Origin of the sequence: Streptomyces sp. NPDC051183 (assembly GCF_040682455.1) — a bacterium.
Classification (GTDB): Bacteria; Actinomycetota; Actinomycetes; order Streptomycetales; family Streptomycetaceae; genus Streptomyces.
This window is the reverse complement of record NZ_JBFBBA010000017.1, coordinates 113,537-160,672: the sequence shown is the minus strand read 5'-3', so window position 1 is coordinate 160,672 and position 47,136 is coordinate 113,537. Positions and strand designations below refer to the sequence as shown.

The 47,136-nt window shown below is 70.5% G+C and carries 43 protein-coding genes, 1 pseudogene and 1 riboswitch (1 of these 45 running past the window's edge); of the genes and pseudogenes, 17 read left to right on the top strand and 27 right to left on the bottom strand.

Going from position 1 to position 47,136, the window contains the following annotated elements; genetic code table 11:
- Positions 1-131: 131 nt before the first annotated feature.
- From AB0M99_RS17640 to AB0M99_RS17540, 21 genes are all read right to left on the bottom strand, one after another.
- Complete coding sequence (locus AB0M99_RS17640; RefSeq protein ID WP_365921268.1) at positions 132-1,544, bottom strand: family 2B encapsulin nanocompartment shell protein; 1,413 nt, start codon at positions 1,542-1,544, stop codon at positions 132-134.
- A 415-nt stretch (positions 1,545-1,959) separates the two neighbouring features.
- Positions 1,960-2,514 (bottom strand): adenine phosphoribosyltransferase, encoded by a 555-nt coding sequence (locus AB0M99_RS17635; protein ID WP_365921266.1) that lies wholly within the window; start codon positions 2,512-2,514, stop codon positions 1,960-1,962.
- A 105-nt stretch (positions 2,515-2,619) separates the two neighbouring features.
- Positions 2,620-3,561 (bottom strand): leucine-rich repeat domain-containing protein, encoded by a 942-nt coding sequence (locus AB0M99_RS17630; RefSeq protein ID WP_365921264.1) that lies wholly within the window; start codon positions 3,559-3,561, stop codon positions 2,620-2,622.
- A gap of 103 nt (positions 3,562-3,664) precedes the next feature.
- Positions 3,665-5,104 carry an MFS transporter gene (locus AB0M99_RS17625; protein WP_365921262.1) on the bottom strand — a complete coding sequence of 480 codons (1,440 nt, stop codon included), beginning with the start codon at positions 5,102-5,104 and terminating at the stop codon, positions 3,665-3,667.
- Positions 5,105-5,106: 2 nt separating this feature from the next.
- The gene (locus AB0M99_RS17620; protein ID WP_365921260.1) at positions 5,107-5,937 is read right to left on the bottom strand and encodes a hypothetical protein; all 831 of its coding nucleotides are present in this window, start codon (positions 5,935-5,937) and stop codon (positions 5,107-5,109) included.
- A gap of 50 nt (positions 5,938-5,987) precedes the next feature.
- Positions 5,988-6,749, bottom strand: coding sequence for a hypothetical protein (locus tag AB0M99_RS17615; RefSeq protein ID WP_365921258.1), 762 nt, complete (start codon positions 6,747-6,749; stop codon positions 5,988-5,990).
- 53 nt (positions 6,750-6,802) lie between these two features.
- On the bottom strand, positions 6,803-7,576 hold the full coding sequence (locus AB0M99_RS17610; RefSeq protein ID WP_365921256.1) for an SDR family NAD(P)-dependent oxidoreductase: 774 nt from the start codon (positions 7,574-7,576) through the stop codon (positions 6,803-6,805).
- 1 nt (position 7,577) lies between these two features.
- Positions 7,578-8,156 (bottom strand): cupin domain-containing protein, encoded by a 579-nt coding sequence (locus AB0M99_RS17605; RefSeq protein WP_365921254.1) that lies wholly within the window; start codon positions 8,154-8,156, stop codon positions 7,578-7,580.
- A 56-nt stretch (positions 8,157-8,212) separates the two neighbouring features.
- Complete coding sequence (locus tag AB0M99_RS17600; RefSeq protein ID WP_365921252.1) at positions 8,213-8,815, bottom strand: histidine phosphatase family protein; 603 nt, start codon at positions 8,813-8,815, stop codon at positions 8,213-8,215.
- A 40-nt stretch (positions 8,816-8,855) separates the two neighbouring features.
- A complete protein-coding gene (locus tag AB0M99_RS17595) occupies positions 8,856-9,683 on the bottom strand; it encodes a hypothetical protein (protein WP_365921250.1) in 828 nt (275 codons plus the stop codon).
- 120 nt (positions 9,684-9,803) lie between these two features.
- Positions 9,804-10,643 (bottom strand): S-methyl-5'-thioadenosine phosphorylase, encoded by an 840-nt coding sequence (locus AB0M99_RS17590; protein WP_365921248.1) that lies wholly within the window; start codon positions 10,641-10,643, stop codon positions 9,804-9,806.
- A 25-nt stretch (positions 10,644-10,668) separates the two neighbouring features.
- Positions 10,669-12,003, bottom strand: coding sequence for a cation:proton antiporter (locus AB0M99_RS17585; protein ID WP_365921246.1), 1,335 nt, complete (start codon positions 12,001-12,003; stop codon positions 10,669-10,671).
- 19 nt (positions 12,004-12,022) lie between these two features.
- On the bottom strand, positions 12,023-12,982 hold the full coding sequence (locus tag AB0M99_RS17580) for a Gfo/Idh/MocA family oxidoreductase (protein WP_365921244.1): 960 nt from the start codon (positions 12,980-12,982) through the stop codon (positions 12,023-12,025).
- On the bottom strand, positions 12,973-13,827 hold the full coding sequence (locus AB0M99_RS17575; RefSeq protein ID WP_365921242.1) for a Cof-type HAD-IIB family hydrolase: 855 nt from the start codon (positions 13,825-13,827) through the stop codon (positions 12,973-12,975). The genes AB0M99_RS17580 and AB0M99_RS17575 overlap by 10 nt, the downstream gene beginning before the upstream one ends.
- An 8-nt stretch (positions 13,828-13,835) precedes the next feature.
- Complete coding sequence (locus tag AB0M99_RS17570; RefSeq protein ID WP_365921284.1) at positions 13,836-15,050, bottom strand: MFS transporter; 1,215 nt, start codon at positions 15,048-15,050, stop codon at positions 13,836-13,838.
- 2 nt (positions 15,051-15,052) lie between these two features.
- Positions 15,053-15,493, bottom strand: coding sequence for a hypothetical protein (locus AB0M99_RS17565; RefSeq protein ID WP_365921240.1), 441 nt, complete (start codon positions 15,491-15,493; stop codon positions 15,053-15,055).
- Positions 15,466-16,632, bottom strand: a complete 1,167-nt coding sequence (locus AB0M99_RS17560; protein ID WP_365921238.1) for a hypothetical protein — start codon at positions 16,630-16,632, stop codon at positions 15,466-15,468. Before AB0M99_RS17560 ends, AB0M99_RS17565 begins: the two co-directional genes overlap by 28 nt.
- Before the next feature lie 130 nt (positions 16,633-16,762).
- Positions 16,763-17,476, bottom strand: a complete 714-nt coding sequence (locus AB0M99_RS17555) for an SDR family NAD(P)-dependent oxidoreductase (protein WP_365921236.1) — start codon at positions 17,474-17,476, stop codon at positions 16,763-16,765.
- Positions 17,463-18,224 (bottom strand): phosphoribosylaminoimidazolesuccinocarboxamide synthase, encoded by a 762-nt coding sequence (locus AB0M99_RS17550; RefSeq protein WP_365921234.1) that lies wholly within the window; start codon positions 18,222-18,224, stop codon positions 17,463-17,465. Before AB0M99_RS17550 ends, AB0M99_RS17555 begins: the two co-directional genes overlap by 14 nt.
- Before the next feature lie 71 nt (positions 18,225-18,295).
- Positions 18,296-18,901 (bottom strand): NUDIX domain-containing protein, encoded by a 606-nt coding sequence (locus AB0M99_RS17545; RefSeq protein ID WP_365921232.1) that lies wholly within the window; start codon positions 18,899-18,901, stop codon positions 18,296-18,298.
- The gene (locus AB0M99_RS17540; protein ID WP_365921230.1) at positions 18,894-19,562 is read right to left on the bottom strand and encodes a hypothetical protein; all 669 of its coding nucleotides are present in this window, start codon (positions 19,560-19,562) and stop codon (positions 18,894-18,896) included. Before AB0M99_RS17540 ends, AB0M99_RS17545 begins: the two co-directional genes overlap by 8 nt.
- A 443-nt stretch (positions 19,563-20,005) precedes the next feature.
- Here AB0M99_RS17540 and AB0M99_RS17535 point away from each other — a divergent pair, with 443 nt between their 5' ends.
- Together AB0M99_RS17535 and AB0M99_RS17530 are read left to right on the top strand one after the other, a co-directional pair.
- Positions 20,006-20,485: a CYTH domain-containing protein gene (locus tag AB0M99_RS17535; protein WP_365921228.1), complete on the top strand. Its 480-nt coding sequence runs from the start codon at positions 20,006-20,008 to the stop codon at positions 20,483-20,485.
- On the top strand, positions 20,482-21,378 hold the full coding sequence (locus tag AB0M99_RS17530; RefSeq protein WP_365921226.1) for an NAD(P)-dependent oxidoreductase: 897 nt from the start codon (positions 20,482-20,484) through the stop codon (positions 21,376-21,378). Before AB0M99_RS17535 ends, AB0M99_RS17530 begins: the two co-directional genes overlap by 4 nt.
- A gap of 7 nt (positions 21,379-21,385) precedes the next feature.
- Here the strand turns inward: AB0M99_RS17530 and AB0M99_RS17525 are convergent, their stop codons facing one another.
- Positions 21,386-22,066, bottom strand: coding sequence for a helix-turn-helix transcriptional regulator (locus AB0M99_RS17525; RefSeq protein WP_365921224.1), 681 nt, complete (start codon positions 22,064-22,066; stop codon positions 21,386-21,388).
- Positions 22,067-22,251: 185 nt separating this feature from the next.
- Between AB0M99_RS17525 and AB0M99_RS17520 the strand changes: the two genes are divergently transcribed.
- From AB0M99_RS17520 to AB0M99_RS17490, 7 genes are all read left to right on the top strand, one after another.
- On the top strand, positions 22,252-22,773 hold the full coding sequence (locus AB0M99_RS17520) for a nucleoside-diphosphate kinase (protein WP_365921222.1): 522 nt from the start codon (positions 22,252-22,254) through the stop codon (positions 22,771-22,773).
- A gap of 159 nt (positions 22,774-22,932) precedes the next feature.
- Positions 22,933-23,820 (top strand): DUF4436 family protein, encoded by an 888-nt coding sequence (locus tag AB0M99_RS17515; protein WP_365921220.1) that lies wholly within the window; start codon positions 22,933-22,935, stop codon positions 23,818-23,820.
- A gap of 101 nt (positions 23,821-23,921) precedes the next feature.
- Positions 23,922-25,343, top strand: coding sequence for an amidase (locus AB0M99_RS17510; RefSeq protein ID WP_365921218.1), 1,422 nt, complete (start codon positions 23,922-23,924; stop codon positions 25,341-25,343).
- A 164-nt stretch (positions 25,344-25,507) separates the two neighbouring features.
- Positions 25,508-27,055, top strand: coding sequence for an alpha/beta fold hydrolase (locus tag AB0M99_RS17505; RefSeq protein ID WP_365921216.1), 1,548 nt, complete (start codon positions 25,508-25,510; stop codon positions 27,053-27,055).
- Between the two features lie 12 nt (positions 27,056-27,067).
- Positions 27,068-28,660, top strand: a complete 1,593-nt coding sequence (locus AB0M99_RS17500) for an alpha/beta hydrolase (RefSeq protein ID WP_365921214.1) — start codon at positions 27,068-27,070, stop codon at positions 28,658-28,660.
- 31 nt (positions 28,661-28,691) lie between these two features.
- The gene (locus tag AB0M99_RS17495) at positions 28,692-29,789 is read left to right on the top strand and encodes a serine hydrolase domain-containing protein (protein ID WP_365921212.1); all 1,098 of its coding nucleotides are present in this window, start codon (positions 28,692-28,694) and stop codon (positions 29,787-29,789) included.
- A 32-nt stretch (positions 29,790-29,821) separates the two neighbouring features.
- Positions 29,822-30,304, top strand: a complete 483-nt coding sequence (locus AB0M99_RS17490) for a hypothetical protein (protein ID WP_365921210.1) — start codon at positions 29,822-29,824, stop codon at positions 30,302-30,304.
- On the opposite strand, the gene AB0M99_RS17485 is transcribed toward AB0M99_RS17490, so the two are convergent.
- A complete protein-coding gene (locus tag AB0M99_RS17485) occupies positions 30,293-31,324 on the bottom strand; it encodes a LacI family DNA-binding transcriptional regulator (RefSeq protein WP_365921208.1) in 1,032 nt (343 codons plus the stop codon). The genes AB0M99_RS17490 and AB0M99_RS17485 overlap by 12 nt on opposite strands.
- An 86-nt stretch (positions 31,325-31,410) precedes the next feature.
- Between AB0M99_RS17485 and AB0M99_RS17480 the strand changes: the two are divergent.
- The 3 genes and pseudogenes from AB0M99_RS17480 to AB0M99_RS17470 form a co-directional block, all read left to right on the top strand.
- Positions 31,411-31,944: pseudogene (locus tag AB0M99_RS17480) on the top strand (nitrilase-related carbon-nitrogen hydrolase); the annotation flags it as partial.
- A 288-nt stretch (positions 31,945-32,232) separates the two neighbouring features.
- A complete protein-coding gene (locus tag AB0M99_RS17475; protein ID WP_365921206.1) occupies positions 32,233-32,460 on the top strand; it encodes a CbtB-domain containing protein in 228 nt (75 codons plus the stop codon).
- A gap of 14 nt (positions 32,461-32,474) precedes the next feature.
- Positions 32,475-33,305 carry a CbtA family protein gene (locus tag AB0M99_RS17470; protein WP_365921204.1) on the top strand — a complete coding sequence of 277 codons (831 nt, stop codon included), beginning with the start codon at positions 32,475-32,477 and terminating at the stop codon, positions 33,303-33,305.
- A gap of 71 nt (positions 33,306-33,376) precedes the next feature.
- Here the strand turns inward: AB0M99_RS17470 and metE are convergent, their stop codons facing one another.
- The 4 genes from metE to aceA all read right to left on the bottom strand — a co-directional run bounded on the left by metE (position 33,377) and on the right by aceA (position 40,141).
- Complete coding sequence (metE, locus tag AB0M99_RS17465; RefSeq protein ID WP_365921202.1) at positions 33,377-35,701, bottom strand: 5-methyltetrahydropteroyltriglutamate--homocysteine S-methyltransferase; 2,325 nt, start codon at positions 35,699-35,701, stop codon at positions 33,377-33,379.
- 168 nt (positions 35,702-35,869) lie between these two features.
- Positions 35,870-36,096: riboswitch (cobalamin riboswitch) on the bottom strand.
- A 177-nt stretch (positions 36,097-36,273) separates the two neighbouring features.
- A complete protein-coding gene (locus AB0M99_RS17460) occupies positions 36,274-37,158 on the bottom strand; it encodes a 3-hydroxybutyryl-CoA dehydrogenase (protein ID WP_365921200.1) in 885 nt (294 codons plus the stop codon).
- Positions 37,155-38,759: a malate synthase A gene (aceB, locus tag AB0M99_RS17455; RefSeq protein ID WP_365921198.1), complete on the bottom strand. Its 1,605-nt coding sequence runs from the start codon at positions 38,757-38,759 to the stop codon at positions 37,155-37,157. The genes AB0M99_RS17460 and aceB overlap by 4 nt, the downstream gene beginning before the upstream one ends.
- Before the next feature lie 95 nt (positions 38,760-38,854).
- Positions 38,855-40,141: an isocitrate lyase gene (gene aceA, locus AB0M99_RS17450; protein ID WP_365921282.1), complete on the bottom strand. Its 1,287-nt coding sequence runs from the start codon at positions 40,139-40,141 to the stop codon at positions 38,855-38,857.
- A gap of 347 nt (positions 40,142-40,488) precedes the next feature.
- On the opposite strand from aceA, the gene AB0M99_RS17445 reads away from it, so the two are divergent.
- The 5 genes from AB0M99_RS17445 to AB0M99_RS17425 form a co-directional block, all read left to right on the top strand.
- The gene (locus AB0M99_RS17445) at positions 40,489-41,904 is read left to right on the top strand and encodes a short-chain fatty acyl-CoA regulator family protein (protein WP_365921196.1); all 1,416 of its coding nucleotides are present in this window, start codon (positions 40,489-40,491) and stop codon (positions 41,902-41,904) included.
- A 633-nt stretch (positions 41,905-42,537) separates the two neighbouring features.
- On the top strand, positions 42,538-44,019 hold the full coding sequence (locus AB0M99_RS17440) for a sugar transferase (RefSeq protein WP_365921194.1): 1,482 nt from the start codon (positions 42,538-42,540) through the stop codon (positions 44,017-44,019).
- A gap of 73 nt (positions 44,020-44,092) precedes the next feature.
- Entirely contained in the window at positions 44,093-45,415 is a 1,323-nt protein-coding gene (locus tag AB0M99_RS17435) for a nucleotide sugar dehydrogenase (RefSeq protein ID WP_365921192.1), read from the top strand.
- Positions 45,405-46,673 (top strand): glycosyltransferase family 4 protein, encoded by a 1,269-nt coding sequence (locus tag AB0M99_RS17430; RefSeq protein WP_365921190.1) that lies wholly within the window; start codon positions 45,405-45,407, stop codon positions 46,671-46,673. Before AB0M99_RS17435 ends, AB0M99_RS17430 begins: the two co-directional genes overlap by 11 nt.
- A protein-coding gene (locus AB0M99_RS17425) for a Wzz/FepE/Etk N-terminal domain-containing protein (RefSeq protein ID WP_365921188.1) crosses the window boundary here: on the top strand, positions 46,670-47,136 show its start. It continues 904 nt past the right edge of the window; only the first 467 of its 1,371 coding nucleotides appear in the window; its start codon is at positions 46,670-46,672; its stop codon lies beyond the right edge, outside the window. The genes AB0M99_RS17430 and AB0M99_RS17425 overlap by 4 nt, the downstream gene beginning before the upstream one ends.

The window sequence follows — 47,136 nt, the reverse complement described above, 5'->3', positions numbered from 1 at the left end:
GCCCGGGTCGTCTGGTGCCGTGGATTGCAAGGCGGAGGAGGGAGCCACTGCGGAGCATTGGCGACTGACGACAACGCGGCAAGCCGCGGTGCCAGACGACCCGGGCCCGGCCATGATCCGCCAGACACCCCCTAGTCGCGCCTGCGGGCGATCTGTACGTTCTCCAGCACTCCGAGCGCGTCGGGCACCAGGACGGCGGCGGAGAAGTAGGTGGTGACCAGGTAGGAGATGATCGACCGCTCGTCGATGCCCATGAAGCGCACCGACAGGCCCGGCTCGTACTCCTCCGGCAGGCCGGTCTGGTGGAGGCCGATGACGCCCTGGTTGTCCTCGCCGGTACGCATGACGAGGATGGAGCTGGTGTTCTCCTTGCTGATGGGGATCTTGTTGCAGGGCAGGATCGGGACCCCGCGCCAGGCCGGGACCTGCTGCCCGCCGAGGTCGACGTGGTCCGGGTAGAGCCCGCGGGCGTTGAACTCGCGCCCGATCGCCGCGATCGCCTTGGGGTGGGCGAGGAAGAACTTGGACCCGCGGCGGCGGCAGAGCAGCTCGTCGAGGTCGTCCGGGGTGGGCGGGCCGGAGTGGGTCTGGATCCGCTGCTTGAAGGCGGCGTTGTGGAGCAGCCCGAACTCCGGGTTGTTGATGAGCTCGTGCTCCTGGCGCTCGCGCAGCGCCTCGATGGTGAGCCTGAGCTGCTCCTCGGTCTGGTTCATCGGCTCGTTGTAGAGGTCCGCGACCCTCGTGTGCACCCGCAGGACGGTCTGGGCGATGGAGAGTTCGTACTCGCGCGGCTTGAGCTCGTAGTCGACGAAGGTGCCGGGCAGCTGGGCTTCGCCGGTATGGCCGGCCGACATGGCGATCTCGGCCTCGCCGTGACGATTCTGCCGCTGGAGGGGCAGCGCGCCGAACTCCCGTACGTGGGCCTGGAGGTTCGGCGCCGCGGCCAGCACGGCGGCGAAGTCGGCGCGGGACAGGGTGAGCAGGGTGCCGGAGGTCTCGGCGGTGGCGGTGTAGTCCCAGCTGGCATCGGCGTCCAGCAGGGCGTTCTCGCCGAAGCGGTCGCCGTCGGCGAGCACGGCCACGGCGACCTCGTCGCCGTATTTGCCGACGGAGGTCTGGCTGATCCGGCCGTGGGCGATCAGGTGGATCTGCTCGGCGGCGGCGCCGCGCTCCACCAGCACCTCGCCGGCGCGGAAGTCGCGCTGGACGCACCGGTCGGCGAGCGCGATCAGTACGCCCTCGTCGTCGAAGCCCCGCAGCAGGGCCAGCTCGCCGAGCTCGCGGGGGATGACCCGGACGACTCCGCCGTCCTGGACGAAGTCGATGCGCCCGTCGCCGACGGTGTAGCTCAGCCGGCGGTTCACCCGGTAGGTGCCGCCCTTGGTCTCCACCCAGGGGAGCACCTTCAGCAGCCAGCGGGAGGTGATCTCCTGCATCTGCGGGGCGGACTTCGTCGTGGTGGCAAGGTTGCGCGCAGCCGCGGTTCCGAGGCTGGACTGCTGGGGCGGTTCCAGCTGCGATTCCGGGCTGGTGTCAACGGTCATCGGGGCGAGCTCTCCTTCGTAAGGGTGGTGGACGGCATGCGTGCGCGTCACCGGTGAAAGAGGAAATAAGAGGGCGAAATCATGGAATCCGGCAGATCCGGGGGAACATTAACCGCCCGTGCGCCCATTCGACCCAGGAAAACCTGTGACTGTACCTCGATGCAGTGATCTTGCCCCGCGGGGTGTTTGCCGAGTGACCGGCGAGATTCGGCCCTGTTCCGGAGCCCGGCCGGAGCGCTGAGCGGCCCTCCCCTCGGAAACGGAGCCTGATCCGGCCACGTCGGCCACCGGGCCGCGTAGGCCGGAGTTCAGAATCGATCGCCGCAGAAACGGCACAGCGCCCGCCGACCGGCACGGGAGGTGCGGTCGGCGGGCGCTGCCCGGACGGGTGTCGCGGTGCGGTGGCGCCGCTGCGTCAGACGGCGACGACCGCCTCCAGCGGGGCCCCGGCAAGGAGCGGCTGGAGGCGGTCGCGGCCTTCCAGGAAGCCCAGTTCCATGAGTACGCCGATGGCGACGACTTCCGCGCCGGCGTCACGGATCAGCCGGATGGACGCCGCCAGGGTGCCGCCCGTCGCCAGAACGTCGTCGATGACGAGGACACGACTGCCGGGCTCGAAAGCGTCGCGCTGCACCTCTACCTCGGCGCTGCCGTATTCCAGTTCGTACGACTGCGCCAGCGTCGCTCCCGGGAGCTTGCCGGCTTTGCGCACGGGGACGAATCCCAGCCCGGCTCTCAGGGCGATGGGTGCGGCCAGGATGAAGCCCCGGGCTTCCAGGCCGGCGACCGTGGTGGCCCCGTGGCGTACGGCGAGGTCGGCGAGCGCGTCCACGAGTTGCGAGAAGGCCTCGGCATCGGACAGCAGTGGGGTGATGTCCTTGAAGGTGACGCCTTGACGGGGGAAGTCGGGAACATCTCGTATGCGGCCGAGAAGTCGCTGCTGAAGGGAGAGCGTCTCATCAGCGGGCATGTCTAAGGGATCCACGGACGGAATACTTCCTTGGCTGGGTGGGATGGGTGCTCGGGTGCGAGGGCGACCCGGGGCAGTGCCGGCAGGCGCGGATACGCGGCCCGGTCACGTCAGGACGGCGCAGCCCCGCTGTTCGAGGGTGGAGATCCATTCGGGCAGCGGGTCGATGATGTTCCACCGCAGGTCGAGCTTCTCCAGGCGGGGAAGCCCGGCCAGCGCCGGTGGGAGCTCGTCCAGGCCGTTGTTCCGCAGGTCCAGGTGTGTCAGCTGGTCGAGCTGTCCGATCGACTCGGGCAGTCTGCGCAGCTCGTTGTTCCGCAGGTCGAGGATCCGCAGCCGGGAGAGCCGGCCAATCGACTCGGGCAGTGCCGTGACGTGGTTGTCCATCAGCCGCAGCTCGCGCAGATCACCGAGCTCGCCCGTCTCCTCCGGGAGCCCGGTCAGGGCGTTGCCCATGAGGTGCGCCTCCCGGAGGTCACGGAGGCCGCCGATCGAACGGGGCAGTTCCGCGAGGCGGTTGTTGTAGAGGCGCAGCTCGCGCAGCGAGCCGAGATTCCCGAACTGCTCCGGGAGCGAGGTCAGGAGGTTGTCGGTGATGTTCAGGTAGCGCAGGCGGTCCAGTCGGCAGAGCGAATCCGGAACCGACGTGAACTTGTTGTCGCTCAAGTAGAGATATTCGGTGAGACCCGACAAGTCGCCCAGGGACGACGGGAGTTCCGTGAGTTCGTTGTGACCCAGGTCGAGCGTGTGCAGGCGGCTCAGTTCACCGATCTCGGCGGGGACCGACGCAAGGCGGTTGTCGGCGAGGTTGAGGACGCGGATCTCGCGGAGCTTCCCGAGCCCCGGGGGCACGCTCGACAGATCGTTCTTGTACAGGCTCAGCACATTGAGCCCCGTGAATGCGAAGACCACGTCCGGCAGGCGGCTGAACTTGTTCCCGTCCAGGCGCAGTTCGGTGAGGCCAGAGAGCCTTCCCAGGTCCGCGGGCAGGTCTTCGAGGGAATTGAAGGAGAGGTCGAGCTTTGACAGCGTCTTCAGATCCGTCAAGGCTTCCGGTACCGCCTCGATCCCCTGCCGCCGTGCGGAAAGGGATACGGCATTGCCTGCCGTGTCATCCGTGACGGACGCCCATGAGTACGGGGACGGACCATTATCGACCACGAGGATCACCCTTCGGAGGGCCATTCGGAATTCCGGTGCGGGACAAGAGCGCGTAAACGGCCGCGACCGCGAAAGCCGCCACACAACCGAGCAGGAGGAAACCCTTCACGAACTGCTGGTCGGGCGACGAGGAACGCAGGACGATAACCAGAATTGCAAGGCCGACGCTGCCACCGAAGTACTGTACCATCGTGATCAACCCCGAGCCCACGCCCTGTTGTTGCTCGGGAATCGACGCGGTGCCCAGTGCAAAGGTCGCGGTGTACGCGATTCCCTGACCGATACCGCTTACCAGCAGACCGGGCAGGATCGCCCATGCGTACGGGATGTCCGCGGAAGCCGCCATCAGGACGAGCAATCCCGCCCCTCCCCCGCCGAATCCGATGGCGAAAGTGAGCCGTTCACCCAAGCTGCCCATCAGGCGCCCGGTGACGGCACTGCCGACGGGCGCCGCGGCGGCCAGGGGTATGAATGCCAGGCCCGCGGCAAGGGGCGTGTATCCCTTGTCCTCTTGGAGCACCAGGGTCAGCAGGTAGAACTCCGCACCGAAGCTCGCCATGAACAGCGCCGCCAGAAGGGTGGCCGTCGAGAAGCGGCGGTTGTGGAGCAGGGCGGGCGGGATCAGGCGTACCACCGCGCGTCGTTCGCGGTGCACGAGGAGCCCGATGCATGCCACCGCCAGCAGGAGCGGCACGAGGAAGGCGGCGCTCAGCCACCCGCCTTCGGAGGCACGGGTCATGCCGGTCGCGAGGAACAGGACGCCGAGCGTCACCAGGACCGCCCCGGCCCAGCCGACCGGCCCCCGTACCGGTGTCGCGGTGCGTTCGGCCCGGAAGACGAAGTGGGTCAGCAGCACCGCGGACAGCGCCAGCGGAACCGCGGACCAGAACGCCCAGCGCCAGGAGGCGGCATCGGTGACGACGCCCCCTCCGAGGACGCCCACGGTGAGTCCCGAGGCGCCGGTGGTGCTCCAGACCGCGAGTGCCCGTGTCCGTGCGCGCCCCAGCGGGAAGGTGCTCGTCAGCAGGGCCAGGGTGGACGGGGCGAGGGCCGCGGCGCCCAGCCCCTGCACCCCGCGTGCCACGAGGAGTTGGGCTGCGCTGTCGGCGAGGCCGGCCCCGAGGGAGGACACGGCGATCACCCACAGCGCACCGATCAGCATCCGCCGCGCGCCGAAGAGGTCCGCCATACGCCCGCACACGAGCAGGAATCCCGCGAAGGGGACGGCGTAGGCACTGACGACCCAGGGAAGCGCGGCGGAACCGAAGCGCAGTTCCTCGTCGATCGAGGGCAGCGCCACATATACGACGGAGTAGTCCAGGGCGATGAGCAACTGCGCGGTCGCCAGGACCACGAGAGCGCCTACCCCGGCAGGTGCGGTGGCGCCTGCCGCGGTCGACGACGCTCCCCGTTGCTCAGCGATACCCATGATCAGCCCCTTGAGATGCCCAACACGTCTGCGCCGCGCTGGTACTTGGATTCCAGGATGGACTCGATGCCGAAGCGTTCCCGAAGCGATTCGGTCAGCGCCTCGATGAGCTGGATGAGACGGGGATCGTGTGCGACCTCGTCGTCGATGTGCGGATACACCGGCAGTTCGATCTCGCTGTACGTCTTCCTCACCCGCTGCTCCTCGGGCAGGCGCAGGTCGTAGACCGTGACCCTGTCCATCGAGCAGCGCAGGGCGTCCCGCTTGTCCAGCCACACGAAGAAGGGGTGGCGGTACTGCTCCAGGCCGATCGTCGGAGCCAGGTCCTCGCCCGACACGCCGAACTTCTCCCGCAGGTGGACGCCGGGGTGCTCGATGTCCGTGCGGGCGAGCAGTCGCTTGACGGCGGCCACGGCCTCCGGGGACGAGGGGGCGCGCTGGATGTTGGCCTTGTCCTCGCCCTCGAAGACGTACCGGTGGTCGCGCCGTACGGCGTTCTCGTCCTCGGACAGCTTGAACGCGCAGAAGGCGTGGGTCTTGATGTTGCACGTGGTGCGCAGTACGGCGCCGGCCCGCAGGAGGCGGTAGTCCTCGGTGTCGTAGTAGATCCCGGTGTTGAGTCTGGGTTCGGTACGGGCGTAGCTCTTCTCGGCGATCTCCGCGCCGGGCACCAGCTCCCCGATCCGGGTGTGCATCTCGTCGAGCCAGGCGTAGTAGTCCTCGTCCGTGATGGTGTCGGAGAAGGCGAGTTTGACGCCCAGCTGGTTGAAGACCGCGAAGTCGCCGGTCCGGCTGTAGATGGGCTCTTCCGAGGGGATCTGAGGAGTGTGCATGGGGCTCCCGTCAGTGTGGGGGTGGGTGGAGGGGGTGGTGGCCTGCCGGCTCATGCGCGGTCGAGCACGATGCGCAGCTTCTCGGCGAGCTCCGCGGTGGAGAACATCTGGTTCTCCGTCGGGTCGTACTTCACGGAGTTGCTGAACACGCTCGCGTAGTTCTTCTGCCTGGGTCCGCGCAGTACGAGGGTGCAGGTCAGGTCCTCACGGGGCAGGATCACCCGGTGGATCTGGTCGAAGGTGAGGTCGTAGGACGTACCCGCCGGGATGCTGGGGCGGCTCGTGGGGAGCAGGGGCGAGTCGCCCACGTTGACGTAGAAGTTGCCCACGGTGGCGACGCTGTTGAGCTTCTCGGGGATGTACTGGAACTCGCCGAAGATGGTTCCGGTCGCATCCCGCACGAAGTTCTGCGAGGTGAGGGTGCCGGCCACGACGTGGGACCAGAAGCTGAAGCGGTGGTCGTGGATCTGCTCGTCCTCGGCCTCGGCGTCGGAGTAGGGCGGGTTCCACAGGTGGAGGGTCAGCCGGTAGCCGAGGTTGGTGCCGGAGTCCACCAGGACGATCTTGTCGAAGTGGTTGGTGTGCGGGTACGAGCGCTGCGCGATGGTGGCGAGCAGCTTCTCGTCGCCGACTATCTCGGTCAGCAGGGCCGAGAGGTTCTCGCCCGAACCGAGGGTGTGGACGAGTTCGAGGTTGGACCGCACCGTGGTCTCGCTGCGGTCGATCGGCAGGTCCGCGAGCTGTCGGCAGACCTCGTCGTAGGTGGGAGGTGCTCCCGTACGTCTGGAAGCGGGCGTGCTGAGGGTGCTCATGGGTGCGGCTCCTTGACTGTTGTGTGCCGTGGGGCCGGGCGTGGCCGGCCCGCCTACCAGGTGGGTGCGGAGGAGACTCCGCCGTCCACGACGAGGTCGTGACCACTGATCCATGACGCGAGCGGGGAAGCCAGGAACACACAGGCGTCCGCTACGTCCTGCGCCTTGCCGAGCCGCCCCAGTGGGGCGGCCTTCTGCCATCGCCGGACCCCTTCGGGCCATTCCTCGGGGAGTCCCGGCCGGTCGATCAGTCCGGGCGAGACGGTGTTCACCCGGATCCCCAGACGCCCGTATTCGAGCGCGGCGGTACGGGCGTGCATGATGAGGGCGGCTTTGGAAGCGCAGTAGTGGGCATGGTCGAGGGCCGGGTGGCGTCCCTCGATGGAGGCGATGTGGGTGATGCTCCCGCCTCCGTGGTCTGCCAGGACGGGGGCCGCTGCCTGGGTGCAGGTGAAGGCGCCCGCCAGGTTGGTGTCCAGTACCTGTCGCCACTCGGCGGTGGTCATGGCGGCCAGCTCTCGCACCGGCTGGATGCCGGCGCAGTTGACGAGCCCGGTGAGCCGTCCGGACCACTCGGCGCTGTCCGCCACCAGGCGACGGCACGCGGCCTCGTCGGTGAGGTCCGCGGACAGGGCGAGGGCCTGGTGGTCCCGGGCCGTCAGCTCCGCCGCGAGCTGCTGGGCCCGGCCCTTGCCGCTGTGTCCGTGGACGACCACGGCCGCACCGGCCTGTGCGAGGCGTCGGGCGATGGCACTGCCGATCCCACCGCTGGCGCCGGTGACCAGGACGCTCTGCCCGGTCAGGTCGGGCAGGCCGGCGCGGTCCATGTCAGCTCTCCTGCGAGGCGGTCGCGGGAGTGCGGGCGGGACGGCCGATCACGCCCTCGGAGCCGGCCGGGTGGCGCAGCGGGACGCCGGGCCGGCACAGCGCCTCGATGAGGTCGGCCGCCTCGGGGTACTGGGCGCCGAGCACCTGGGCGTCGCCGCCCTCGTAGTCCTCGGAGGTGAAGCCGGGCGCCATGGTGCAGCCGAAGAGCGCCCACTCGCCTCCGGACACCACCCGGCCGCCCATCCACGTACCGGCGGTGACCGTGTACTGGACGTGCTGGCCGCCCAGTACGTCCTGGCCCAGGACGACCACGCGGCTGCCGCCGTCCGGTTCGAGCAGCACCAGTTCGACCGGGTCGCCCAGGTAGAAGTGCCAGACCTCGTCGGTGGGGAGCCGGTGCATGGCCGAGAACTGGTTGTCCTCGGGCGAGAGGAGCACGGTGATCGCCGAGCCGGCGGGGCGCCCGTCGGGGCGGGGCGGGCCCGCCCACGTACGCGTGAACAGGCCCCCTTCCAGCGGCATGGGCCGCAGGCCGTAGAGGGTGGTGAGGTCTTCGGCCGTTGGCCGGGGTGCTTGCATGGCTTCCTTTCCGGGGGCCGGGTGCCGGGGGCCGGGGCCGGTGGTCGGTGCGGCCGTCAGGTGGTGCGCAGCGCGGGCGGCAGGTGGTCCAGGAGGTTGACGTGCACCACCCGCCACCGGCCATTGGTCCACTCGATCGCGTTGATGCCGCAGTTGTAGAGCTTGAGACAGAAGGCGTCGGTCTCCGCGATAGTGCGGAAGACCGTCTTGATCAGCCCGCCGTGCGTCACGGCGAGCACCGGCTGCCCCGTCTCCTCGGCCCGCCGGGTGAGTTCCGCCAGAGCGGTCCGCGCCTGCGCCCGGAAGTCGAGGTAGCGCTCGGAGAGCGGGACCTCGGGCCACGGTGCGAACGGCGCGGCCGCTCTGGGGAGTTCGGAGACGACGTGGAACGCGGCCTCCTTGAGGGTGGGCTGTACGTCCGCGGGCGGTCCGAGGGGGTCGCAGAGGTACTCGGCCGTCTCACGGGCCCGCTTCAGCGGGCTGGTCACCACGCTGCCGACGGTCAGCCGGGTGGTGGCGTCGAGCGCCGCGTCCCCGGCGAACCACTGCCCCAGGTGCTTGGCCTGGTCGTGCCCGAGCGGGCTGAGACTGGTGTCCCAGTCCTCGCTGGGGCTGAGCTGCCACTGCGACTGGCCGTGGCGCACGAGATAGATCTTCACAGGTTGTCCTCCACGGCTGCCCTCTGCCATTCCGTCCGGTTCAGCGGCCGCCCATGCCCAGGGCCGTAGCCGAGCGCTGGTACTTGATGTCGGAGGTGACCTTGGTGTCGAAGCGCGCGCACAGGTCCTCGGAGAGCACGTTGAACAGCTCCACCACGCGGGGGTCCTGGGCGATCTCCGGCTCGATGCGCGGGTAGATGGCCAGTTCGACCTCGGAGACGGGGCGCTCGACCCGCTCGCTCTCGGGCAGCCGCAGGTTGGACACGGTGGCCCGGTCGATGCTGCACCGCAGCGCGTCCCGCTTGTCCAGCCAGACGAAGAAGGTGTAGCGGAGGTCGTCGAGCTTGACGGTCGGGATCAGCTCGGTGCGCGGGATCCCGTACGTCTCCTCCAGGTGCAGACCCGGGTGGTCGATGTCGGTGCGGGCGAGCAGCCGCTGGACGACGGCGACGGCTTCCGGGGAGTCGGGAGCGGCCTGGATGGTGGCCTTCTCCTCGCCGTCGAAGACGTGGCGGTGGTCGCGGCGGACGTGGTTCTCGTCCTGGGCAGCCTTGAAGGCGCAGAAGGCGTGCGTGATCTTGTTGCAGGAGGTGCGCAGCAGCGCGCCGGTCTGCAGGATCCGGTAGTCCTCGGTGTCGTAGTAGATCGCGGTGTTGAGCGGGGGCGCCTGGCGGGCGTTCTCCTTCTCCACGATCTGTGCGCCGGGGACGCGGTCGCCGATGGTGGCGATCATGTCGTCGAGCCACCGGTAGTAGTCCTCGTTGCTGACCTCGTCCATCTCGATCTTCAGGGCGAGCTGGTTGAAGACCACGGAGTCGCCGCTGCGGCTGTAGACGGACTCGTTCTCGGGCATCTTGGGGCTGATCATGTGAGTGCGCATCCTTCGGTTGGTGGGCGGCCGGCTGTGGCCGCGCCGACAGGGGGTCGGGCTGGGGTCGATCAGAGGTCGATCAGAGGTTGATCAAGGGCCGGGCGTAGAAGTCGGCCGTCAGGGCAGTTCGATGCCGGTGTCGACGCCGTCGAGGACACGGCTGCACAGGCAGTCCCGCTCGACGGGCAGGGCCTTGAGCGCGTTGGCCAGGACGGGGCGCAGGCGGTCGATGTTCTGGCCGAAGACCTTGAGGACGTCCTCGTGGGTGACGCCCTCGCCGACCTCGACGCCCGCGTCGTGGTCGGTGACGAGCGCGACGGAGGTGTAGCACAGGCCCAGTTCCCTCGCGAGCGGTGCCTCCGGGAAGCCGGTCATGCCGACGACCGACCAGCCCTGCTCGGAGTACCAGCGGGACTCGGCGCGGGTCGAGAACCGGGGGCCCTGGATGACGACGAGGGTTCCTCCGTCCTCGGCCTCCTCCCAGCCCTCCTCGCGCGCGGCGGTCATCACGACGGCACGGCCCGTCGGGCAGTACGGGTCGGCCGTGGGGGTGTGCACGACCTTCGGGGTCTGGCCGTCGGGGCGCTGGTAGCCGTCGAAGAACGTCTGGTCACGGCCGTACGTGCGGTCCACGAACTGGTCGGGCACGACGAGCGTGCCGGGGCCCAGCTCCCTGCGGAGGCTGCCGACCGCGCACGGGGCGATGATCTGGCGGGCGCCGGCCGCCCGCAGGGCCCAGAGGTTGGCCCGGTAGTTGATCCGGTGCGGCGGCACCGAGTGCTCCCGGCCGTGGCGCGGCAGGAACGCCACCTTGCGGCCGGCGAGTTCCCCGATCATCAGGGAGTCGCTGGGCTTCCCGTACGGGGTGTCGACGGCCACCTCGGTGATGTCGTCGAGGAACGAGTAGAAGCCGGATCCGCCGATCACACCGATTTCGACGTCGGACAGCTGGGTCATGTTGTGCCTCTTTCTGGCTACGGGCTCAGTGCTTGGAAACCGTTGCGTGTGGTGCTTCTCGGGAGCCGTGCTCCTCTTCCTCCGCGGACCGTCCGGGGGCGGGGGGCAGCAGTTCCTTGCCCTGCGCCACGACCCTGCCGAGCCAGTAGCCGGCGATCTGCGAGGAGATGATCGAGAGCAGGACCAGCGCGGTGAAGAAGCTCTCGTTGATGATGTGGGCGCCGAAGGCGACGGACGCGAGGACGATGCCGGGACCGCCGCGTGCGTTCATCGCGACGGCGAGGTTGGTCGCCGCCGGGTGGGACTCCCCCGCCGCCCGGGCCCCGAGCCATACGCTGGAGAACTTGACCGCGCAGGCCAGCAGGAAGAACCAGCAGAAGAACCACGGGTCGAAGTGCCGGACCAGGTCGAGCTTCACGCCGACGATGGCGAAGTAGATCGGGACGAACAGGCCCATCGAGACGTGCCGCAGGGTCTCCTGGGACTCCTTGGCCCGGGCCCCGGTGTCGCCTGCGGTGCACATGCCGGCGACCAGGGCGCCGAAGATCGGGTCGATGCCCAGTCCGGTGCAGGCGGCGCACAGCAGGAACACCACGACCAGCCGGAACGCCAGCGGGCTGCGCTGCTCCAGTACGTTGCCCCGGGACCTCGCCAGACCGCTGAAGGACCGCGGGCCCAGCCACAGCAGCAGGCCGAGGAAGACCAGCGGGACGACGGTGAAGTAGACGACGGCCACCGGCAGCGAGTCCACGTCGATCCAGGCCCACAGTCCGAAGCCGTCGCCGGCGTGTGCCTGGGCCACGCCGAGGACGATCGCCAGGATGACGTAGAGGAGGATGTCCTCGATCACGGCCACGGCGAGCACGATCCTGGCGAACAGCGACTGGAGGATGCCCAGGTCCATCATGATGCGGGAGATGACGGGCACGCTGGTGACGGCCACGGCCATGCCGAAGATGAGGGCGAGGGTCGTCGGCGAGCCGTTCGGGCCGATGAGGTCGTCGGTGTCCACGACGGTGGCGATGGCCACACCGAATCCGAAGGGCAGGACGAGTCCGGAGACGGTGACGAACCCGATGGTCCGCTGTCCCTTGTTGCGGCGGCTGGCCCGGAGTTCGGTGCCCGTCAGGTAGACGAGCAGCAGCAGACCGATCTGGTAGAAGGCACCCAGCACATGGCCGGTGGCCCCGTCGGTCGGCAGGAGCCAGCGCTGGGCGTCCGGGGCGATCTGGCCCAGCACGGTCGGACCGAGCAGCAGCCCGCCGAGGATCTCCCCGATGACCTGGGGCTGACGGATGCGGGCGAACAGGTAGCCGCCCAGATGTGCTGCGACCAGGAGCGCGATGAGCGCGAGGAGCACATGGGCTACCTCAACGGTCTTAAGAGACAAGGCCTTTCCGCCTTTCCGTTGCACTGGCTGCCAGCGCCGCGTCCGCCAGCGTCAGGGCGGCGAGTCCGTCGTCGAAGCCGGGCACCAGACGGACGCCGCTGTCCAGATCGCGGGCGAGGCGGCGATACGGGTTCATGGGGTGCGCTCCGAAGAGTTTCTGTGCGTCACGCGCCCCCGTGGTCAGGGTGAACAGCCCGGATCCGTCGGCGGTGTTCACCCTGACGTGGAACGCTCCGCGCTCTCCGTGGGCGGTGACGAGGAGCTGCGGCCGGGCCGCGCTTCTGCGCGACACCATGACCCGGGCCCGGGTCGGAGCACCGATGGTGCGCAGTTCGGCCTGGGCGATGTCGTCGAGTCCCCCTGGCGGGGTCCAGGCGGACGACACCTCCCAGAAGCCCGTACCCGTGAGCCACGGCACCAGGTCGAAGGCGTGCGTGCCCAGTCCGGCGAGGGCGCTGTCGCCGCCGGCGCCGCCGTCCGTCCGGGTGTCGTCGTGGAGTTCGACGTCGATGGCGAGGAGTTCGCCCACGGCGCCTTGGGCAAGGGCCTGCCTGGCGTGCTGCAGTGCCGGGTTCTCCCGCAGCTGGAAGGCCACGAGGGCGCGGGCGTCCCGGGCATGTGCCAGTTCGGCCAGCTCCAGCGCCGACTGCCGGCTGGCGGCCAGCGGAGCCTCGCACATCACGAGGAGTCCGCGGTTCAGCGCCTCGGACACGAGCTCGTCGCGGCTGTGCGTCGGGGTGGCGATGGCCACGGCGTCGATCCGGCCGTCGCGTATCAAGGACAGGGCGTCCGTGGTCACTTCGGCGTCGGGGTGGTGTGCCCGTACCACTTCGGCGGCGGCTTCGGTGTTCTGGGCACAGGCCACCGCGGTCACGGAGAACTCGGGGCACTGGGCGATCCACCGCGCGTGGACGCTGCCCCGTCCGGTTCCGACAATTGCTATGTCCACGGGCGTTCCTCAACTAGGCGTGCTGTTCGGTGTGATGTGCTTCCGCGCTCGGGCGGGGTGCGGCGCGGCTGCGCCAGCAGGTCCTCCAGCCAGCGGGCCACGCCGTCCTCGTCGTTCGAGAGAGTGGTTTCGTCCGCCGCCGCGAGTACGTCGGGGTGGGCGTTGGCCATGGCCACGGACCGGCCTGCCCAGCGGAGCATGGGAAGGTCGTTGGGCATGTCGCCGAAGGCGACGACCTGTTCGGCGGACAGCTCCAGCTGGACGGCCAGCAGGTCGAGGGTGGTGGCCTTGGTGACGCCGGTGCGGGTGATCTCGCAGAACGCCGGGGTGGACACCGTCACCGTGCACCGGCCGGGCAGGGCTTCGGCCACGGCACGGTAGTAGTCGTGGGCCGATCCCCCGGTCTGGACGATGAGTTTCGACAGGCCCCGCCCGTCGAGTTCCTCCTCCATCGACCGGACCCGCCGGGCCTCGCCGGCCAGGGCGGGGTCGAGGTCGAATCCGGGTTCCAGGAGCAGGTCGGGCCATCGCTCGCAGCCCAGCCGGACGCCGGGGAACCGGCGGCGGAGCACCGCGATCACCTCGGCGGCGACGTCCTGTGCCATGGGGTGGTGGTTCACGACGGCTTCGCGGGCGTAGTCGTAGGAGATGGCTCCGTTGCTGCACACCGCGATGGCCATGTGGCCGAGGGCCTCCGCGATGGGCCGTACGTCGCGCACGGGCCGTGCGCTGGCCATCACGAAGGTGTGGCCGGCCTTCTGCACCGCCTGAACGGCGGCCCGGGTGCGCTCGGAGATCCCGCCCGTGGAGTCGAGCAGCGTGCCGTCGAGATCGGACACGATCATCAGGGGCTTCACAGCGACGTCGACTCCCTGCTGAGGGGGGCACGGCCACCGGGCCGGCTCGCGCCGCGCCGGAACAGCTCGGCCGAGGCGTACGCGATCGCTCCGGCCACGCTGAGGACGAGGAAGGAGGCCCAGATCCCGATGTGCTGTTCGGCGGTTCCCGCGGTCGAGGTGCCCAGGGCGTTGCCGGTGAGGACGGCGGTCACCATCCAGGCGAACGCCTCGGTGGCGGTGCCCGGCGGTGCGACCTCGCCGATGATCGAGAACCCGCAGGTCAGCAGCGGGGCCAGGAAGAGGCCGGCGCAGAAGACCAGTACACCGACGATGACCGGGTGCGGGACCAGGACCAGCGGCAGGTAGCACAGGAACATGCCGAGCAGCAGGAGGGTCAGCTGCTTCGAGGTGTCGGCCCGCCACTGGCGGGCTCCGTAGTAGAGGCCGCCGACGAGGGCGCCGGCCGCGTTGATGCCCAGCAGGATGCCGGACAGGCCCTCGCTGCCGACGTGCTCCTGGTAGGCGATGGTCGCGATGTTGAGCGCGCCCAGGCTCACGCCGACGAAGGCCAGGCTGACGAGCAGTTGCCGCAGCCGGACGGAGCGCAGGGCGCCGGCCCAGTCGGGGGTCCGGGGCTCGGCCCGCCAGCGCCGTACGGGCTCGGGGACGATGTAGGCCAGGGTGCCGGCCATCATCGCGGCGGTGGTGACGACGAGGGCGACGGACGGGTCGGCGATCGAGGTCAGCAGGACGACCAGGAGCGGCCCCGTGACGAAGACGACCTCTTGGAGCGAGGCATCGAGCGCGTAGGCGGCGCCGATGGCCCGCTGGTCCTTGAGGACGCTGGGCCACAGCGTTCGCAGGCAGGGTTCCAGGGGCGGCGAGAAGAGCCCGGCGACGACGACGGCCGCCGCGGCCGTGCTCACGCTGCTGTCACCGAACCACACCAGCGCCAGGAAGCCGATGCCCGAGACGACGGCGCTGACGGACAGGACGACGACCTGTCCGAAGCGGTCCACTGCCCGGCCGAGGAGCGGTCCGCCGACGGCCATGGAAAGGCCGTAGAGCGCGGTGACGGTTCCGACCGTGCCGAATCCCAGTCCCTGGGAGCGCAGGAACAGCGCGATGGCCAGGGGGGCCATGCCGTTGGGAAGGCGGCCGAGGAGGTTGGAGGTGAGCAGGTACTTGGCGTGCGGTGGGCTGAGGCAGTCCCGGTAGGCGGTCAGCATGGTCAACGACTGTCTCCGGGCGTCGGTGCGGGGGTGGGGAGCAAGGTGAGTTCGACCTCGGCGATCTCGGTGTCGCCGAAGGAGATGCGGACGTGTGCCGTCCCGCCGAGTTGTTGGGCGGGTACGCCGTCCGCGAGGTGGAGCCACAGCTGCGCGGCATCGACGTCGAGGGCGATCCCGTTCCTGGGCGGCCTCCTGACCGATACGGCGTACGCGGCCAGGGCGTCGGCCACCCGGTCGGGCAGCGCCATGATGTCCACGTCGATGGCGCTGCCGTTCCCGTCGAGCACGACGGTGGCGGGCAGGGCGACCTCTTCGTGGTGTACGAGGGGTGCGGTGGCTCCGTAGCCGACCAGCAGGCGGCGGCGTGCCGCGTCCCAGTCGACCTTGGGCGTGGGGGTACGGCCCGTCTTGGTCATGCCGACCGCCCGTACGTCTCGCACCAGATCCAGGCGATCTCCTCGCACTGGTCGGGAGAGAGCTGGCGCACGCCCGACGGGTGCGGCCGGCTCGCCAGTTCCCGGATGCACAGGTACAGCTCGCAGCACAGGAGGTCGTGCAGCCGTCCCACGATCCGCTCGTCGACGTGGCTCGGGGCGAATCCGGTCATCAGGTACAGCGGTTTGTCCTCGAACCGGCAGACGGTCGTGCCGCCTTCGAACTGTTCCACGCGGGTCAGCGCCCCGAAGGTGCCGTCGCGGTGTGGGTCGGACAGGAGGAAGCCCTCGGTGAGCACCACCGTCTCGGGCCTGAGCAGGCGCAGGGCCGCCGGGTCCACCGGCAGGTCCCCGTACAGGTCGATCACCACGTCCGCGCTGCTGAGCAGCTCGGCGCGGTCCGTGACCCGGTAGCCGGCCAGGACGGCGGCGCAGGTGGAAATGGGGTCCGGGTCGCGCACGCTCACTTCGGCGCCGAGCACGCGCAGTGCGGCGGCCACGGCCGTGTGCCGCTCCCCGTACCCCAGGATCACCACGGTGCAGTCGGAGAGCGAGCGGGCCAGGTCCCGGCGCAGCCGGGTCTCCAGGGTCTGCGCTATGGCGTACCCCGCGGGGGCGTTGACCAGGGAGTCCAGTGCGCTGCCGGCGGTGGTGAAGACCGGCAGGCGCAGCTGGACGGGGTCCTGGGTCTGCCGGGGGATGCCGCACTGCGCGCTCCACACCGCGCCGCGTGCCCCCTGCTCGGCGAGCAGTCCGGCCCCCTCCTCGGAGAGCAGGTGGCCCGGGCCCTGGATCACGACGGGCGCCGAGGCGCGGCGCGTGAGCCTGCCCGTGTACTCGGCGGCGGTGCGCACGAGGTCCCGGGGGTGGTCGGGGGTGAGCACCAGGACGTCGCTGATGTGCGCGGCGGCGGCCATCGACTGCTCGTGGCCGGGTGTGGTGATCACGGCACTGACGTCGAGGGCGTCGGCGAGCACCTGGAGGTAGGCCACCGTTCCGGGGCCCACCTCGCCCGTGACGACCAGGCAGGCCCCGTCTGCCGGGAAGGCCTCGACGACCTTGCTCAGGGCGGGGAGTTGCGGTTGGCGCGTGCCCGTACCGAGGTCCACGGAGGAGCGGGTGCCGACCGGGGTGGCCCGGGCCATCTGCGAGGGCTTCCCCGGGGTGGCAGGGCGTCCTAAGTAGAGGGCTGTCTGGGAATCCGGCCTTTGAATCACTGTGGTGTCCTTCGTCCTGTACCCGGCTTCCCGGGCGCGTGGTTCGCCTTCGTGGTTCTCACACGTGCTGGAGACGGGCGATTCCGGAGATCTCAGGAACGGGCAGCTGTGCGGGGCGGATCTCTATGTCGCCGATGACCAGGTCGGACGGCTGGTCCTGTACGAGGGCGCCGACGCAGCGGGCGACGGACTCGGTGGCCATCTTGTAGGGGGTTTCGTCCCCGTCCTCGTTGGCGATGGCGCCGGGGCTGACCAGGGTGGCTCGCACCCCGTGTGCCCGTTCCTCCAGCAGCAGCGTCTCCACGAGGGCCTTCAGGGCGCCCTTGGTGGCGCTGTAGGAGGCTCCGCCCTCGAAGAACCTGGTTCCGGCGTGGCTCCCGATGATCACGAAGCTGCCCCGTGCGGCCCGGACCGCCGCGAGCGAGGCCCGTACGATGCGGAACACCGAGGTGAGGTTGACCGCCACGGCCCGGTCCCAGTCCGCCGGGTCCATCTCGGCGAGGGTCGCGAAGGTGCGGTCCACCGCGTTGGTGACGCAGACGTCGAGCCGTCCGAAGCGGGTGAGCACCTGGCCGACCGCGCCGTCCACCGCTGCCGGGTCGGCGAGGTCGCACTGGATCTCGTACAGCCAGTCCTCGCCGAGGAGGGTGCGGTTGAGCGCGGCCACCCGGTAGCCGCGGCGGTGCAGTTCCCGGGCGATGGCGAGCCCGGTCCCCCGGTTCGCCCCGCTGACCAGGGCGACCGGGGCACCGGTGGGTTCAGCCGATTTCATCGAGCAGCCTCTGCCATGCGGTGACGAGTTCCTTCGGGGAGGCGCCGTGACGGAAGAGGTCCTTGTCCAGGGACGAGCCGTCGGGGTGGCGCAGCCGCATGCAGTCGGGCGACACCTCGGAGATCAGTACCGGCTCGCCCTGCGGGTCGAGCCCGAGGATGAGGCAGAAGTCCCAGACCTCCAGGGGGGCGAGCCAGGTGACGAGGGTGTCGTTGACGGCGAGGGCGATCCGCCGGAACTCGTCGACGGGGAGGTCCAGGGCGCGCAGGTAGTCCTCTCCGATCGGCTGGTCCTCGGGGTCGATCCGGTAGTCGAACTTCACGACCGGCCTGGGCAGGACGGAGTTCGCCGTGAAGAGCCCGGGGTATTTCACCAGCGTGGAGCCGATCGCCCGGTTCTTGACGATCACCTCGAAGGGCGGCGCCTCGTGGAACTCGGACAGGTAGACGGTCGGTGCCAGCCGGCGGACGAATCCGCTCCGGATGCCGTCCTTGGCCAGCCGCGCGGCGGCACGCTCGTAGAAGTCGAGACGCAACGGGCCGGTGTCCTCGACGAGTTCGTCGCGGCTGTAGGTGTAACTGCGCAGGCTCGGTATCAGCTCGACCACGCACAGGCCTCCGGGGAGCAGCCAGATGCGCTTGCTGCGCCCTTCGATGTCCGGCGTGCCCGCGGCGCGGACGGCGAGCAGCTCCGCGTCGCTCAGGGCGAGGGTCGCGGCGCGGTCCGCCGCAGACGACGAGTCTTCCATGGAGAGGGCCTTTCGTGGTGATGTTCTACGGGGGCCGGCCGGAGATCGTCCGGCTGGCCTTTCCCTCGGGATCACTGAGCGCAGAGCCCTTGGTTCTGGGCGTGCAGGAGGAGGAGCAGGGTCTTGGCATCGGCGGCCTCCTCGCGCAGGACCCGCTCCAGTGCCTCGCTCAGGGGAAGTTCGAGGACCTGGATGTCCTCGCCTTCTTCGGGTACGCCGCCGCCCGGGCCGGTACGGGCCCCGGGGTCGTACTCACCGGTGAAGAGGTGGGTCCGCTCGGTGCTCAGCTGCGGGGAGAGGTAGGTCGTGAACGCCTTGCGCAGCTCGGCGACCCGGAATCCGGTCTCCTCCTCGGCCTCGCGCCGCACCGCTTCCTCCGCGCCGGCTTCGTCGAGCAACCCTCCGGGCGCTTCGATCAGTTGGCCGTGCGGGTCCCCGTGCAGGAACGCCGGCAGGCGGAACTGGCTGGTGAGGACCACGGTGCCGGCGGCCGGCGAGTACAGGAGTACGGCCGCCCGGTCGCCGCGGCGGAGGTCGATCCGGGACAGTCGCTGCGTCGGGCCGTCGGTCCGGGTGACGTCGAGAGTGTACTGGCGGAGCGTGTACCAGCCTTCGCTCAGCGTCTCGGAGGCGTGCAGCCGGGCCGACGGCCGACGGTGCGAGCGACTGTCAGCCACCGTTGACGTTCGCCAGGATGCCCTTCAGCTTCCCGACGAGTTCGTCCCGGCTGAACATCACGTTGCCGGACGTGGTGTCGGTGCTGGGGTAGGCGGTGTTGTAGACGTTGGAGAAGTTGCGCTCCCGCGGTCCGCGCAGCACCAGGGTGCAGGTCATCGACTCCAGCGGGAGTACGACGCGGTGGATGCGGTGGTACTTGAGGTGGTAGGCGTTGCCCTGCTCCTCGATGCTGTCGCCCGTCACCTCCAGCTCGGTCTCGCCGACGAACTCGTAGAAGTTCGAGGTGGTGGAGACACCCTGCTTCTCCGGGCTGTACCGGTACTGCTGGAAGCCGATGCGCGGGTTGGCGGAGGATGCGCCGTCGCCCTCGGGCAGGGCGAAGTTCTGCGACACCAGGCGTCCGGTGAGGATGGTGGACCAGAAGCTGAACCGGTGGTCGTGGATCAGCTCGTCGTTGAGCTCCTTCTCGCTGTACGGCGGGCACCAGGCGTGCAGTGTCAGCCGGTAGCCGAGCTGGGCTCCCGTATCGACCAGGACTATCTTGTCAAAGTGGTTGACGTGACGGTACGAGCGCCCGGCGATCTCGTCCAGTAAGGCCTCGTCCTCAAGGAAGCGGCTAAGCAGTCCGGAAATGCAAGGGCCTTCTCCGAGACGTCGCACCAGGTTCAGATTGTAGTCACTCTGGCGTTCGTTGACATCATGCGGAAGGCCGTTGAGCAGGGTTATCAGGTCCTTTGGACCAACGCCCGTCAGGCTGTCACTCGGCGTGGCAAGAGCAGTCATAGTCCCCCCATTTCTTGTTCTGTTCGACACGCTCGGCATCTCTCTCGGGCAGGTCTCGCCCCGTGTCCGGATGCCGTCTTCCTCCCTGTCTAATCGAGCGCTCGCAAGCAGAGCAAGTACCCTAAAGTGCGCCCATTTCGAGGTAGCCGATCGAGCACCTCCATCGGGGCGCACTCATGTGCACCTGTTTCGGCACGCCGTGCCAAGGGAGGGTTGACCAGGAAAAAACCGCCGATGGCCATCCGTTCACACCGTTGCGATCAAGATCCGCAGCGAACGGGGACCGGGCCGGACGCCGGCGGTCCGGAGGCACTGGAGACATGGGGACGCTCGTCTTGGCTACCGAGATTGAACGAAAATTCGTCGTGGAGGACCTCGGCTCAGTTCCGCAGGTTCCCTATATGACAGTGCGTCAGGGATACCTGGCCCGCGGCACCGACGAGGAGGCCCGAGTCCGTCAGATCGGCGACGATTACACCCTCACCGTGAAGAAGGGAACCGGACTTCTGCGGTCCGAATTCGAGATCCCTCTCAGCGCCCCCCAATTCGACGCACTCTGGCCTGCGACAGAAGGAAGTCGCATCGCCAAGACCCGCCGCGAGGTAAAGGTTCTGGAGGACCGGATCGCCTACGTCGACGTCTTCGACGGGCACCTCGAAGGGCTGATCACCGTGGAGGTGGAGTTCGACGACACCGACACCGCCCTGGCCTTCACCCCGCCGGGGTGGTTCGGGCGTGAAGTGACGCAGGACAGCCGGTACTCGAACAAGGTGCTCAGCACGGAAGGGGCGCCGGAATGAGCTGCGTCGCGGTACTGGGCCTCGGCAACATCGGCCGGGCCGTGGTCGCACGGCTGCTGCTCGCCGGGCACGAGGTGCTGGTGTGGAACCGCGACCCCTCGGCCGTCGAGCGACTGCCGGCCGGGACGGCGGAGACGGTCCGGACCCCGGCCGAGGCGGCTCGCCGCGCCGAGGCCGTGGTGCTGGTGGTCACCGACGAGACCGCCGTGAAGGACGTGGTCTCGGGACCGGACGGCATCGCAGCGGGAGCCGCGACCTCGCCCGTGACCCTGATCCAGATGTCCACGGTGGCACCCCACACCCTGGCCTGGGTCGCCGACGCCCTGCCGGTGGGCTCCGGGGTACTGGACGCCCCCGTCATGGCGGGCCCCGGGAAGCTCGCCGCCGGCAAGGGAACCGTCTACGTCGGCGGATCCGACGAGCTGGTGCGCCGGTGGACGCCCCTGCTGCAGGACATCGGGCAGATCTCGCACGTCGGCGAGCTGGGAGCCGCCTCCGCGGCGAAGCTCGTCGCCAACTCGGCCCTGTTCGGCATCGTGGCCCTGCTCGGGGAATCCGTCGCACTCGCCGAAGGCCTCGGACTGGACCGGCGTACGGCGTTCGAGGTGCTCGCGTCCACTCCGCTCGCCGCGCAGGCCGAGCGCCGGCGCCCCTCGATGGAGGCGGACGAGTACCCCACCCGGTTCGCGCTGCGGCTCGCCGCCAAGGACGCCGGCCTCATCCGTGAGGCGGCTTCGGATCACGGCGTCGAACTGCGTCTGGGCGCCGCCACGGATTCCTGGATCGCCGCGGCCCAGGCTTCGGGGTACGCGGAGGAGGACTACACGGTCATCCTCCGCGCGGCGACCGGTAAGGACACACCGCAGAAGGACACGTCACACAACGAGGCCTGAGACGCCGTCAGGCCCGGTAGGTGGGCCGCAGGCCGAGCTGGGCGACTTTCAGGGCGACTTCGGTCCGGTTCGTGCTGTCGAGCTTGATCAGCAGGTTCGAGACGTGCCGCTTGACTCCGTGGATGGAGATGTCGAGGGCCCGCGCTATCTGCTGGTTGCTCTGCCCCTGCGCCAGCAGCGACAGCACGGCCCGCTCCCGCTGGGTCACCCTGTCCAGGCCCCGCTCCACCACGGTCCCGGGTAAGTGCGGCGACGGCTCCCCGGTGGTCGGATCCACGTTCCCGGCGGTCAGCTGCTCGAAGACCTGCTGGAGGACGTGGGAGTCGATGCGCTGCTCCTGAAGCCAGGCGTCCGGCCCCTTCACCCCGTCGGCCGCCATCCCGAACGACGGGCGCCGGGCGTGCGGGCTGGTGATGACCAACTGCGCCCCGGCCTGCCCCACGCTCGAGGCCACGGAGGCCGTGTACGACTGCGACGGAACCACGCATATGTCGAACTGCTCCTCCTGGAGCAGTCGGTGGAACGCCTCCACGGTCCGGCAGAGCCGGTAGTGGCGCGCGAGGGAGAGGCGGCTCAAGAGGACAGGAAGTCCGTGGAAGGACACCTCGTCGTGTGCGAGCCACAGGACGCTCGCCCCCGCGCGCCCCTGCCCTTCCGCGTCCTCGGCCTCTCGGACACCTTCTGACACGACACTTCCTGATACACCATCATATTCCAGAACGGCTGCGGCCCTGTCGGTACCCACAGTCTCTCCCCGTCAGGTCACCCCGCTGATGTGCGGGAATTTGTCACCGGTGTAATCAACCTACGCTCAAGTAGGGGGATTTACCCGGGTTGTTCAAGCCAAGATCCCAACCGAACCAGGAGCCCCACGTGACCCAGATTCCGACCGACGAGACAGTCGCCCGGGTCGAGCGCACCCTCGTACTGATCAAGCCGGACGCACTCCTGCGCGGTCTGGCCGGCCGCGTACTGACGCGCTTCGAGGAGGCCGCGCTCAAGATCGTGGGGACGAAGATGCGGACGATGGACGACGCGTTCATCCGGAAGCACTACTTCGATTTGGAGGAACGGCTCGGTTCGGTCGTATACGACCGGTCTGCCGCTTTCATGAAGCAGAGTCCGATAATTGCCTTCGTGCTGGAGGGCTACGACGCCGTGGCCACTGTCCGGAAACTCATCGGTTCGTCCTGCCCCAACGAGGCGGCGCCGGGCACCATACGCGGCGACCTCTCCCATTTCAGCAGCGCGGCGAGCACTGCCACCGGCAAGGGCATGGCGAACATCGTGCACGCGTCGGCGAACCGGCAGGAAGCCGAGTACGAGGTCCAGCTGTGGTTCACGCAGGAGGAACTCCACACGTACCGCAGCCTCGCCGAGGTGCTGACCCACTGATGGCCCAGCAGCCGGCTCCGGGCAGTCGGCTCCGGGCAGTCGGCTCCGACACGCCCGCCCGGATGCGGCAGATCGCGGGCCCGGTCGAGGAGGATCACACTCCGCTCCCAGCGCCGGGCCGGACGGGCCCGTTGCCCTTCCCACCCCGCCGGAGTCACCATGGCCCCACCCTCGGACCCGTCTCCCCCGCGCCGCTCCGGGACGTCGATCCTGCCGGTCCTGATTCCCATCGCGGTCCTGATCGTGGCAGCGGTGGGAGTGGGCTCCTGGCTCCAGTTCACCGAGCGGCAGGCGATGGACACGGTCCACACGGTCGGATCCACGGCCGCCGACCGGGTGGACGTGGAGGCCACCGTCCAGCGCGTCGACGCCGCGGGCAGAGAGCTGGTGCTGCGGGTCAGGGTCACCCCGCGCGGGGCCCTCGGCGAGGAGGGCGGGATCGCCCCGGTGGCCGATCTCAGCCTCCAGACCTCCGAGGCCACCCTCGGAGACCTGGCCTTCAAGGCGCACGAGCGGCTCGCGACCAGGGACGTGCAGGTCGCGATCACGGACGGGTCGATCAGCGACTACCCGTTCGACACCTACGAGACCGAGATCGGGTTCGGGGCACTGCTCGGCGACAAGGAGGTGCCGGTGCGCCTGCTCTTCTCCAACAACGACACGCTCTTCTCGGCCGATGCGACGCCCACGCCCTCCCGGCGGGGGGCCGTCATGGCGCTGGGCCTGGCCCGGTCGGGCAGCCTGCTCGTCTTCGCCACCTTCATGATGGTCGTGATGTGGGCGCTGGCGGCGTCCGTGCTCATCGGGTCCTGGTACCTGACGACCCGCAGTTCGAGCCTGGTCTGGCCGGCCCTCTCCTGGATGGCCGCCACCCTGTTCGCCCTCGCGGCGTTCCGCAACACCGCTCCCGGCACCCCGCCGATCGGCTGTGTGCTGGACTGGTTCGCCTTCCTGTGGGCCGAGACCGTCATCGCCCTGTGCCTGATCGCCACGGTCGTCACCGGCGTCCACAACGCGCTTCGCGAGGACGCCGCCCAGAACACCTAGGGCCGCGGCCGGTCCCACGGCGTGCGTCCTGCCCTCTCGCCTGTTACCCGGCGGTAGGGAATGATGGCGGCACCATCACACAGCGGGGGGGCTGAGCAGCGGTGACGACTTTCGACGAACGGGCCGTGGTGCACGCGTTCCGGGACGACGCCGTCGGAGAGCACGACGCCGTCGGTCTCGCCGCGGCGATCCGGCGCGGCGAGGTCTCCGCCGCCGAAGCGGCCCGGGACGCGCGGGAGCGGGTACGGGCGGTCGAGGCGCGGCTGGGCGCGGTCCAGTCGTACGTCGAGACCCCCGCGCCCGCTGCCGGGGCGGGCGGCGCCTTCCGCGGGGTGCCGACCTTCGTCAAGGACAACACCGACTACCAGGGGCTGCCCACGGGCCACGGCAGCGCGGCCTTCCACCCCCGGGCGGCCCGGCGCCACGCACCGTTCGCCCGGCAGTTCCTCAGCAGCGGCGTCACCGTGCTGGGCAAGACCCGGCTGCCCGAGTTCGGGTTCAGTCCGACCACCGAGTACGAGGGCGCCGAGCCGGTCCGCAACCCGTGGCACACGGGCCACTCCGCCGGCGGTTCGTCGGGCGGCAGCGCGGCGCTCGTCGCCGCCGGGGCGGTGCCGATCGCGCACGCCAACGACGGCGGCGGCTCGATCCGGATACCGGCCGCCTGCTGCGGACTCGTAGGACTCAAGCCGACCCGCGGGCGGGTCGTGGCGAACGCCCAGAGCCGTCAACTGCCGCTTGACATCGTCTCCGACGGAATCGTGAGCCGGTCGGTGCGGGACGCCGCCGCCTTCCTCGCCTGCGCCGAGAGGTACCGGCAGAGCCCCGAGCTCCCGCCGCTGGGCCTGGTCGAAGGCCCCTCGGGGCGACGGCTGCGCATCGGGTTCCTGCTGGACTCGCCGAACGGCGTCCGCTCCGACGCCGCCACCCGGGCCGCGGTCACCGGGACCGTGGCGACTCTCGAACGCCTCGGCCACACCGTGGAGCCGGTGGAGCTGGCCATGGATCCGAGCTTCACCGACGACTTCCTCACGTACTGGGGGATGCTGTCCTTCCTCATCGGCGCCACCGGCCGGACCCTCGGTCCGGACTTCGACCGGCGCCGCATGGACGGCCTCAGCCGGGGGCTGCGCGAGGAGTACCTGCGGAACTGGCGGCGCACTCCCGGCGTGCTGCGCAGGCTGCGGCGTACCAGGGAGGCGTACGCGGCGGGGTTCCGCGGGCTCGATCTCGTACTGACGCCCGTGCTCGCCCACACCACGCCGCGGATCGGCCACCTCAGCCCGACGGTTCCCTACTCGACGCTGGTCGAACGGATCCTCGCGTACGTGGCGTTCACGCCGGTCGACAACGTCGTCGGCACCCCGTCGATCTCGGTGCCCACGACGAGCGCGACGCGGGACGGGCTGCCCGTCGGCGTCATGTTCTCCGGCCGCCCCGGCGCCGAACGCAAGCTGCTGGAGCTCGCGTTCGAGCTGGAGGCTGACCGTCCGTTCCGGCGCATCCAGGACCTGGGCCTCTGACAGCCCGGCCGTCCGCCATGTGATTGCCTCCTCCACCCGGTCCTCGGCCGCCGGAGTGCGTACGCCCGCACCCGGGGTTACGGTCGAATTAAGTGCGTTCCGCCACACCGCTGCGGCTCTGCCCGGCCGGGCAGCCGTCGACGACGGCCGAGGAACGGAATCCAATGACACAGCACCGAGTCAACGCAATCGCGGCCGGGGCCGCTCTGGCCTGCCTGGCAGCGTTCGGCCCGGCACCGGCCGGTGCCGCCTCGTCGCCCGCCCACCCCGCCGGGCCCAGCCCGGCTCCGGCACGGTTCGTGCCCGGTCCCTGCCCCAGGACTCCCGAGCCGATCGAGGCGCTGAGCACGGCACGGTGCGGATTCCTGGAGGTCCCCGAGAACCGCGCCGCCACCAGCGGCCGGACCATCAAGCTGGCCGTGGCGGTCATCAAGGCGGTCTCGGCGAAGCCCGCTGCGGATCCCCTGGTGTTCATGGCGGGCGGCCCGGGGGCCGACACCTTCGACGACATCCCCTTCCTGGTCGCCTCCGGTCTGAACAAGGACCGCGACCTGATCGTGATGGGCCAGCGCGGCAACCTCTACGACCAGCCGAACCTCGCCTGCCCCGAGGTCGACCGGTCCAACGAGAAGACCGTCGCGTTCGGTTGGGACGCGGCACAGGCGAAGGACCTCATGCTGAAGGCGTTCAAGGAGTGCCGGGACCGCCTGACGAAGGACGGGACCGACCTGAGCGCATACAACAGCACGGAGAACGCGGCGGACTTCGCCGATCTGCGCACCGCCCTCGACATCCCGCAGTGGAACGTCTACGGGTACTCGTACGGCTCCAACCTGGCCCTCACCTACCTGCGGCTGCACCCCCAGGGGATCCGCGCGGTGGCGATCGACTCGCTCAGCCCTCCGCAGGTCACGATCCTGCCCTGGGGATGGAGCAGCGCCAGGGAGGGCATCGACACGGTCTTCGACGCGTGTGCGGCCGAGCCCGCCTGCAAGAGCCGCTACCCCGACCTCCACAAGACCCTGAACGAGCAGGTGCGCAAGCTGGAAGCCCAGCCCCTGACGCTGGAGGCCCGTCCGGGCGGCGACGCGGACCCCGTGAAGGTCGTGCTCGACGGAGGCACCCTGCTGAACATGATGGTCGGCTTCAACGTCAAGCCGGTGGACCTCCCGGCAGCGCTCCAGGAGCTCAGCCAGGGCAATCCGCAGCGCTTCGCGCAGGGCCGCGCGAAGGACTCGGTGCAGCCCATCGGTCAGACCGCGCACGGGCTGACGCAGTCGGTGGCGTGCAGCGAGTGGGTACCGGGTACCGCGGAGTCCGACATAGTGGCCGCGGGGCGCAAGGCCTTCCCCGACTGGCCCGAGACGGTCCTGGCACAGACACCGCAGTTGCCCTTCGAGTACGACGTGTGCGGGGTCTGGAAGGTCGCGGACAACGCTGCCGAGCACCGGGTGGCCACCGTCAGCTCGGTGCCCGCGCTCGTCATTTCCGGAACGTTCGACATGAAGACGGGGGCGAGCTACGCGAAGGACGCGTCCCGCACCCTGTCCCGCTCCACTTCCGTGCTGATCCCCGGGATCGGGCACTGGGTGGTCCCCCAGTCGCCGTGCGCGCAGACCGTGCTGGCCTCGTTCCTGGCCCACCCGACCGCGCCCGACACGGATTGCGTGGCCGGTCTCACGCCGGCACCGTTCACGATCACCCCTGAGTGACCGGGAGGACAGATGGCTTCCCACCACGCGCCCCGTCATCGGCGCACCGTACGACGGATACGGGCGACCGCGGCCGGTGCGGCGACCGGGCTCCTCATCAGCGGCCTGCTCGCAACGCCCGCCCTGGCGCAGGACAACGGCGGGACCCCGATCGGAACGACCGCCGGGAAGGCGGGCGATGCCCGCTACGAGCCGGGCGCGTGCCCCAGGACACCAGAGCCGATCCCCGAGCTCAAGGGGGCCCGCTGCGGAACGCTCACCGTGCCCGAGAACCGCGCCGAGCCGGACGGTCGTACGATCAAGCTCGGCGTCGCGGTCGTGCCGGCCGTGGCGGCCGAGCCCAAACCCGACCCGATCGTGTGGCTGGCCGGCGGACCCGGCGACGACGCGGTCGGAGAGGCGAAGATGGCGGTCGACGGCGGCCTGAACCGCGACCGGGACCTCATCCTCATGTCCCAGCGGGGGACGTACTCGGCCGAGCCGAACGTCCTGTGCCCCAACATCGACGAGTTCAACGCCCGCGCGGTCGGCCTCGTCTACGACGCGCCGTCCACCGAGCGCCTCCACGTCGAGGCCACGAAGGCCTGCCGCGACAAGCTGGCGGCCGGCGGGATCGACATCGCCGCCTACAACGACACCGAGAGCGCAGCCGACTACGCGGACCTGAGGGCCGCGCTGGGCATCAAGGAATGGAATGTCTTCGGCATCTCCTACGGCACCCACTTGGCGCTCATCTACATGCGCCTGCACCCCGAAGGACTCCGGTCGGTCGGTATCGACGGCATCCTGCCGCCCTCCAGGGCGGGATCGGCCAATACCTGGAGCAGCGCCCGGCAGGGCTTCGACAGCCTGTTCAAGACCTGCGCCGACGACCCCGCCTGCAACCGCCGCTATCCGAACCTGTCGGCCACCTTCGACCGCCTCGTGCGCGAGCTGGAGGCGAAGCCGGTCACGACCACCGTCACCGTCCCCGGTCAAGCGAAGCCGGTGAAGGTCGTCCTGGACGGCGGAGCACTGGTCAACTGGATGACCTCCGCCACCCACGTGGCGCCCCAGGTACCCGCGGCCCTCGACGAACTCGCCAACGGCAAGCCGGAGCGGATCGCCCAGCAGTGGGCGGGCGGCAAGCTCAGCCCCCAGGCCATGGGCCGTACCGCCCACGGGCTCGTCTACGGCGTCTTCTGCAGCGAGTGGACACCGTTCGAGAGTCAGGAGGAGGCGCTCCGGGGAGGACAGGAGACGTTCCCGTCGTTCCCCCGCTCGGTACAGGAGCAGGCTCCGCAGCTCACCTTCCTCCGCGAGGACTGTGACGCGTGGGACGTTCCCGCGGCGGCGCGCTCGATCCGGGACGCGACGCGCAGCGACATCCCCACGCTCGCCATCTCGGGCGGCTTCGACTCCCAGACGGGCGCGGACAACGGCGCCTACGTCGCCCGCACGCTGAGCAATGCCACCGTCGTGACGGTGCCCTACCAGCCCCACGTGGTGTTCGCGACGTCGAAGTGCGCGCAAGAGATCACCCGGTCGTTCTTCAACACCCCGACCGCCCCGAACACCTCGTGCCTGAAGGGCCTTGAGCCGCCGGAGTTCGAGATCAGCCCCTGAAGGGGCCACGGCAGGGAAGAAGGTGGTCCGCGTGCACCGGAAAGCGGGGTTGTGTACGGCCGGGGGCGTCATGGTCGTGGTCGCGCTCTCCGGCGCCGTGGGCCCGCAGGCGTACGCGGCCGGCGACGACCGGGAGAAGCGCAGTGCGGAGGTTCTCCAGAAGCTGGTGCCCTCCGCCGACGGCCCGGGCTGTGCGGCCGCGGTCGGCAAGCGCGGGCAGGTCGCCTGGGAGGCGGGGAGGGGACAGGCGGACCTGGCGACCGGGCGTGCCATCACCTCGAAGACGCCCTTCGACATGGCATCGAACTCCAAGCAGTTCACCGCGGATTCCGTCCTCTTGCTGGCCGGGCGCCATCAACTCGCGCTGAACGACCCCCTGTCCAAGTACCTCGACAACCCGCCCGCCTGGACCCGGGACGTCACGCTGGGCGACCTGATGCGCCACACCAGCGGGATCCCCGACTACCAGGACCTGCTGGAGGACAAGGGCGTCGGGCTGACGGATCCGGCAGGGCAGCAGGAGGCGATCTCGGCCATCCTCGCCTCACGGCCGGAGGACCCGCTGGGCAAGCGGTTCTCGTACTCCAACTCCAACTACGTCCTCCTGGCCCGTGTCGTGGAAAAGGTCAGCGGCAAGCCGTTCGCCACGTTCCTCCAGCAGGAGTTCTTCACCCCGCTGGGCCTGAGCATGACCTTGTCCCCGGCGGTGGACGTTCCCGGCAAGGCCAAGTCGTACGACGAGAAGGACGGCTCCTTCACCCCCAATTCCTCACCCTGGAAGCAGTACGGGGACGGGTCCGTCCAGACCACTCCCGGAGAGCTCGTCCGCTGGGCCGACAACTACCGCACCGGCCGCATCGGCGGAGCGCAACTCCTCGCCGGAGTCACGGAGGGTGCGGTGAGCGTGGGCGACGTCCTGCGCCGGCGCGGCATCGAGGAGGGGCGGTACGGGGCCGGCATGCTCCTCCTCCCCGACAAGAGCCTGGTGCACCGCGGCGACTGGGAACAGTTCCACAGCACTTTCAAGGTGAGCCCGGACCGGAACACCGCGGTCACGGTGGTGTGCAACGCGGACGCACCCGACCACTTCCGCGCGGCGAACGAGCTGCTGGACATCTGGACCAAATGACAGCTCGGCCGGCGCCGGTTCAGAATGCCGCCATGACCGAACAGGAGCACGACCGGACAGCAGGGCGCTCGTTCCTGTCGACCGCCATGGAAGTGGCTCGACTGGTGGGCATCGGGGACGCGGCCGACGCCCCGGAGGCCGACCGTGCTCGGCGCCTGGCCTTTGCCGTGCGCAGGCCTCTGCTTGAACGCCCCTGCCTGCCCGAGGAGTTCTTCGCCCCGTTGATGGCCGCCTCCGTCTACGACCCGGATGCGAGCTTCTGCTGCTGGTTCGTCCAACCAGCGCTGTACGCATTCGGACGCCGCCGGGTCATGACGGCACTGCTCGACTACCTACGGACGGGCACGGACGCGGAGCAGGCGGGCGCCGAGCGGGCCTGGTACTGCGCCAATATGCGGCTGAACGCGGACCGGTCCCCCGCCTACGCACCCGACGGGACCCGCGATCCCGCCCTGGACGACTGCGACGACGTGGTGGAGGAGTGGCTGGAGGTCCGTCGGCGATCAGCGGCCTGACCGGGCCGCATCGGCGCCCGGGCCGCCGCTCCCCGTCGAAGCGCGGGTTTCGAGCAGCCAGTCGTGGCGGCGGACCGTGCCGGACGGGGCGCGGCCGGCGAGGACGTCGCCCAGGAGGTCGGCGCAGGCCCTGCCGTACTCGGCCGGGCGGAGGTCGATCGCGGTGATCGGCGGGTCGCAGCTCCGGGCGGCGACGCCGTCCACGCACGAGGCGAGCAGGAAATCGCCGCCGACGCTCCGGCCGAGCGCGGTAGCGGCCCGCAGCACGCCGGGGGCCGCCCCGTCTGGGGCGCAGATCACCGCGTCCACGGCCGGGTCGGCGGCCAGCAGGGCGCGGGTGCGGTCGCCGGCCTCGGCGGGGGTCGCGGCGAAGGGGACGGTGCGCACGGCGACGGGGATGCGGTGCTCCGCGCTCCAACTCGCGGCCGCCGTACGCAGGGCCTGGGCCCAGGAGGAGGTGGCTTCGGGTGCGAGCAGGGCGGGCGACTTCGCACCCCGTGCGTGCACGTGGTCGAGGAGGGCGCTGAGAGAGGCCGCGTTGTCGCAGACCACCGCCGCCGCGGGAGTGGGGCTGGGGCCCGGGTACCGCTCGCCGGTGACCACCGGGACTCCGGCGTCCAGGAGTTCCGGCAAGGCGGGGTCGCCGAGCTCGGGGTCGATGACGAGCAGCCCGTCGACACGGGAGGCGAGCGGCCCGTGCGCGCCGGCTGCCGAGCCGAGGAGGACCACGTCGAGGCCTTCCTCCTGGGCGCGCTCCACGGCCCCGAACGCGAGGTTCATGTAGTAGTCGAGCCGGGTGGCCGTCTGCGGCAGATAGAGGCCGATGGCGCCGGTGCTGGCCCGGCGCAGGCGCCGGGCCGCGCTGTTGGGGCGGTAGCCGAGCTGCTCGGCGACTTCCCGTACCCGGTCGCGGGTGGCTTCGGCCACCCGGCCGGAACCGTGGAGGGCGTCGGAGGCGGTGCTCTTGGAGACGCCCGCGGCGCGGGCGACGTCGAGCAGGGTCACGGTTCGGGCGGTCACGGTTCCGAATTCTAGGTGCTGCGCCCCCCGCCTTGCCGGAACGTTCCGGCATGGCCTACATTCACCCGTGCCGGAACGTTCCGGCATCCCGCAAGACCCACATCCCCGTGACCGAGGGCTACTACGAGGACCGCTGGTTCCGTCCCGGCCCGGCCGGGGCGGACGCGTTCCCCGTGGCCCTGGTCGACGAGGCCCGCTTCGGGCTGCCGACCTGCTGGGACCAGTGGTTCCCCGAGCTCGCCCGCGCCTACTCGCTGGCCGGCGCCGACATCCTGGTCTACCCGACGGCCATCGGCTCCGAGCCCGGCCACCCCGGCTTCGACACCCAGCCGATCTGGCAGCGCGTGATCACCGGCAACGCCGCCGCCAACGCCACCTTCATGGTCGTCCCGAACCGCATCGGCTCCGAGAACGGCCTCACCTTCTACGGCAGTTCCTTCATCGCCGACCCCTACGGCCGGGTCCTGGCCCAAGCCCCGCGCGACGAGGCCGCCGTACTGGTGGCCGACCTCGACCTGGACGCGCGCCGGGACTGGCTGGAGCTCTTCCCGTTCCTCGGCACCCGGCGCCCCGACGCGTACGCACCGCTGACCGAGGAACCCGGCGCCCGGACCGCGTAGGTCCGCGGAGGGGATCACGGCGTGCGGTGCGCCGTCCCGGGGCGCGGAAACCGCATGTGATCAGGGCCTCATCCGCTTGGTCCAGCAGTGCGCGGGCTGTAGCGTCACGGCGACATCGACATATAGCGACGACGGCGAGACGGAAGTCCGGTGTGAATCCGGCATGGTCGCGCCACTGTGTCCTGCGACGGCACTCCTCCTCGGAGTGGCGGCCGCGGCGAGTCAGACCCGAGGACCGTCGTCCTGTACCACCCTATGGGACGCGTTGTTCCCCGAGGAGGTTCCACCATGGCCGAGGCCGTCGCTTCCGCTGCCATACCCGCACCCGCCGTCTCCCCGTCGGCTCCGCTGCCCGTCCGGGCGGTCCTGCCCTGGGCGGTCTTCGTCGGCCTGCTGATGCTCGTGGCCCTGTACTTCGTCGGTGCGGAGCAGGGCGCCACCGCCGTGTTCTCCGGCGAGGGCGTGCACGAATGGGTGCACGACGGACGTCATCTGCTCGGCTTCCCCTGCCACTGAGAGGCACACGCACCATGTACGCCTCCACTGTCAGAGGTCTCCTGGTCCGCGGCATGCTCGCGGGCCTGATCGCCGGTCTGTTCGCCTTCGCCGTCGCCTACGTGGTCGGTGAGCCCCCGGTACGGGGGTCCATCGCCGTCGAAGAGGCCGCGGCCGCCAAGGAAGCCGCTCCCGCGGCCGGCCACGCCGGTCACGGCGGCGGCGAGGCCGCCCCCGCCGCCGAGGAGGAGGAAGAACTCGTCAGCCGGCCCGTGCAGTCCACGGTCGGCCTCGCCACCGGCGTCCTCGTCTACGGGGTCGCGCTGGGCGGCATCGCCTCCCTCGCGTTCTCCTTCGCGCTGGGCCGCGTCGGGCGCTTCAGCCCCCGGGCCACGGCCGCGCTCACCGCGGCGGCCGCCTTCGCCACCGCCTATCTGGTGCCGTTCCTGAAGTACCCGGCCACCCCGCCGGCGGTCGGCAACCCGGACACCATCGGGCAGCGCACCACGCTGTTCTTCCTGATGATCCTGCTCAGCGTCCTGCTCGGCGTCGGCGCGATCATCCTGGGCCGGCGGCTCGCCCCGCGACTGGGCAACTGGAACGCGACGTTGGCCGCCGGGGCGGGCTTCGTCGCCGCCACCGCGCTGGCCTTCCTCGTCCTTCCGGACAACAGCGACGCCGTGAAGCCCGATTTCCCCGCGGCCCTGCTGTGGGAGTTCCGGGTCGCGTCGATCTCCGTCCAGATCGTGCTGTGGGTCGTGTTCGGGGTCGTCTTCGGCCTCCTCGCGCAGCGACTGCTGGCCCACCGCACCGATGCTGCCGGGGCGCAGGCCCCCGCGCCGCGCGCGGTGTCGGCCGTCGGCTGACCCCGCGCGACAGCGCAGCCGGTCCGGGGCCGGACACCCATGGGTGTCCGGCCCCGGACCCGTTTCGGGGGTCAGGCGTTGTCGGCCGCGAGAGCGGAGCGGACCTCGCGGGCGGCGGCGACGAGGTTCTCCAGGGAGGCACGGGTCTCGGCCCAACCACGGGTCTTCAGTCCGCAGTCGGGGTTGACCCACAGCCGCTCGGCCGGGATGGCTTCCAGGCCGGTGCGCAGCAGACCGGCCGCCTCCTCGGCGCTGGGGACGCGCGGGGAGTGGATGTCCCAGACGCCGGGGCCCGCCTCGCGCGGGTAGCCGTGGGCGGCGAGTTCGCGGGCGACCTGCATGTGCGAGCGGGCGGCTTCCAGGCTGATGACGTCGGCGTCGAGGTCGTCGATGGCCTGGACGATGTCGCCGAACTCGGCGTAGCACATGTGCGTGTGGATCTGGGTGTCCGGCCGGACCCCGCTGGTGGTGAGCCTGAAGGACTCGGTGGCCCACGCCAGGTACTGCTCGTGGTCGGCGGCGCGCAGCGGCAGCGTCTCGCGCAGGGCCGGTTCGTCGACCTGGATCACCGGAGTGCCGGCCGCCTCCAGGTCTCCCACCTCGTCGCGCAGGGCGAGCGCCACCTGGCGGGCGGTCTCGCCGAGCGGCTGGTCGTCTCGTACGAAGGACCAGGCCAGCATGGTGACGGGGCCGGTCAGCATGCCCTTGACCGGCTTGGCCGTCAGGGACTGGGCGTAGGAGGTCCAGCGGACGGTCATCGGCTCGGGGCGGGAGATGTCCCCTGCCAGGACCGGCGGGCGGACGTAGCGGGTGCCATAGGACTGGACCCAGCCGTGCTGGGTGGCCAGGTAGCCCGTGAGCCGCTCGGCGAAGTACTGCACCATGTCGTTGCGTTCGGGCTCCCCGTGGACGAGGACGTCGATGCCGGTCTTCTCCTGGAAGGAGACCACTTCCTCGATCTCGCGCTTGATGCGTGCCTCGTAGCCCGCCGTGCCGATGCGCCCGGCGCGCAGGTCGGCGCGGGCCGCGCGCAGTTCGTCGGTCTGCGGGAAGGACCCGATGGTCGTGGTCGGCAGCAGCGGCAGGCCCAGGTGCGCCCGCTGGGCGGCTGCCCGGTCGGCGTACGGCTGGGAGCGGCGGCCGTCGGCGTCGGTGACGGCCGCGGTGCGGGCCCGGACGGCCCGGTCGTGGGTGATGGCCGATGCGGCGCGGGAGGCCAGGTCGGCCCGGTTCGCGGCGAGTTCGGGTGCGATGGAGTCCGTGCCTCCGGTGAGCCCTCGGGCCAGGACGGAGACCTCCCGGGTCTTCTGCCGGGCGAAGGCGAGCCAGCGGCGGACCTGCGGATCGATGTCGCGCTCGGCGGAGGCGTCGAGCGGGACGTGCAGCAGGGAGCAGGAGGCGGCGACGTCCACCCGGTCGGCGAGGCCCAGGAGCGTGCCGAGGGTGGCCAGCGACTTCTCGAAGTCGTTGATCCAGATGTTGCGGCCGTTGACGACACCGGCCACCAGCCGCTTGCCCGGCAGCCCGCCGACCGCCGCGAGGTCCTCCAGGTTGGCGCTGCCCGCCTCGGTGAAGTCGAGCGCCAGGCCCTCGACGGGGGAGGCGGCGAGCACCTGGAGGGCCTGGCCGAGCCGGCCGAAGTACGAGGCGACGAGCAGCTCGGGGCGGTCGGTCAGGGCGCCGAGGTCGCGGTAGGCGCGGGCGGCGGCCTTCAGCTCGGCCGGGGTGCGGTCCTGCACCAGGGCGGGCTCGTCGAGCTGGACCCACTGCGCCCCGGCGGCCCGCAGGGCTGCGAGGACCTCGGCGTAGACGGGGAGCAGCCGGTCCAGCAGCGCCAGCGGCTCGAAGTCCGCTGCCACGCCGGGGGCCGGCTTGGCCAGCAGCAGGTACGTGATCGGGCCGACGAGCACCGGGCGGGCGGTGTGGCCGAGCGCGAGGGCCTCCTCCAGCTCGGCGACCTGCTTGGCCGGGTCGGCGGTGAAGACGGTGTCGGGGCCGAGCTCGGGGACCAGGTAGTGGTAGTTGGTGTCGAACCACTTGGTCATCTCCAGCGGGGCCACGTCCTGGGTGCCGCGCGCCATCGCGAAGTAGCCGTCGAGCGCGTCGGCGGCCACGGCCGTGCGGTGCCGCCCGGGGACTGCGCCGACCATGACACTGGTGTCCAGTACGTGGTCGTAGTACGAGAAGTCGCCGGTCGGGACCTCGCTGATGCCGGCGTCGGCCAGCTGCTGCCAGTGGGAACGGCGCAGTCCGGCCGCGGTCTCCCGGAGGGCGTCTGCGGTGACCCGGCCCTTCCAGTAGCCCTCGATCGCTTTCTTCAGTTCGCGGTTCTGACCCTGGCGGGGGTAGCCGTACACGGTGGCTCGTGCTGCCGCGGCTGCGGGCTTCGCTGTCACGGAACTCTCCTTCGCGAGATGTGTCCAGAACATCCCGGACGACGGGACGCGGACGCGAAGGGACGACAGAACGTGCGGACCACGCCGCGGGAGGAAACACCGCACGTGCCGCTCGCTGTGTACGCCGACCCGCCCACGAGGTCACCGGGATATCCGCCCGCGGAATACGTCCGCGTGCGGGCAACGGGCAGGTCTTCGGACTCGCGGGCACGCCTGCCGGTCTCCCGGCGGGCACCTACTGGCCGTCGCTTCCCAGGACCGTTGTCCGGTCCCAGTGCGTATGACGGCGGTCGTTCCCGCTCACCGCTGCGGGGCAGTCCCGGATTCCCACCGGGTTCCCTCTTACGACGCATCCCGCCTGGCGGACGGGGCGAACCAGCTGCATCGGCCACCTTAAGGGATGTCCCGCGGTCCCCGTCCCCGGCCCCGTGTCCCGGTTCCCGGTTCCCGGCGGGAGGGGCGTCAACGCGGCGCGCACGCACGTGCGGTGGGGTACGGCGACACCACTCGCCGTACCCCACCGTTCCCGCGCACCTCCGGGCACCCTCGGCCCGGAGACCTGCCGGGGCCCCTCAGCCCCGGCCGTACGTGTGGAACCCGCGGCCGCTCTTGCGGCCGAGGAGCCCGGCCTGCACCATCCGCTGGAGCAGCGGGGGCGGGGCGTAGAGCGGTTCCTTGAACTCCTCGTAGAGGGATTCCGCGATGGCCGCGACCGTGTCCAGGCCGATGAGGTCGGCGAGCTTGAGCGGACCCATCGGGTGGGCACAGCCCAGTTCCATGCCGGCGTCGACGTCTTCGGCACTGGCGAAGCCGGATTCGGCCATCCGGACGGCCGACAGCAGGTAGGGGATCAGCAGGGCGTTGACGACGAATCCGGCCCGGTCCCGGGAGCGGACCGTGGTCTTGCCCAGGGTTTCCCCTGCGAAGGCCTCCACGGCGGCGAGGGTGTCCGCCGAGGTGTGGAGGGAGGACACGACCTCGACGAGCGGCAGTACGGGCACGGGGTTGAAGAAGTGCAGGCCCACCACCCTGTCGGCGCGTCCGGTCGCCATGCCCAGGCGCATGATGGGGATCGCGGAGGTGTTCGTGGCGAGGACCGCACCGGGGTCCGCGACGATCTTGTCGAGGGCGGTGAAGATCTCGGTCTTGACGTCGGGGTTCTCGGTGACCGCCTCGACGACCAGCTGGCGGTCGGCGAGATCCTCCAGGTCCCCCGTGAACAGCAGTCGGGCCAGCGCGTCCTCCGCGGAGAGGCGGTCCAGCTTGCCCCGCTGGACGGCGCGCTCCAGGGAGACGGCGATCCGCTCCCGGGCGGCGAGAGCGGCCGCGGCGTCCGACTCGGCGACGACGGTGTCCAGACCGGCCCGGGCGCACACCTCGGCGATGCCGGCGCCCATCCGGCCCCCGCCGACGATGCCGACGCGCCGGATCGGGCTCGGCCGTACCGCGGCGTTCACGCGTTCACCTGCGCGGTGAGGGCGGCGCTGCGGACGAGGTGGCGGGTGTAGGCCTCGGGCGTGAAGAAGGCGGGGAGTCGGCCCGACAGTGCCGTGTCCACGAAGACCTCGCGCGCTTCGAGGACGAGTGCCTCGGGGTCCTCGGCTTCCAGGGCGGCGCATTCGGCGTCGAGGAGGTCGATGACCGTGCCCCGGTCCACCCGGTCGTGGCGGAGCCACTGCCAGATCTGGACGCGGGCGATCTCCGCGGTCGCGGCGTCCTCCATGAGGCCGTTCAGCGCGACGGCGCCGCTGCCGCGCAGCCATGCGTCGAAGTAGCGCAGGGCAACGGCCACGTTGGAGCGGATGCCCTCGGAGCTCGGCGGGGCGGCGATCCGGCGGACGGACAGCAGGTCGGCGGCGGCCACCTCGACGTCCTCGCGGGTCCGCTCCAGCTGGTGGGGCCGGTCCCCCAGGACGTTGCCGAAGACCTCCCGGCAGACGGGGACGAGCCCGGGGTGTGCGACCCAGGAGCCGTCGAAGCCGTCCTCGGCCTCCCGCTCCTTGTCGAGCCGTACCTTCGCCAGGGCCGCGGTGTTGGCCTCCGCGTCCCGGCTCGGGACGTGGGCGGCCATCCCGCCGATGGCGTGGGCCCCGCGCCGGTGGCAGGTCCGTACGAGGAGCTCCGTGTAGGCCCGCATGAAGGGGGCGGTCATGGTGACCGCGGCCCGGTCCGGGAGCTGGAAGTCGGTGCGGTGGCCGAAGTTCTTGATCAGGCTGAAGAGGTAGTCCCAGCGGCCGGCGTTCAGGCCCGCGCTGTGGTCGCGCAGCTCGTGGAGGATCTCCTCCATCTCGAAGGCCGCCGTGATCGTCTCGATGAGGACGGTCGCGCGGACCGTGCCGCGGGGAATCCCGAGGAGGTCCTGGGCGTACAGGAAGATGTCGTTCCACAGGCGGGCCTCGTACCGGTTCTCCAGCTTGGGGAGGTAGAAGTACGGGCCGTGGCCGGCGTCGATCTGGCGCTGGGCGCAGTGGAAGGAGTACAGCCCGAAGTCGACCAGCGATGCCGGGACGGGGCGGCCGTCGATCTCCAGGTGCTCTTCGAGGAGGTGCCATCCCCGCGGGCGCACCATGATCGTGGCGAGCTCTTGCCCGAGGCGGTACTCCTTGCCCTCGGGGGTGGTGAAGTCGATGCGGCGCTCGATGGCATCGAGCAGGTTCAGCTGGCCGCCGATGACGTTGCCCCAGGTGGGGGCCGTCGCGTCCTCGAAGTCCGCCATCCACACCCGGGCGCCGGAGTTGAGGGCGTTGACCGCCATGCGGCGCTCCGGCGGGCCGGTGATCTCGACCCTGCGGTCGGTGAGCCCGGGTGCGGGCGCAGCGACCCGCCAGCCGGTGTCGGTACGGACGGCCGCGGTGGCGCGGGAGAAGTCGAGGGGCGATCCGGAGGCCAGGTGGGCGGAGCGGCGGCGGCGCTCCTTGAGGATCTCCAGGCGGCGGCCGGCGAACGCGCCGTCCAGCCGGCCGAGGAACTCCAGGGCCTCGGGGGTCAGGATCTCCTCGTGGCGCTCACCCGGCGCGCCGAGGACCCGGACACTGCCGGTCAGGGGCGTGAATGACATGCGGTTCTTCTCCTCGGCGTGGGGCGGCGGGCGCCCGGGGCGGGAAGGGCCCCGGGCGCCGTCGGACGGCAAACGGCTGGACCTGGGCGGGTGTTCTAGTGGAACTGCTCTTCCTCGGTGGAGCCGGAGAGCGCGGTGGTGGAGGAGGCGGGGTTGACGGCGGTGGAGACGAGGTCGAAGTAGCCGGTGCCGACCTCGCGCTGGTGCTTGACGGCGGTGAAGCCCTGCGCCTGCGCGGCGAACTCCCGCTCCTGGAGGTCGACGTAGGCCGTCATGCCGTGCTCGGCGTAGCCGCGGGCCAGGTCGAACATGCCGTGGTTGAGGGAGTGGAACCCGGCGAGCGTGATGAACTGGAAGCGGTAGCCCATCGCGCCGAGTTCGCGCTGGAACTTGGCGATCTGGTCGTCGTCCAGGGCGGCCTTCCAGTTGAAGGAAGGCGAGCAGTTGTAGGCCAGCATCTGGTCCGGGTACTGCGCGTGGATCGCCTCGGCGAACTCGCGGGCCTGCTCCAGGTCCGGGGTGCCCGTCTCGACCCAGATGAGGTCGGCGTACGGGGCGTAGGCGAGGCCGCGGGCGATGACCGGGGCCATGCCGTTCTGCACGCGGTAGAAGCCCTCCGCGGTGCGCTCGCCCGTCACGAACCGGGCGTCGCGCTCGTCGACATCGCTGGTCAGGAGGTTGGCGGCGAGGGCGTCGGTACGGGCGATGATCACGGTCGGGGTGTCGGCGATGTCGGCGGCGAGGCGGGCCGCGTTCAGGGTGCGGATGTGCTGGGAGGTGGGGACGAGGACCTTGCCGCCGAGGTGGCCGCACTTCTTCTCGGAGGCGAGCTGGTCCTCGTAGTGGATGCCGGCGGCGCCGGCGGCGATCATCGCCTTGGTCAGCTCGAAGGCGTTCAGCGGGCCGCCGAAGCCGGCCTCCGCGTCCGCGACGATCGGCGCCAGCCAGTCGGTCGTGTCGCTGCCGCCCTCGGCGGTGGCGATCTGGTCGGCGCGCAGCAGCGCGTTGTTGATCCGGCGGACCACCTGCGGGACCGAGTTGACCGGGTACAGGGACTGGTCGGGGTAGGTGTGCCCGGCCTGGTTGGCGTCGGCGGCGACCTGCCAGCCCGAGAGGTAGATCGCCTGGAGGCCGGCGCGCACCTGCTGGACGGCCTGACCGCCGGTCAGCGCGCCGAGCGCGTGGATGTAGTCCTGTTCGTGGAGCTGGCGCCACAGCCGCTCGGCGCCGCGCCGGGCCAGGGTGTGCTCCTCGCGGATGCTGCCGGACAGCCGGACCACGTCCTCGGCCGTGTAGGTGCGCTCGATGCCCGACCACCGCGGGTCGTCCGCCCACCGCTGTGCCAGCTTCTCGGCCGCTGCCGTCGTGTTCGCCTGTGCCATGACCGTCACCGTTTCCATCCGTGGATCGTCGCTTGTTGCTGGTCCTGCCAATGCCGTCCATCAGCCGTTCGGGGCATTGGCACTCCGTGCCTTCATAACCTGAGTAACCTGCGCAGCCTGAGCAAAAGGTGCGGCCCGCCGAACCTGCCCGTAGGCCGGAGCTGAGCAATGCTGCCGGTTCCGGCTGGCCGCAGGACTGACTCTGACACTGGCACCTGGTGCCATCAAGGAGGTGTATGTGCCAAGCTTTGCGAATCTTCGAGACCGGATTTGCCAAGCTTGCGAAGGTCTCGCGGCGGTGCGGGGCCCCTATGCTGGCCGGGCCCGTCCAACGGTGGAGGAGTCCGGTGAGCAAGACGTATGCGGGGGCGCGGCTGCGCAGACTGCGTGAGGAACGCCGCATGACCCAGGCCGATCTGGCGAGGGTGCTGGGCATCTCCCCCAGCTACCTGAACCAGATGGAGCACGACTCGCGCCCGCTCACCGTGCCGGTGCTGCTGCGGCTCACCGAGGCCTTCGGGGTGGACCCCGGCTTCTTCGCGGAGCGCGACACCAGCCGCATGGTCGCGGACCTGCGCGAGGCGCTCGCCCAGCAGGTGGCCGAGAACCGCGTCTCCCCCTCCGACCTGGCGGAGTTGGCCACCCGGATGCCGGCGGTCGCATCCGTACTGCTGGACCTCGGCCGGCGGAGCCAACTGCTGGCCGAGCGGCTCACCGACGCCGCCGACGGGCGGGACGCGGTGGCCGATGCTCCGCGCTCACCGCACGAGGAGATCCGCGAGTTCTTCTACCGCCGCCAGAACTACCTCCACGACACCGACCTCGCCGCGGAGGCGCTGGCCCGGGAGATCGGCATCCGCCCCGGGGACGTCATCCGCGCCCTGACCCGCCGCCTCACCGACCGGCACGGCATCCGCATCACCACCGAGTCCGACCGGCTGCACCGCTACGACGCCGGCACCCGGACCCTCCACCTGTCGAACCGCCTCCGCCCGGGACAGCAGGCCTTCCGCATGGCCACCCAGCTCGCCCTGACCGAGTACGGGGAGGAGCTCGACCGGCTCGCCGCCGAGGACTTCCCGCCCGACTCCCCCGCCCGCGCTCTGGCCCGCATCGGCATCGCCAACTACTTCGCGGCCGCGCTGATCCTCCCGTACACGGCCTTCCACACCGCGTCGGAGCAGTTCCGCTACGACATCGAGCGGCTCACGGACCACTTCGGCCTCGGCTACGAGACGGTCTGCCACCGCCTCAGTACGCTCCAACGTCCCAGGCTGCGCGGGGTGCCCTTCTCATTCGTCCGTGTGGACCGGGCCGGGAACATGTCGAAGCGGCAGTCCGCCACCGGATTCCACTTCTCCCGCGCGGGCGGCACCTGCCCGCTGTGGAACGTGTACGAGGCCTTCGCCGCGCCCGGCCGCATCCACGTCCAGGTCGCCGCGATGCCCGACGGGCAGCGGTACTTGTGGACCGCCCGCGCCGTCACCCGCCACCGCGGCGGCTGGGGCGAGCCCGGCAAGACCTTCGCGATCGGCCTGGGCTGCGAGATCCGCCACGCCTCCCGGCTCGTGTACGCCGACGGCCTCGACCTGGACAACACCGCCGCGGCCACACCCATCGGCATGGGCTGCCGGCTCTGCGAACGCCTCGACTGCCCCCAGCGGGCCGTCCCGCCCCTCGGCCGCACCCTCGCCGTCGACGAGAACAGCAGCACCTTCATCCCCTACCCCGTCACCGCCCCTCCGAGGACCCGCCCGGTCTGAGTCAGCTCGCAGGGACAACTCCCGCACCCCACCGCACAATTCGGCTCGATCGGGCAGCGCCGCTTTCACACCGCCTCCACGACCCGCGAGTGCGCCGGGAACGACTGTTCGGAGCGGTTCGGGCGGCCGTTCCGGACACCACCGGGCGGGCGGCGCCGACGGCCCCGAGAACGGCCGTCGTCACAGGTCACGAGGCATACCGCCCTCGCCCTGGCACCCGCGGGCCGGAACCCCTCGGCGGATCCGCCTTCGCAACTTGAGCGCAAATTACACACATCCCCTCACCGGACGGGCCCCGATGCTCTAGATTGACCCGTGCCTCAGATGCTTGGACACAAGGCGACAAATAATGATCTATAGGTTTGGCGCTACGTACATCAAGCGGTCGCATCCTCTGCACCGAACGTTCAAGTGATCAATTCCTGAGCCCGGGGGGGCTAGTGGATCATCCGAATTTCCGACGGGTTCCCGCGTGCCTCGGCACTCCGGTAGAACGTCCGGGTCCGCTGCCGCCCGAGTGGGTGTTCAAGTAGCGCTGCAGTAGCCGGTACGCCATGCGGGGGGGCGGGGCCTCCCCATGGAGAAACAGTGTGAGGCGAACACTCCGAACCACTGGTGGCCTGGGGGGGTCCTGTGCAGCAGAGGGAATTAGTCAACCCGTTTCCGGCGGCGCGCGGGCGGCCTGCGAACGGGACGATGAGCCGGCCCGCGATCGACTGGGAACAGCGGTACCGCCGGACCGTGATCACCAGTGACACCGTGGCCACCGCCTTCGTGGTGGCGGCGATCGGCGTCTTCTTCGGATCCAGGGACGCGGCGAACTGGCACGAGAAGTGGGGAATCCTCGCATTCGGCACCGAGTTACTGGTGCTGGGGACACTGGCGCTGAGCCGGTCGTGGGCGCCGGCCGTACTCGGCCAGGGCGGCGCCGAGGAGTTCCGCAGGCTCGGACGCTCACTCTTCACGGCGACCGTCGTACTCGCGCTCGGCGGGATCGCCCTCACCTCGCGCAACATCAGGCTCTGGATCTTCGTCGCGATCCCCGCGATCGCACTCATCACCATGACGGCGCGGTACCTGCTGCGCCTCTGGCTCCACAAACAGCGCAAGGCGGGACGGTGTCTGCGACCGGTGCTCGCCGCCGGGAGCCTGGCCACCCTGCGCGACCTGATCACCCGGACCCGCAAGTTCCCCCAGCTCGGCTGGCGGGTGGACGCGGTGTGCACGACGGACGGTCTCGGGCTCGACGGCGACCAACTCGACGGCGTGCCGGTCGTCGGCCGGCTGACGGACGTCGCGGGCCACGTCCACCGCGACGGCTACCGCGTCGTCGCCGTCACCCCGGACCCGCACTGGTCACCGAACCGGCTGCAACGGCTGGCCTGGAACCTCGAAGGCAGCGACGCCGAAATGGTCGTGGCCCCGGTGCTGATGGAGGTGGCCGGTCCGCGGCTGCACATCGACGCCGTACTCGGGATCCCGCTGCTGCGCGTCAGCATGCCCGCCTTCACCGGGGGCCGCCGGGTCGTCAAAAGGGTCGTCGACCGGCTGGGCGCCGCGATCCTGCTGCTGCTGTTCGCGCCGCTGATGGCGTTCGTCGGGCTGCTCGTCCTGGCGGACAGCCGGGGCGGGGCGTTCTACCGCCAGCGCAGGGTCGGCAAGGACGGCCAGGAGTTCACCCTGCTCAAGTTCCGCACCATGGTCGCCGGGGCCGACGGGGCACGTGCCGAGCTGGCCGAGCTCAACGAGGGCGCCGGCCTGCTGTTCAAGCTCCGCCGGGATCCGCGGGTGACCCGGGTGGGAGCAGTACTGCGCCGGTACTCGATCGACGAGCTCCCGCAGCTCCTCAACGTGCTCACGGGATCGATGTCGCTCGTCGGCCCGCGGCCTCCGCTGCCGGAGGAGTCCGCCGCGTACGGCCCCGACATCCGGCGGCGCCTGCTGGTCAAGCCCGGGCTCACCGGCCTGTGGCAGGTCAGCGGCCGCAGCGACCTGCCGTGGGAGGAGGCGGTCCGGCTGGACCTGAAGTACGTGGAGGACTGGTCGCTCGCCCTGGACATGGTGATTTTGTGGAAGACCTTCCGCGCGGTGCTCCAAGGGCAGGGGGCGTACTGATGCGCGCAGGGTGCAGTCCGGTCAGCTCGCGGACAGCAGGCCAACAGGGCCTGTCTGGGGGGAGGAACGGGTCATGAAGGTCAGCGTCTTAGGGCTCGGCTACGTGGGCTGCGTGTCGGCCGCGTGCCTGGCCAGCTTGGGCCACGAGGTCATCGGGGTGGACGTGAACCAGGTGAAGGTCGACCTGGTCAACGACGGCAAGGCCCCGGTGGTCGAGGAGCGGATCGGCGAGCTCATCGCCGAGGTCGTACGGACCGGGGCGTTGCGCGCCACCGCCGACGTCCGCGAAGCGATCATGAACAGCGAGGTGTCGCTGGTCTGCGTGGGCACGCCGTCGGAGCCCAACGGCAGCCTGTGCACGACGTACTTGGAGCGGGTCACCGAGCAGATCGGTGCCGCGGTGGCCGAGCGGGGCGGGCGGCAGACCGTGGTGTTCCGCAGCACCATGCTTCCGGGCACCTGTCTGAACCTGCTGGTACCGATCCTGGAGAAGTACATCGGCGGCACGGCCGGGGTGGACTTCGGCGTCGCGGTCAACCCGGAGTTCCTGCGGGAGGGCACCAGCGTGCGGGACTTCTTCGACCCGCCCAAGACCGTCATCGGCGAGCTCGCCGCGGCCGACGGCGACGTGGTGGCGGCGCTGTACGAGGGACTGCCCGGCGAGGTGTTCCGGGTGCCGGTCCCGACGGCCGAGGCGATCAAGTACGCGGACAACGCGTTCCACGGCCTCAAGATCGGCTTCGCGAACGAGCTGGGCGCCGTGTGCCAGGCGCTCGGGGTGGACTCGCACCAGGTGATGGACGTGTTCCTGGCCGACCGCAAGCTCAACATCAGCTCCGCCTACCTGCGGCCCGGCTTCGCCTTCGGAGGCTCCTGCCTGCCCAAGGACTTGCGCAGCCTGGTGCACGCCGCGCGGCAGGCCGACGTATCGGTGCCGATCCTCGCCCACGTACTGCCCTCCAACTCCGAACACCTGCAACGCGCGGTGGAGTTGGTCGAGCGCACCGGCAGGCGCCGGGTCGGCCTCTTCGGGCTGTCCTTCAAACCCGGCACCGACGACCTGCGCGAGAGCCCGCTCGTCGAGCTGGCGGAGCGGCTCTTCGGCAAGGGCTACGACCTGCGGATCTACGACCCCAACGTCAACCTCTCGCGGCTGCTCGGCGCGAACCGCGAGTACGTCGAAACACGGCTGCCGCATCTCGCGAAGCTCCTCGCGGAGTCCATTGACGAGGTGCTCGAACATGCCGAGGTGTGCCTCGTCGGGACCGGGGATCCGGACGTGCTGTCCGCGCTGCCCCGGCCCGACGGTGACGGCCCGGTGATCGTCGATCTCATCCGCCTTCCCGACGCCGAGGCGCGCCGGGCCGAACCGGGATACATGGGCCTTGCTTGGTAACGCGGACAGCGGTGACGGCCTCGGCCGCCGCGCGCTGATCCTGGTGGAGAACCTGTCGGTGCCCTTCGACCGGCGGGTGTGGCAGGAGTGCACGACCCTGCGCGACGCGGGCTGGACGGTGCACGTCATCTGCCCCCAGGGGGAGAAGCGGGACACGGAACCGGAGGCGGAGATCGACGGGGTGCGCATCCACCGCTACCCGTTGCGCGCCGCCACCGGGGGGCCGGCCGGCTACCTCCAGGAGTACGGAACGGCGCTGTGGCACACGCTCCGGCTGGCCCGCAAGGTCGGCCCGGTCGACGTGGTCCACGCCTGCAACCCGCCCGACCTGCTGTTCCTGCCGGCCCTGTGGCTGAAGCGGCGGTACGGGACGCGGTTCGTCTTCGACCAGCACGACCTGGTGCCCGAGCTGTACCTCTCCCGGTTCGACCGCGGCAAGGATCTGCTCTACCGCGCCGTGTGCGCGCTGGAACGGCGTACCTACCGGGCCGCCGACGTCGTGCTCGCCACGAACGAGAGCTACCGCGACGTCGCGGTGCGCCGTGGCGGCCGGAAACCGGCGGACGTCTTCGTGGTGCGCAGCGCGCCCGACACCGACCGGTTCCAGCCGGTGCCGCCCGAGCTGGAGCTGAAGCGCGGAAAGCCCCATCTGCTGTGCTACCTCGGTGTCATGGGTCCGCAGGACGGCGTCGACTACGCCTTGCGGGCCCTGGCGAAGCTGCGTGACGAGCTCGGACGGACCGACTGGCATGCGGTGTTCGTGGGCGGCGGAGACACCTTCGACGCGATGGTGGAGCTGTCCCGGCAGCTCGGGCTCTCGGAGCAGGTGGAGTTCACCGGGCGCATTCCGGACGCCGACCTGGCGCGCTACCTGTCCACCGCGGACGTGTGCCTCTCCCCCGACCCGCGCAATCCGCTCAACGACGTGTCCACCATGAACAAGGTCCTGGAGTACATGGTGATGGGCCGGCCCATCGTCTCGTTCGACCTCCGGGAGGCGCGGGTCTCCGCCGGTGACGCCGCCGTCTACGCACCCGCCAACGACGAGTCCGAGTTCGCCGGGCTCATCGCGCTGCTGCTGGACGATCCGGAGAAGCGGGCCCAGATGGGCAAGATCGGCCAGGAGCGGATCGGCGGGCCGCTCTCCTGGCGGAACTCGCAGGCGTCGCTGCTCGCCGCCTACGCCGCCGCCTGCCGTGACCGGGCTCCGGTGTCGGCGGGCAACCCGGACCGGGCAAGGCGGAGGCCGCGTCGTTGAGCGATGACACGATACGCCTGGTCACGATCGGACGGATCATCCGCCGGCGCTGGCGGCTCCTCACCATCCTCACCGTGGTGGGCGCACTCGTCGGCTACGGCACCTCCGTGCTGTTCCCGCCGCGCTACACGACGTCGGCGTCGGTACTGCTGCCGGGGGCGTGGGAGGAGCGCGAGCTGCTGACGCAGGCGGAGATCGCGACCAGTTCGGTGGTGGTCGACCGGGTGGCCGCCACCATCGGCTGGCCCCAGGTCCGCGGCAGCGGGCTGCGGGATCAGGTGAGCGCCAAGGCTTCCGACGGGAACATCATCAAGATCTCGGGCACGGCCGACACCCCGGAGCGCGCACAGCAGCTCTCCGACCAGGTGGCCCGGCAGTTCGTCACGTTCGCCGCGCGGATCGCGGGGGACGACACCGACCCCGACGCGGCGGCGGGGCCCGAGGCCCTGCGGCAGCTGGTGGT

Excerpts from the sequence above, each read along its gene's own strand:
- AB0M99_RS17640 (WP_365921268.1), bottom strand. The coding sequence starts at position 1,544 with ATGACCGTTGACACCAGCCCGGAATCGCAGCTGGAACCGCCCCAGCAG.
- AB0M99_RS17635 (WP_365921266.1), bottom strand. The coding sequence starts at position 2,514 with ATGCCCGCTGATGAGACGCTCTCCCTTCAGCAGCGACTTCTCGGCCGC.
- AB0M99_RS17625 (WP_365921262.1), bottom strand. The coding sequence starts at position 5,104 with ATGGGTATCGCTGAGCAACGGGGAGCGTCGTCGACCGCGGCAGGCGCC.
- AB0M99_RS17620 (WP_365921260.1), bottom strand. The coding sequence starts at position 5,937 with ATGCACACTCCTCAGATCCCCTCGGAAGAGCCCATCTACAGCCGGACC.
- AB0M99_RS17615 (WP_365921258.1), bottom strand. The coding sequence starts at position 6,749 with ATGAGCACCCTCAGCACGCCCGCTTCCAGACGTACGGGAGCACCTCCC.
- AB0M99_RS17610 (WP_365921256.1), bottom strand. The coding sequence starts at position 7,576 with ATGGACCGCGCCGGCCTGCCCGACCTGACCGGGCAGAGCGTCCTGGTC.
- AB0M99_RS17605 (WP_365921254.1), bottom strand. The coding sequence starts at position 8,156 with ATGCAAGCACCCCGGCCAACGGCCGAAGACCTCACCACCCTCTACGGC.
- AB0M99_RS17595 (WP_365921250.1), bottom strand. The coding sequence starts at position 9,683 with ATGATCAGCCCCAAGATGCCCGAGAACGAGTCCGTCTACAGCCGCAGC.
- AB0M99_RS17590 (WP_365921248.1), bottom strand. The coding sequence starts at position 10,643 with ATGACCCAGCTGTCCGACGTCGAAATCGGTGTGATCGGCGGATCCGGC.
- AB0M99_RS17575 (WP_365921242.1), bottom strand. The coding sequence starts at position 13,827 with ATGATCGTGTCCGATCTCGACGGCACGCTGCTCGACTCCACGGGCGGG.
- AB0M99_RS17570 (WP_365921284.1), bottom strand. The coding sequence starts at position 15,050 with ATGCTGACCGCCTACCGGGACTGCCTCAGCCCACCGCACGCCAAGTAC.
- AB0M99_RS17560 (WP_365921238.1), bottom strand. The coding sequence starts at position 16,632 with ATGGCCCGGGCCACCCCGGTCGGCACCCGCTCCTCCGTGGACCTCGGT.
- AB0M99_RS17555 (WP_365921236.1), bottom strand. The coding sequence starts at position 17,476 with ATGAAATCGGCTGAACCCACCGGTGCCCCGGTCGCCCTGGTCAGCGGG.
- AB0M99_RS17550 (WP_365921234.1), bottom strand. The coding sequence starts at position 18,224 with ATGGAAGACTCGTCGTCTGCGGCGGACCGCGCCGCGACCCTCGCCCTG.
- AB0M99_RS17535 (WP_365921228.1), top strand. The coding sequence starts at position 20,006 with ATGGGGACGCTCGTCTTGGCTACCGAGATTGAACGAAAATTCGTCGTG.
- AB0M99_RS17530 (WP_365921226.1), top strand. The coding sequence starts at position 20,482 with ATGAGCTGCGTCGCGGTACTGGGCCTCGGCAACATCGGCCGGGCCGTG.
- AB0M99_RS17515 (WP_365921220.1), top strand. The coding sequence starts at position 22,933 with ATGGCCCCACCCTCGGACCCGTCTCCCCCGCGCCGCTCCGGGACGTCG.
- AB0M99_RS17505 (WP_365921216.1), top strand. The coding sequence starts at position 25,508 with ATGACACAGCACCGAGTCAACGCAATCGCGGCCGGGGCCGCTCTGGCC.
- AB0M99_RS17500 (WP_365921214.1), top strand. The coding sequence starts at position 27,068 with ATGGCTTCCCACCACGCGCCCCGTCATCGGCGCACCGTACGACGGATA.
- AB0M99_RS17490 (WP_365921210.1), top strand. The coding sequence starts at position 29,822 with ATGACCGAACAGGAGCACGACCGGACAGCAGGGCGCTCGTTCCTGTCG.
- AB0M99_RS17475 (WP_365921206.1), top strand. The coding sequence starts at position 32,233 with ATGGCCGAGGCCGTCGCTTCCGCTGCCATACCCGCACCCGCCGTCTCC.
- AB0M99_RS17470 (WP_365921204.1), top strand. The coding sequence starts at position 32,475 with ATGTACGCCTCCACTGTCAGAGGTCTCCTGGTCCGCGGCATGCTCGCG.
- aceB (WP_365921198.1), bottom strand. The coding sequence starts at position 38,759 with ATGTCATTCACGCCCCTGACCGGCAGTGTCCGGGTCCTCGGCGCGCCG.
- aceA (WP_365921282.1), bottom strand. The coding sequence starts at position 40,141 with ATGGCACAGGCGAACACGACGGCAGCGGCCGAGAAGCTGGCACAGCGG.
- AB0M99_RS17435 (WP_365921192.1), top strand. The coding sequence starts at position 44,093 with ATGAAGGTCAGCGTCTTAGGGCTCGGCTACGTGGGCTGCGTGTCGGCC.